49 protein-coding genes and 2 tRNA genes are annotated in these 53,604 nt (G+C 56.2%); 33 read left to right on the top strand and 18 right to left on the bottom strand.

Annotated elements, in window-relative coordinates; all coding sequences use genetic code 11:
- From VNX88_08610 to VNX88_08585, 6 genes are all read left to right on the top strand, one after another.
- On the top strand, positions 1-348 hold a 348-nt coding region (locus VNX88_08610), incomplete at its 5' end, for a hypothetical protein (protein ID HWY68712.1).
- 29 nt (positions 349-377) lie between these two features.
- On the top strand, positions 378-902 hold the full coding sequence (locus VNX88_08605; GenBank protein HWY68711.1) for a DUF1801 domain-containing protein: 525 nt from the start codon (positions 378-380) through the stop codon (positions 900-902).
- A 260-nt stretch (positions 903-1,162) separates the two neighbouring features.
- On the top strand, positions 1,163-1,585 hold the full coding sequence (locus tag VNX88_08600) for a nuclear transport factor 2 family protein (GenBank protein HWY68710.1): 423 nt from the start codon (positions 1,163-1,165) through the stop codon (positions 1,583-1,585).
- A 624-nt stretch (positions 1,586-2,209) separates the two neighbouring features.
- Positions 2,210-2,626: a hypothetical protein gene (locus VNX88_08595; protein ID HWY68709.1), complete on the top strand. Its 417-nt coding sequence runs from the start codon at positions 2,210-2,212 to the stop codon at positions 2,624-2,626.
- 154 nt (positions 2,627-2,780) lie between these two features.
- On the top strand, positions 2,781-3,347 hold the full coding sequence (locus VNX88_08590; GenBank protein ID HWY68708.1) for a hypothetical protein: 567 nt from the start codon (positions 2,781-2,783) through the stop codon (positions 3,345-3,347).
- A 168-nt stretch (positions 3,348-3,515) separates the two neighbouring features.
- A complete protein-coding gene (locus VNX88_08585; protein ID HWY68707.1) occupies positions 3,516-4,910 on the top strand; it encodes an ATP-binding protein in 1,395 nt (464 codons plus the stop codon).
- A 563-nt stretch (positions 4,911-5,473) separates the two neighbouring features.
- Here VNX88_08585 and VNX88_08580 read toward each other — a convergent pair.
- The 3 genes from VNX88_08580 to VNX88_08570 all read right to left on the bottom strand — a co-directional run bounded on the left by VNX88_08580 (position 5,474) and on the right by VNX88_08570 (position 9,440).
- A complete protein-coding gene (locus VNX88_08580) occupies positions 5,474-7,894 on the bottom strand; it encodes an ABC transporter permease (GenBank protein ID HWY68706.1) in 2,421 nt (806 codons plus the stop codon).
- A gap of 118 nt (positions 7,895-8,012) precedes the next feature.
- Positions 8,013-8,525, bottom strand: a complete 513-nt coding sequence (locus tag VNX88_08575) for a hypothetical protein (GenBank protein ID HWY68705.1) — start codon at positions 8,523-8,525, stop codon at positions 8,013-8,015.
- A 606-nt stretch (positions 8,526-9,131) separates the two neighbouring features.
- Positions 9,132-9,440 (bottom strand): hypothetical protein, encoded by a 309-nt coding sequence (locus tag VNX88_08570; GenBank protein HWY68704.1) that lies wholly within the window; start codon positions 9,438-9,440, stop codon positions 9,132-9,134.
- A gap of 216 nt (positions 9,441-9,656) precedes the next feature.
- Here VNX88_08570 and VNX88_08565 point away from each other — a divergent pair, with 216 nt between their 5' ends.
- Both VNX88_08565 and VNX88_08560 read left to right on the top strand, forming a co-directional pair.
- Entirely contained in the window at positions 9,657-10,568 is a 912-nt protein-coding gene (locus VNX88_08565; GenBank protein HWY68703.1) for a hypothetical protein, read from the top strand.
- A gap of 30 nt (positions 10,569-10,598) precedes the next feature.
- A complete protein-coding gene (locus tag VNX88_08560; GenBank protein ID HWY68702.1) occupies positions 10,599-11,108 on the top strand; it encodes a hypothetical protein in 510 nt (169 codons plus the stop codon).
- Positions 11,109-11,337: 229 nt separating this feature from the next.
- On the opposite strand, the gene VNX88_08555 is transcribed toward VNX88_08560, so the two are convergent.
- From VNX88_08555 to VNX88_08525, 7 genes are all read right to left on the bottom strand, one after another.
- Positions 11,338-12,372, bottom strand: coding sequence for an alpha/beta fold hydrolase (locus tag VNX88_08555; protein HWY68701.1), 1,035 nt, complete (start codon positions 12,370-12,372; stop codon positions 11,338-11,340).
- Positions 12,373-12,594: 222 nt separating this feature from the next.
- Positions 12,595-12,822: a hypothetical protein gene (locus VNX88_08550; GenBank protein HWY68700.1), complete on the bottom strand. Its 228-nt coding sequence runs from the start codon at positions 12,820-12,822 to the stop codon at positions 12,595-12,597.
- Positions 12,819-13,445 (bottom strand): hypothetical protein, encoded by a 627-nt coding sequence (locus VNX88_08545; protein HWY68699.1) that lies wholly within the window; start codon positions 13,443-13,445, stop codon positions 12,819-12,821. The genes VNX88_08550 and VNX88_08545 overlap by 4 nt, the downstream gene beginning before the upstream one ends.
- Positions 13,446-13,458: 13 nt before the next feature.
- Positions 13,459-13,773 carry a cytochrome c gene (locus VNX88_08540; GenBank protein ID HWY68698.1) on the bottom strand — a complete coding sequence of 105 codons (315 nt, stop codon included), beginning with the start codon at positions 13,771-13,773 and terminating at the stop codon, positions 13,459-13,461.
- A 145-nt stretch (positions 13,774-13,918) separates the two neighbouring features.
- Positions 13,919-16,675, bottom strand: a complete 2,757-nt coding sequence (locus tag VNX88_08535) for an MtrB/PioB family outer membrane beta-barrel protein (GenBank protein ID HWY68697.1) — start codon at positions 16,673-16,675, stop codon at positions 13,919-13,921.
- Positions 16,676-16,691: 16 nt separating this feature from the next.
- Positions 16,692-17,699 (bottom strand): DmsE family decaheme c-type cytochrome, encoded by a 1,008-nt coding sequence (locus tag VNX88_08530; protein HWY68696.1) that lies wholly within the window; start codon positions 17,697-17,699, stop codon positions 16,692-16,694.
- 164 nt (positions 17,700-17,863) lie between these two features.
- The gene (locus VNX88_08525) at positions 17,864-18,574 is read right to left on the bottom strand and encodes a Crp/Fnr family transcriptional regulator (protein HWY68695.1); all 711 of its coding nucleotides are present in this window, start codon (positions 18,572-18,574) and stop codon (positions 17,864-17,866) included.
- Positions 18,575-18,721: 147 nt separating this feature from the next.
- Between VNX88_08525 and VNX88_08520 the strand changes: the two genes are divergently transcribed.
- The gene (locus VNX88_08520; GenBank protein ID HWY68694.1) at positions 18,722-19,612 is read left to right on the top strand and encodes a universal stress protein; all 891 of its coding nucleotides are present in this window, start codon (positions 18,722-18,724) and stop codon (positions 19,610-19,612) included.
- A gap of 94 nt (positions 19,613-19,706) precedes the next feature.
- Positions 19,707-22,439, top strand: a complete 2,733-nt coding sequence (locus tag VNX88_08515; protein ID HWY68693.1) for a bifunctional acetate--CoA ligase family protein/GNAT family N-acetyltransferase — start codon at positions 19,707-19,709, stop codon at positions 22,437-22,439.
- A gap of 68 nt (positions 22,440-22,507) precedes the next feature.
- On the opposite strand, the gene VNX88_08510 is transcribed toward VNX88_08515, so the two are convergent.
- Positions 22,508-22,990, bottom strand: coding sequence for a hypothetical protein (locus VNX88_08510; GenBank protein ID HWY68692.1), 483 nt, complete (start codon positions 22,988-22,990; stop codon positions 22,508-22,510).
- Between the two features lie 69 nt (positions 22,991-23,059).
- Complete coding sequence (locus VNX88_08505) at positions 23,060-23,989, bottom strand: universal stress protein (GenBank protein ID HWY68691.1); 930 nt, start codon at positions 23,987-23,989, stop codon at positions 23,060-23,062.
- 133 nt (positions 23,990-24,122) lie between these two features.
- Between VNX88_08505 and VNX88_08500 the strand changes: the two genes are divergently transcribed.
- The 4 genes from VNX88_08500 (at position 24,123) to VNX88_08485 (ending at position 30,089) form a co-directional block, all read left to right on the top strand.
- The gene (locus VNX88_08500; protein HWY68690.1) at positions 24,123-24,386 is read left to right on the top strand and encodes a hypothetical protein; all 264 of its coding nucleotides are present in this window, start codon (positions 24,123-24,125) and stop codon (positions 24,384-24,386) included.
- Positions 24,387-24,734: 348 nt separating this feature from the next.
- Positions 24,735-25,454: a Crp/Fnr family transcriptional regulator gene (locus tag VNX88_08495; protein ID HWY68689.1), complete on the top strand. Its 720-nt coding sequence runs from the start codon at positions 24,735-24,737 to the stop codon at positions 25,452-25,454.
- A gap of 85 nt (positions 25,455-25,539) precedes the next feature.
- The gene (locus tag VNX88_08490) at positions 25,540-26,043 is read left to right on the top strand and encodes a cyclic nucleotide-binding domain-containing protein (protein HWY68688.1); all 504 of its coding nucleotides are present in this window, start codon (positions 25,540-25,542) and stop codon (positions 26,041-26,043) included.
- Between the two features lie 1,505 nt (positions 26,044-27,548).
- Complete coding sequence (locus VNX88_08485; GenBank protein ID HWY68687.1) at positions 27,549-30,089, top strand: ABC transporter permease; 2,541 nt, start codon at positions 27,549-27,551, stop codon at positions 30,087-30,089.
- Between the two features lie 3 nt (positions 30,090-30,092).
- Here VNX88_08485 and VNX88_08480 read toward each other — a convergent pair.
- From VNX88_08480 to VNX88_08470, 3 genes are all read right to left on the bottom strand, one after another.
- Positions 30,093-30,191 (bottom strand) — tRNA-Sec (locus VNX88_08480).
- Between the two features lie 100 nt (positions 30,192-30,291).
- Positions 30,292-30,366, bottom strand: a tRNA-Cys gene (locus tag VNX88_08475).
- A 45-nt stretch (positions 30,367-30,411) separates the two neighbouring features.
- Entirely contained in the window at positions 30,412-31,092 is a 681-nt protein-coding gene (locus VNX88_08470) for a peroxiredoxin (protein ID HWY68686.1), read from the bottom strand.
- Positions 31,093-31,393: 301 nt separating this feature from the next.
- On the opposite strand from VNX88_08470, the gene VNX88_08465 reads away from it, so the two are divergent.
- The 4 genes from VNX88_08465 to VNX88_08450 all read left to right on the top strand — a co-directional run bounded on the left by VNX88_08465 (position 31,394) and on the right by VNX88_08450 (position 34,654).
- The gene (locus VNX88_08465; protein ID HWY68685.1) at positions 31,394-32,296 is read left to right on the top strand and encodes a PhzF family phenazine biosynthesis protein; all 903 of its coding nucleotides are present in this window, start codon (positions 31,394-31,396) and stop codon (positions 32,294-32,296) included.
- 352 nt (positions 32,297-32,648) lie between these two features.
- Positions 32,649-33,089, top strand: a complete 441-nt coding sequence (locus VNX88_08460; protein HWY68684.1) for a response regulator — start codon at positions 32,649-32,651, stop codon at positions 33,087-33,089.
- Positions 33,090-33,191: 102 nt separating this feature from the next.
- Entirely contained in the window at positions 33,192-33,866 is a 675-nt protein-coding gene (locus VNX88_08455; protein HWY68683.1) for an ABC transporter ATP-binding protein, read from the top strand.
- The gene (locus VNX88_08450) at positions 33,863-34,654 is read left to right on the top strand and encodes a tryptophan 2,3-dioxygenase family protein (GenBank protein ID HWY68682.1); all 792 of its coding nucleotides are present in this window, start codon (positions 33,863-33,865) and stop codon (positions 34,652-34,654) included. Before VNX88_08455 ends, VNX88_08450 begins: the two co-directional genes overlap by 4 nt.
- A 158-nt stretch (positions 34,655-34,812) precedes the next feature.
- On the opposite strand, the gene VNX88_08445 is transcribed toward VNX88_08450, so the two are convergent.
- Complete coding sequence (locus tag VNX88_08445; GenBank protein HWY68681.1) at positions 34,813-36,225, bottom strand: amidohydrolase family protein; 1,413 nt, start codon at positions 36,223-36,225, stop codon at positions 34,813-34,815.
- 526 nt (positions 36,226-36,751) lie between these two features.
- Here VNX88_08445 and VNX88_08440 point away from each other — a divergent pair.
- The 3 genes from VNX88_08440 (at position 36,752) to VNX88_08430 (ending at position 39,311) form a co-directional block, all read left to right on the top strand.
- A complete protein-coding gene (locus tag VNX88_08440) occupies positions 36,752-37,585 on the top strand; it encodes a Stp1/IreP family PP2C-type Ser/Thr phosphatase (GenBank protein ID HWY68680.1) in 834 nt (277 codons plus the stop codon).
- A complete protein-coding gene (locus VNX88_08435) occupies positions 37,567-38,340 on the top strand; it encodes an FHA domain-containing protein (GenBank protein HWY68679.1) in 774 nt (257 codons plus the stop codon). The genes VNX88_08440 and VNX88_08435 overlap by 19 nt, the downstream gene beginning before the upstream one ends.
- A gap of 128 nt (positions 38,341-38,468) precedes the next feature.
- On the top strand, positions 38,469-39,311 hold the full coding sequence (locus VNX88_08430) for a DUF1003 domain-containing protein (protein HWY68678.1): 843 nt from the start codon (positions 38,469-38,471) through the stop codon (positions 39,309-39,311).
- Between the two features lie 71 nt (positions 39,312-39,382).
- On the opposite strand, the gene VNX88_08425 is transcribed toward VNX88_08430, so the two are convergent.
- Complete coding sequence (locus VNX88_08425; protein HWY68677.1) at positions 39,383-40,792, bottom strand: DUF4382 domain-containing protein; 1,410 nt, start codon at positions 40,790-40,792, stop codon at positions 39,383-39,385.
- Between the two features lie 288 nt (positions 40,793-41,080).
- Between VNX88_08425 and VNX88_08420 the strand changes: the two genes are divergently transcribed.
- The 12 genes from VNX88_08420 to VNX88_08365 all read left to right on the top strand — a co-directional run bounded on the left by VNX88_08420 (position 41,081) and on the right by VNX88_08365 (position 51,758).
- A complete protein-coding gene (locus VNX88_08420; protein HWY68676.1) occupies positions 41,081-41,464 on the top strand; it encodes an MmcQ/YjbR family DNA-binding protein in 384 nt (127 codons plus the stop codon).
- A 306-nt stretch (positions 41,465-41,770) separates the two neighbouring features.
- Positions 41,771-42,445 carry an O-methyltransferase gene (locus tag VNX88_08415; protein HWY68675.1) on the top strand — a complete coding sequence of 225 codons (675 nt, stop codon included), beginning with the start codon at positions 41,771-41,773 and terminating at the stop codon, positions 42,443-42,445.
- Positions 42,446-42,523: 78 nt separating this feature from the next.
- Positions 42,524-42,943 carry a vitamin K epoxide reductase family protein gene (locus VNX88_08410; GenBank protein ID HWY68674.1) on the top strand — a complete coding sequence of 140 codons (420 nt, stop codon included), beginning with the start codon at positions 42,524-42,526 and terminating at the stop codon, positions 42,941-42,943.
- Positions 42,944-42,986: 43 nt separating this feature from the next.
- Positions 42,987-43,199 (top strand): rhodanese-like domain-containing protein, encoded by a 213-nt coding sequence (locus VNX88_08405; GenBank protein HWY68673.1) that lies wholly within the window; start codon positions 42,987-42,989, stop codon positions 43,197-43,199.
- 573 nt (positions 43,200-43,772) lie between these two features.
- Complete coding sequence (locus tag VNX88_08400) at positions 43,773-44,474, top strand: hypothetical protein (protein ID HWY68672.1); 702 nt, start codon at positions 43,773-43,775, stop codon at positions 44,472-44,474.
- A gap of 496 nt (positions 44,475-44,970) precedes the next feature.
- Positions 44,971-45,420, top strand: coding sequence for a rhodanese-like domain-containing protein (locus VNX88_08395; protein ID HWY68671.1), 450 nt, complete (start codon positions 44,971-44,973; stop codon positions 45,418-45,420).
- An 82-nt stretch (positions 45,421-45,502) separates the two neighbouring features.
- Complete coding sequence (locus VNX88_08390; protein HWY68670.1) at positions 45,503-45,679, top strand: hypothetical protein; 177 nt, start codon at positions 45,503-45,505, stop codon at positions 45,677-45,679.
- Positions 45,673-46,272 carry a DNA alkylation repair protein gene (locus VNX88_08385; GenBank protein HWY68669.1) on the top strand — a complete coding sequence of 200 codons (600 nt, stop codon included), beginning with the start codon at positions 45,673-45,675 and terminating at the stop codon, positions 46,270-46,272. Before VNX88_08390 ends, VNX88_08385 begins: the two co-directional genes overlap by 7 nt.
- A gap of 625 nt (positions 46,273-46,897) precedes the next feature.
- Positions 46,898-47,575, top strand: a complete 678-nt coding sequence (locus VNX88_08380; protein HWY68668.1) for an SDR family NAD(P)-dependent oxidoreductase — start codon at positions 46,898-46,900, stop codon at positions 47,573-47,575.
- A gap of 258 nt (positions 47,576-47,833) precedes the next feature.
- The gene (locus VNX88_08375) at positions 47,834-48,880 is read left to right on the top strand and encodes a DUF3500 domain-containing protein (GenBank protein HWY68667.1); all 1,047 of its coding nucleotides are present in this window, start codon (positions 47,834-47,836) and stop codon (positions 48,878-48,880) included.
- A 312-nt stretch (positions 48,881-49,192) separates the two neighbouring features.
- On the top strand, positions 49,193-50,983 hold the full coding sequence (locus VNX88_08370; GenBank protein HWY68666.1) for an amidase: 1,791 nt from the start codon (positions 49,193-49,195) through the stop codon (positions 50,981-50,983).
- A 196-nt stretch (positions 50,984-51,179) separates the two neighbouring features.
- Positions 51,180-51,758 (top strand): DinB family protein, encoded by a 579-nt coding sequence (locus VNX88_08365; protein ID HWY68665.1) that lies wholly within the window; start codon positions 51,180-51,182, stop codon positions 51,756-51,758.
- A 520-nt stretch (positions 51,759-52,278) separates the two neighbouring features.
- Here the strand turns inward: VNX88_08365 and VNX88_08360 are convergent.
- The gene (locus tag VNX88_08360) at positions 52,279-53,277 is read right to left on the bottom strand and encodes a fibronectin type III domain-containing protein (GenBank protein HWY68664.1); all 999 of its coding nucleotides are present in this window, start codon (positions 53,275-53,277) and stop codon (positions 52,279-52,281) included.
- Between the last annotated feature and the right edge of the window lie 327 nt (positions 53,278-53,604).

The raw sequence follows: 53,604 nt of genomic DNA, 5'->3' as shown, positions 1-53,604 counted from the left end.
CCCTGGAATATAATCCAAATGCCAGACAATGTCAAGACACTCAAAAAGAGCGATTTTGACGTGCCGGAATGCCCCCATCCAGAACGTACGTTCCAGGGCGCTCAGAGTCAGGCGAGTGAACGAACGGTCATGGCCATCGCCCGGGCATGTGTCACCGAAGATGCTGGACCACGATCGTCATGTGCGAATGCAGGCGAAGCGCCGAGTAAAATCGGGCGGGGGAAGGTATCGATGTTCCTCGATCGAGTGGACCGAGAACGCGCCCATTGCGCCGTGGAAATCGCTGCGCGATTTCCACGAGCGCGTACTCCCAGCCCTGCCGCTGGCTGGTTTTCAAACGTTCGGTGATACACTTCGTTCGGGAAAACGACGAATCCATGAAACCACCATCGAACGTCAAGACCCCAGCACAATACATCGCCTCACTCCCCGCCGGTCGTGCGAAGACGATTGCGACGGTGCGCGCACTCGTGAACAAGCACATCCCGCGCGGCTACGATGAGTGCCTCGTCTGGGGCACGATCGGCTGGACGATCCCCCTGTCTCGATATCCCGACACTTACAACAAGCAGCCGATCTGCTACGTCGCGCTCTCGTCGCAGAAGAACTACTGCTCGCTCTACCTGATGGGCGCGTTTTGGAGTTCGAGTCAGCTCGAGCAGCTGAGGGCGGCGTTCAAGGCGGCGGAGAAGAAGCTCGACATGGGGAAGTGTTGCGTTCATTTCGAGTCGCCGGACGATTTGCCGCTCGAAGCGATTGGCAAGCTGATCTCGGCGATTTCGAGCGAGAAGTGGATCGAGATGTACGAACAATCGCGCTTGAAGACCAAGGCGGGGAAGCAAGGCGCCCCATCGGCGAGCAAGCTGACCGCCAAGCGCCTCGCCCCAAAGCGTCGGCGGTAGACTTTCCCTTGTGTCTGCCTTCGCTTATTGCTTATCGCTTATTGCCTATCGCTGCTTTTCCAGCTGAATACTGATTGCTGCTGGGAACATATTCTCGATAGGGTTCCGCAAATAGGAATACGTCCCGTGTGTCCCCGCCGGTTCACCCCATTTGGTCTCGCCCGGCTGTCCCTTGGCATTTCCAGACATTTAACCGTTACGGGCGTCAAAGGAATCGGTGACAGAGTTGGCGTGATCTATCCCACAGCGGGGGTGCTTCCATGAAAACTGCTTTCTGGTTGTTGCTATCGTGCTCATTGGCGCATGGAGCGGCTTGCCCGACGGGTGAACGCAAGGACGAAACCACGCTGATTCAGATCGAGGAGAGATGGGCGCGAATCCCAGAACAACACGATGTGGCTGCGTTGGAGTGCATTCTTGCGCCCGACTTCGAAGAAGCCGGAGCTACCGGTGAACTGATCGATCGCTCGCAGATGCTGGCAAGCGCCGCCGGCTACACTGACCGGCACTCCGAATTGTCGGAAATGCACGCGCATGTATATGGCGATTTCGCTTATGTCCGCGGTAGGGCTGTCACAAGCGGCGGCACGCAGCCCACGGTGAAGTCGCGGTTCACCGATATCTTCGTCTATCGCGACGGACGCTGGCAGTGTGTAGCCGGCCATGAATCGCGCTTTCCGTAAGGGCGGGTGCGCCACCGTCCAGCGTCCTAAATTCCGATCGTGCCGTCGAGATGAGCCTGTTCGTTGTGCGCTTTTGTCCGTTTGCGGGAAATGCTCAGCACTCATCGAGAGTTGGTCACCAAGCTTTCCGAACTAATTGCTAATTGCTTATCGCTTATCGCTTATCGCTTATTGCTGCTTTCCTGTCACGTCCATTCGCCAATCTGACGGAGAACCGCCGGCGGTAGCCGGTGGGTGCCTCGACTCAGTTCCGCAAATAGGAATATGTTCCGTCTGGAAGCTGTGAAAAAATTGATTCTCTCATTTTCCCGATTGACCAAAAATGCCTACCGATGTGTTGGGAATAGCTTGTAGGGAAGAAACGGGACAGCCTGAGAGCCTGTCGGAGATAGATTTTCTCGAACGAAGAATCAACAACTTACAAACAATCGGATGTCTGTAAGTTATTGATTCCTGGTTCGGGAATCGTTCTCTCCGACAGGCTCTCAGGCTGTCCCTCTTTCCCGAAACCCACAATGGGGCGCATATGTGTGGATATTCACTTAAAGTACCTGGCGGGGCTGCGTGGTAAGCTGCAGCACTGATGTTCCCATTGTAAGATTCGATCGTTCTCGGGAGTATGGAATGGATCGCAGAGCTTTGCTCTTCGCTGCGGTGCTAGCGATCACTGGATCCGCATGTTCGAGAGGCAATCCTTACTCCGGACGCATAAACAAACGATTCATCTACTCACCCGACCTAACGCATGCAGCGGTTGTTGCGGATCACACCCTCAGGCAACAACGATGGCTGGGGGCTCCTAAGCCAGTGGGAAAGAAGACCACTCTAAGCATGGTCCGTGGTGAAAAGCCATACATCCAACGACCGGCAACGGGTCCGAACCCGGAGATAATCTTCCTCGCTGCTTCGTGTCCCAGTTCTGATTTTTCAGTAAAGTGGGTCGATAACGCTCATCTCCAGATTACAGTTCAGGGATGCACGACTGCCAACATCAATGAAAAAAAGGCGCAGATCGCGGATGTATCGATCAACTTCATGTGACTGAGAGACCGAATCGGCATGAATCCGGGCGGGCGGCTCGCCTGCTCGGACCCCACCTGCGCGGTGTTCGCAGAGTTGCGAAAACGGGAATGCCCGAGGCGCGAGCTGTGCGGGCACTTTGTGAGCTATGATTAGGCGCTTTCCAGAATAGGCTATGAAATCTCATCGGTTAGCGATTGCGCTCTTCGTTCCGGTCCTCCTTGCTTGCATGGTTGGCTCGGTTGCTTGCCACTTTAGTCTTTACTACCCTACTCCCGAAACGGAAAGCGCGTTTCTTAAGAGCTACACACCGGAACACGTAATCGACCGTTTCCGCGAAAACTGGGGCTCTTCTCACTCACGGAGTTTTGGCAGTTCGGCAGGACGCGATTTTGTCCCTCATAACGCGGGATTTGAGTTCGATGTCGTCCTACGACGAGAAAGCTGGATGCCCCTGCTGAATGCGTTGCGGGACGATGCCCTGCAACAGCTTGCCAGTAACGGTGCAGAAGTCCTCAATCAGAGCGGCGATTCGCAGGATGGATTTCGCTTCGATTACAAGCTCAATCAAAGCATCGGTTCGCTGAGAATTTCGCCTTTGGCAATCCACTCGCACATCCGAAGGAACATGCCCTTGCCGCTGGGCCTGGAGGACGTGACTGTGAAGATCGAGCAAACGGAGAAATGGTTCCCCAAAACAGACTGGCACGGGTGGGGCTCCCTTTCCCATTATAGAACGTAGGGCCATTGCTGGGGCACCCACAGCCCCGTAATGGACACTCCAATTGGCCAACCAGCCAAACACCAAACGGGAAAGGACACGCGACCCGCTGGCTTGCGCACCAGGACGCTGCTACGCTGTTGAACTTGTCACTGTGCCCTAAAGGGCATTCTCCTGAAAGGAGCATTCATGTTCGGTTACACGTTCCGGGCTCTCACTGGCAGATCGGCGCTCCGGCGCAGGCTCGCGAAGCACTTCCGAGGCACGCCGGTGCAGCAGATTGTGACGGCTGCAAGGACTTTTCCAACAGCCTCGCGAGTGGACATCCAGAGTACGCTGAATGACTTCTTTGCCGGAAAATCGGGGTATCAACTACTCGGAATCCATTCCATTATGGGACATGAGATCACAGGGCTGGCCCAGCTGCTCAGTCCGTCTCCGATACCGACTGAGATTGGTCCATTGCAACATGACGAAATCGATATCGGTGAGGCGGATCCCGTTCGGTGCCTTAAGAACGGCCTTTGGCTTGCCACCGAAGGCAACATGCCGTATGCGGTGCTGATGGGGCCATCGATACAACGCGGCTGTCCGGCGGGTGTGCTGGTTGAAATCGCCGTACCTGCTGGTGAAACAGCTTCTGAGTTTTCGCAGGTGTTCTTTCGACAGGTTGAGATCGGAGTGAGCGCCGGCCGGGCGTATCGTGGGCGCGTAATCTCGCTCGAACAGGAACAGCACTTTGCGGGTTTTGGAGGGACGGTGAAAGTCCATCGTCTGCACAAAGTCGCAAAAGACCAGGTAATCCTTCCGCAGAAGACGCTGGCTCTCCTCGAGCGAAACATTCACAAATTTGTCAGCATTCGCGACCGGATAAAGGAGCGCGACTTCTCCGCCAAGAAAGGGCTTCTGTTCTACGGACCGCCAGGCACAGGAAAGACGCACACCATTCACTATCTCGCTTCGGAGCTTCCGGGCCACACAACTTTGCTCGTCACTGCTGAGCAAGTGGCCTGGATCGGCGAATATTTTCGGTTAGCTCGGTTCCTGCAGCCCTCGATCATGATCATCGAAGATGTTGATCTCATTGCGCGTTCTCGCGACCACATTGGAACTCCATTTCAGGAGGCGCTCCTGAACAAACTGCTCAATGAGATGGATGGGTTGAGGGAAGACGCGGAAGTCATCTTTATTCTGACAACGAACCGGCCAGACAATCTCGAGTCTGCACTGACCGCCCGACCAGGAAGAATCGACCAGGCGATCGAATTTCCGCTACCTGATGAAGATGGTCGCGCCAAGCTCATCCGGCTCTACTCCCGTGGTCTGGAGATTGATGGCGACGTGATTTCGGCCACGGTGAGCAAGACCAAGGGAACAAGCGCTGCCTTTATCAAGGAATTGATGAGGCGCTCAGCTCAGTTTCATTTCGAAACGGCAGGCGATGGACGGCTTCGGTCATCGTCCGTCGATTCGGCCCTCGAGGAAATGGTCTTCACAGGTGGAGCTCTCACTCTGAAGCTTCTCGGAGGAACCGGAGCGGAGCTGGCCGGTACGCGCGGCTCATTCATCGTTTCTAACAATTAGGCTCCTCTGTTTGGGAAGGCCGGGGGCAGTGGATTTTCGAGTGCCGTCCGCCGGGGCGGATGCGGCACGTGTGAGAGTAGCCCAGGGTGACCGCAATTTGGGAACCCTGGGTTAGCTATGGAGAAAATCCCATTCCGCTCTGCCGAATGCCCGCGCCGCACCCTGAGCAAAGTCGAAGGGGAAGCGCTTAGAAAAAATGCATTTGTCTTTGTCGCTACGACCTTCGGTCTCCGCTTCGGCCTGCGGCAGCAAGGAATGAAAATCTGTATCCGTTTACCCAGGGTTCCGCGGTCCGGTCCGCCGCGGCGGACCGGACTCGCTCCACCCTGGGCTACTCTCATGCCGTGCCGCAACCTGCGCGGCACTCTAATGCCTCAGCCATCAGCAATCAGGTAAGGTAGGGGACAGGTTACAGGGGATAGGGAACAGGGCAGCAGCCAAACAGCCCAACAGCCGTAAACAAAACACAGGATCCCATTCGACTTCCCCTTCGAAAGTCTCAGGGTTTCGCGCATGGCGCTCAAGCTAGAACGGAGGGCAGGCTCTTCGACACGCTCGGGATGCTACTCCGCGCGCAACGCCTCCATCGGATCTACGCGGAGTGCGCGTCGAGCAGGCAGGTAGCTCGCGACGAGGCTGAGCGCGGCGGTGATTACCGCCACAGCGCCGAGTGTTGGGAGGTCGGTCGGACTCACCTGAAACAGCAACGACTGCATCAGGCGCGTGAGTCCAATCGCGGCTGCGATGCCGATCACCAGGCCGGCAGCCGTCAATGCAAGACCGCGGCCCACAACCAGCCAAAGAATGTTCCCGCTCGGTGCTCCCAGCGCGCGGCGGATGCCCAATTCGCCCGTACGCTGCACCACCCAATATGTAATCGTGCCGTAAATTCCAATCATCGTCAGCAGCACGGCAGCGATTGCGAATGCGCCGAGAACCAGCAACACCAGCCGGCGCTGTCCTTCTTCCTGCTCGGCGAGCTCGGTAATGGAGTGGATGGCGGAGATCGGCTGCGCAGGATCGACGGCGAGAACCGCACGACGCATCGCTTCGGCATGGCGAAGCGGATCGCCTTCGGTGCGAATGGCAAACATCATCGTCGGTGAGACAACCTGATAAGCCGACCAGTACATGCCCGGCGTCAGATCGGTATCGAGACCCTGTCGGATGTCGCCAACTACGCCGACGACCTCATATTGAGTTGTCCGGACACCCATCAGAATGCGTCGACCGATGGGATTGAACTGCGGGTAATCCGGCCAAAGCCTGCGCGCCAGGGCTTCGTTGATGATCGTCACCGGGGGCGCATCGGTCTTGTCGCGCTCATTGAATTCGCGCCCGCTGCGCTGCGGAATGCCGAGCGTGCGGAAGTAATCCGGCATGATGAACTGGATCATGCCCAGTTGGCGCTCGTTGAGCTTGCGCAGGGGAGCGTCGGCTGGCTGTACCGGCATCATCGGAAACCCCATCATCGGCAGCGTAAGCGAGATCGTCGAATGTTTCACTCCAGGAACTGTATCGATATGGCGAAGTACTTCGTCGTAAAACGCAACCAGCGATTCCGTCTTGGGGTAGTGCGCAGGCGAGAGCGAAACGCGAAACGTAAGAAGATGCGAAGAGTCGAAGCCCGGATCCACGTGGCTGAGCCGCACCAGACTGCGAATCAGCAATGCTGTCCCGCTGAGCAGCACGATCGACAGGGCAACTTGTCCCGCGACCAGCGCACTTCGCGTGTTGAACCAGCGGAACCTGTGCGAACTCGCGCCGGATTCGCCGTGCGATTTGAGCGACGCAACCAGATCCGGGCGCGAAACGGTGAACGATGGCAGGAGTCCGAAGACCAGTCCAGTCGCAATCGATAGCACGAGCGCGAAGGCAAGAACCAAGGGATCAAGACGAACCTCGCCAATCCGCGGCAATTCGGAGCGCGTCCGGCTGGCCAACGTAATCGTATGAAGCATCCACTGCGCTAAAGCCGTGCCGATGACCGCGGCCAGAAAAGATAAGGTCGTACTCTCGATCAGCACTTGTGCGATTACACGGCCGCGCGATGCCCCCAGCGCGGCACGGATGGCGAACTCGCGGGAGCGAGAGGTGGCGCGCGCGAGAAGCAATCCCGCAACATTCGCACATGCAATCAGCAGCACCAAGGTGACGGCGCCGAACAGCATCCAGAGTATGCCGCGCACGTTCGCGACCAGCGAGTCTTTCAGCGGCGCTACCCGAGCAGGTTTGTTCGGCTTGGTGTCCATCATGCCAGGATGCGCTGCGGCATACTGCGCGTTGATGACCTGAAGCTCCGCGCTGGCTTGCGCGAGCGTCACGCCGGGAGCGAGCCGTCCAAAAACAGCCAGCAAGGGACTGAACTGGTTTATATCCTTCGCCGGTTGCGGGAACCAGACGTCCGCCTCGGGAAACGGAAACTTGAAATCGGCGGGCATGATGCCGACCACGGTATGCGCGAAGCCGGCAACGTCGATCGTGCGGCCGACAATCTGAGGGTCGCCCCCGAATCGCCGCTGCCACAAGTTGGAGCTAATAATCACAACCGGCGGACCGCCTGGCGAATCTTCCTCGGGCGTGAAGCTGCGTCCGATCAGCGGCTCAACACCGAGTATTGACAGAAAATTCGCCGAGACGCGGTTTTGCTTGATTACCTCGGGAGTGAACGCACCGGTGAGCGCCACGTCGGCATTGTCCTTAAGATAGTCGCCGAAATCGGTGTAGGAGCGCGCCGATTTTTTGAGCTCTTCCAACCGCATCGTAGTGGCGCCGGGAGTGATTAGAACCAGGCGCGCGGGCTCACGGTAGGCGAGCGGACGCAGCAGTACCGAACGCACGATCGTGAAAATCGCAGTGTTCGCGCCGATGCCGAGTGCGAGTGTGACAATCGCGGTCAGCGCAAACGCGGGACTCTTGCGTAGACTTCGGATCGTATAAGCCAGGTCGCGGCGGAAAACATCGATAACAAGCGCAGGACGCACAGCACGGCAGCCTAGCACAGTTGGGCTGGGTGGCCCGCCCTTCTGTTTTTCTGCCTGCAATTCTCAAAATGTGGGTGGCGCACTCTGCGCGGCGCGTGGCCCAGCTTTTTTCGGAGTGCTAGTGACTTGCGATAGAGGCGCTGCTGTCGTACAGCAAGACCTGCTTGCGTCCGCCGCCGACCAGCACGCCGACGATGGTGCCCACGGCAGCGCCTGCTGTTGCTCCGACTGCTGCGCCTTCCCCACGGCTGATGCTAATGATGCAGGCATCACAGGGTTGCGTGCCTGCGGCGCCAACAATGGCTCCGCTCCCGGCGCCGATGGCCAAACCCCACAGGGCTCCTCTTTTGCGCGAGCGGCCCGTTCGCCAGTGGACCTGCCTGATGTCCCCGCGCGGGATGACAATCTTGCGCTCGTGATCGGCGAGTGTGAGCGAATCGCCTGAGACCTGCTCCAGTTTCCCGGTGTGGGAATGGTTGTCGTTGCGCACTACGACGATGCTTTTTCCTGTTGCCTGCTCAACCGCATCCCAGGACAGTGCAGGCTGTTGAGCTAGTACCGCAGGTGAAAGCGTGAACAGAATGACAGGCAGGTGCGCGATTTTGAACGCAGGAAATCCTTTCCTGAGCACGGTTTCCTCCAGCTTTCTGTGAATTGGCGGCCAGTCCCGCAGCCCCCTTTGCTTTCAGGCGACGGAATGCGGCCAACGATCTAGTGCAGCCTGACGTCTCCGGGTGACGGTTTCTGACTCACATAGGCGACCCAGGCAGCGAGAGTATCAAACGCATTCGGTTTTTCCTGCAATTTAAAGTTGCAGTGATCCAAAGCGATTAACGGTCTGGGCGGGCTCACCCTTTGGACTGGTGGCGCACTTATCCTCAGTCTGTGTTATTTCCCTTGTTTGGGGATTCCAAACTGTGGGTGCCGGGTCCCGCAGCCTCGATCTGTCTTCGCCCTTTGCGGTGCCATTACGGGAAGTAAAGCAGGGGGGCGCGGCGCTGAATGACCTTCGTAACCTCGCGCGGGGGCAGTTCCAACCGACATTTCTTGTGCCTCGACTCAAACTAAAGAGACTCGCGCTGGTAGCAACCTGCCCAGAGGGTGCGACGCATTCACGGTGGCGGCAATCTGCATTTCATCGCTTCCAGTTCCTCAGCAGAACCAAAATCAGAAAGTGCTGGATCAAAAGACGGGGTACCCGGCACACAACAATACAAAGCGTGGGCAACCCGTCCGGCTATTTCTTGTCTGCTCGCTTTTCGGCCTTTTCCTCTGCCTTGAAATCGCGCTCCTCCATCTTCTGGCGCTGTTTCAAATCGTGGCAGGCGGCGCTGTGAGGGTTCGCTTTGCAAGCGGCGTGTTCGTTCTTAAGCTGCTGCTTGAACGCGGCCTTCTCTGACTTATCTTCCTGCTTGTCCGCTTTCTTGGCCTGCTTGTGGGCAAATTTGGCTTGCTTCGGAGCCTTTCCGCTCGTCCCGCTGCCGAAGGCAGAAATCGCGAGACCGAGTGATAACAAACACACGGTCAACGTTCTGGTTGCTTTCATCAGATCCTTCCTGTTTAACATCGGGCTTGCTTTGGACCATGAAACACCATTTGGGGCAGCTAGTTTAAGTACCTTAGTACATCGTCCCCATAGTCTTGGGCCTTGCAGTCCGCCCCAGCGGCCACCATCTCTAGTACCCTCGACGCCCACGACTATCGTCCCTAATACTCTTCACGTTTGCTTTGCAGTAAATCAGTTACCCGGAGTGTGTCCCTCATGATTCGTAGAGTCGCAGCACTTTCTTTGCTCGCATTTTTAGCCACAGCAGTATTTGCGCAGAACGCGCCGTCCAATAAGAAGGACGCGGACGACATCGGCTGGACTTCAACGGCCAGCTTCGAAGGCAGCGCCAACTCCCAGGAGCGAGTGCTCGATCTGGGCTCGAACGTCGGCTACAACTTCAACGAACACTGGGGCGTCGACATGGGCGTGCCCTTGTCGTTCGTCTCGTCGTCAACGCCAACCACCACCACAGGCACAACTACAACCAAGGGCACGTCCAGTTCGTTAAACAGCCTGGGTAACGTCTACATGGACGCGAAGTTCAAGACCACCGGCGACGTCGCGAATTACAACTCCACGCTCACCGTGGCGGCCCCCACCGGCAGCACGACGAAAGGCGTAAGCACCGGCCGTCCAAACTACGGATGGAACAATCACGTCGAACACGGCTTTGATCGTCTAACTCCGTTCCTCGAACTCGGCCTGTCGAACGGCCTCACCGACACAAAGTTTTTCCATCGTCCATTCACGACCCTGGGATTCGTCAGCCAGTTCACCGGCGGCAGCAAGATCGACCTCGGCGGCAACTTCAGCATAGGCGGCAGCCTCTACGACGTGCTTCCCTCCGGACAGCAGAAGATGTACAGCAAACTGGTCGCGAAGAAGTCAACGACTACGGCCGGCGCCGGTAAGTATGGGCGAGCGTTCGAACTCGCGGCTGTAACCAGCGGCGACGCATCGCTCACACGCGACAACGGCGGCTCCGCCTGGGTGGAGTTCTCTCCCGGCAAAATCTTCGACTTCCAGATCGGATACACGCACAGCGTGCATTTCGCGCTCGACACCGTAGCCTTCAGCATGGAAGTCAATCTGGGCAAGCTGATGAAGCGAGCTGATAGGTTCTAGCTGTCAGCCGCATGGATCGGTGAAATTGTAATGACCACAGCAGCCTCGAAATCGAACGGGCAACTTGCCCGAGCAGCCACAACTCTAGCGATTGGTGTCGCTGGCCTGGTGATTGTCCGCTTGATCGTCCAAGGGCTTCCCATGTTTCAGGAGGCAGGATGGATCGTGAAGGACAAGCTGACGGTAGTGGCTGGCGCGTTAATGCTAGTCGATGCCATGTTGCTTTCCGTTTTGGCCGGATTCGCGATTAAACTTCGCGCCTACTTGTTAAGTCGTTTTGCTGAGATTCCCAGCTTAGGAACCATGTCGGCAAGCCTTGTCTTTTTGATCGCCGCAGGAATAGCTTTTTCGGAATTCAAACCTGTGACACGTGCTTGGCCTTCCATAAAGCCGGTCTATGTGTGGAGTTTTTTCGTGGTTGCCGCAGCCCTGCTGGTGCAGATCATGTTTCTGCTCTACCAAAACAGTGATCGCATGGCCGCGCTAGTTTTGCGCCAGCCCCTTCCCGCCACTCCGTTGGAGCCAGCTCGCGAACACTAGTCCTACAACCGTGGTTTAGAACATTAGTTGATGTTCCGAGGGCTACGGACGAAGATTGGATTCCTTGCAGCAACTCAGGCGGGTGGCCAATACTCTCTTACCCATGTTCTATTATGGGACTCGCACAATGTCGGCTGCCCCATCTCCCCACCCCAGCAACAAAGTCGAGTTGCTCGAGAGCCGGTCTCGCGCGATGTTCGCGAGGGTGGGGTTAGAAGCGGGCGCTGCCTCATCGCATCAGCTCCGCCAGGTACTGCTTCCATAGTGACGGATCGCCGCCGCTGCTGTGGCCGTGCGTGCCGGCGGCTTCGGGCAGCAACACGAAGCGTCCGCGTTTAACGCGTTTCATCAGAGCTTCCATCGTTGCCTGATCGCTGCTACTGATGAAGTCGTCCTCGGCGTTTACGGCGATCACGCGTGCCCGAATCCTCTCCAAATTCGGTTCCGGGTTATAGTTTCGCGAGGCATCCAGCGCGTACACGAGATCGGTAGCATCGCGTTTGCTGCTGGCCTCTCCCATCCATATCTTGTAGAGCGTATCCGCCACATTGCGGTCAGAAGCGTTCGGTTGCACCAGCGAAGCAGCATCCATCAACAGCTCGAACATGCCGATCGCCTGGTTTATCCCGTGTTCCGATTCGTAATTCCCACTTTGGTACTCAGAATCGCTGGTGATCAGGTAAATGGCCAGATCGCGCCACAGGCGATTCGCACCAGCGATCGCCGTTGGCATACAGACCAGTGGGAACAGGTTGTCCACCATCTCCGGATGCTCTTCGACCCACATCCACGCATGCATGCCGCCCATGGAAGTGCCGCTGACCAGCTTCAGTCGATCGACGCGCAGGCCCACAGTCACCAGCCGATACTGCGCTTCAACCATATCGCCGTAGTCGTAACGAGGAAAGCGCGTGCGCAGTCCGTCGCTGGGTTTCGACGAACGCCCGTGCCCGATGCTGTCCGGAATGATGATGTAGTATCGCGACGAATCCAGCGGCTCCCCCCGTTGAAAGAGTACCGAGTAGCGCTGCGAAAGAAAACTATTCAGTGCTCCGCCGGTTCCATGCAGCAGGAGGAGGGCGTTCGTCACATGTCCACTTGCGTCCCGTTGTGGAACTCCCAGTGTGACGTAGTGGATCTTCACCTCAGGCAGCGTCTCCCCACTATGAAACTGGAAGTTGCGGATCGTGAAGTCCGCTTCCGTCCGCTGCTGCGCAATCAGGAAGGGAGCAAGGAATACCATCAGCAACGGCAAGCAGACCATTTGTACTCTTAACTCGAGACGACTCATACTCACGTTTATGGGATGCGGGTGCTCCCGCGGGCGATAGTGCGGGGGATCCGGCAATCAGGTCATCAGTAAAGTGAACTCAGAACAAAAATCAAAAGTTCACGCAGATATACACAAAATTGAGGGATCAACGCAGATTTTTTGTGGCTTTCAAGCCTCAACATATCCGCGTGAATCCGCAAAATCTGCGTTTGATCAGGAGACGGCAGACGACTTCGGTGCTACCGAATCTGGTGCTTCGGGAATCGCGACAAGGGTCAACAAATAGACAAGGACGCCGCAGGCGATGAAGAGCCCACCCAGTCCCAGGAATACCAGGAATCCGATTGGACTGTTCCAGCGCAGCGTCCAACCCTCGATGACCAGCCCGATAACGATGAGGACACCGGCGATTCGTAGCCTTTGATCGAGAGCGAAGTTCATTGTGCCTGCGGTCCCTCCCAATACTTCACTTCGTTGAGCTTGGTCGTGTTGTGCACCTGATCGTGACACCCGGATGTCAGACACGACATCTTGTTCGACTTGATGTCCGCCATGATTTCAGGATCGGCGGTATGAGTTGTTCCCTGCTCGAAGCTGCGTGCGCCGAGATGGCAGTGCAGGCACTCGCGATTGTTGTATGCAACGTAGAGATGCAGCGGTGGCTTGGGATTGCCGAAGTACTGCACGTAGACGTGATGCAGTCCGCGCCACTTCGACTTGATCGTTCCGTACATTACGTAATCGGTGTGGCAGGTGTAGCAAGCCTCGTCATGCGGCACGCGATGATTCTGGTAGTGGGCGGCCGGCAACCAGCTAGGATCATCCACGTGCAAGCTGCGCCCGTAGGGTTCCATCACATGGCAAGAGAGACAGAAGCTGGTTTGCGTGGCGCGATCCATGTGGTGCTGGTAGCCAAGCGCGACGGCGAGCAAGGGAAAAACAAAAAGAGCGAGGAATGCGAGTATTTTGCCGCCACGGCTAATCGTCACAGCAGGAACAAGGACGACGATCCCGATCACGACGACCGTCATGATCAGTACCGCATAAGTGATCCAAATCGGCACTGAGACCTCCGCGCTACTTCATCTCTTTTATGTATTTCGCTAGAGCTTTGATCTGGTCGTCTGTGAGCTTGCCTTTGTAGGACGGCATCTTGTTCTTGCCGTCGGTTGTAATCTTTGCCAGCTCTTCCTCGGACATTTTCGCGACGTCTGGATCCTGAAAGTCTCTGGCTCCGAGTTTCTTGCCGACAGCAGTCGCTTTACCATCTGCTCCATGGCAGGCTTGGCATTTGGTTTTGTAGAGGTCAGCAGCAGTCGGGTTCGCTGCGGAAGCACTGAGAGTGAGTAAGCTAAGGGCTATTGCCAAAACAAAAAGCCGATTGATCGTCATCCTTATTCCCCTTCTTGGATTCGCCATACTATATTGAGACTAACATTGCTGCGAGATAGTTCCGGTCTCATAACTGTTAGTTGCCTACATATCTGGCACTCCTAACCTGCTCTGCGTTATCCAGTCTGGAGCTTTTCCCTTACCTTCAGAAGTGATATTCAAGCGTAGCCGTAATGATGTGGGCATGATACGACGGCTGATCGGCACCGAGAAACACATAGCGAGCAGCCGCCGTGTCGCCTACTACGAAGCCTGGATAAAAGGGGCTCGGAACCTTCCCCGCAGTCGTGGCACCCAGATTGACGCAGGGAGAGCTAACCACGATAGTCCCCGCGCCGACGCAACCCATATACGGGGTCATGGGTGTGGTTTGGTAATCGCGGTTGTCGAACTGCTGATACCTGTACTCGAGTTTCGGGAACAGCTTGTCGCTAAGTTTGAATTTCACGACTGCCACGGCCTCGTGAATTCGCGTCGTCACCTCTGGGTAATCCTCCGCCGCGCTGGCCCCAGTCAACACGAACTTGTTTGGTCCGGTCGTGATCGTCGGATCGCCTAGCGCCCGTGAAAATACATTGTTCTTGCCCGCGGCCAGTGAGTAGTACGGCGAGAACCAGATGCGCTTTCGGAAATAGAGGTCGAGGCCCGCGGCGTATGTGTCGTTGATATCGCGCGTGATGCTTTCCCAGTCATTGTTGGCCGAATCGCAGCCGGAGCAGGTGAGGATGGTCTGCGTGCCGCTTGTTGGAGTGCGGCTTCGCGAGATCATGCGTGTGTGGTAGTGGTCGCGTGTGTATTCGGCAAACATTGAGACGTTAGGATTAAGCGCGTAACTGCCATCGAAGCTGTAGGTCCACGCGAGATCTTTTAAGAGACCGTAGAGGTAGTAGGGGTTCGTTGTTCCCGAAACGAAGTTGAGTGCAGTGGGACTGTTGACGCCGCTGCGACGATTGTAGTCATTCTGCATTGTCGTGAAGCTGCCGGCAAGACTGAAATTCCCGACATCGTATTGCGCGAGCACGTCACCGCGATCCTGGATTCTCGCCGCTTCATCGAAGCGGCGAGCGCAGCGCTGCGTTTGAGTGAACACAGTGCTAGTTGAAGTGCAGGAGATTTCCACGCCCGTATTAGGATCGCTGGCTGTGTCGTCCTGATATTCATCAGGCTTGCGGTCGGCATGGCGTCCCGAAATACGGATGAGAAGCGAGCGTACCGGGGTGTAGTCAACGGTTCCGAAAAACGACTTCTCAAAGGAGTGCCCCGCATCGCGATGCGAGCGGTCGAGCCATTCCCCGATCCAGCCGGCCCTTACAGCGCTGCGTTGCGTAAAGAAATAATCGCCGCTGAATTCGAGCGTCTTCCGGTTATATCCGGGATTGCTGCGCCCGTTTGTATCCGTTGGCGTGGGTGCGGCTTGTGCCGTAGCGGCGGCGTTCGCTCCGATCGTATCTCCTTGGATTGGTGTCAGCGTGAGCACTCCAGTGTCGTTGTTGTAGTCGTAGTGACGATACTTTGCTTCCAGCTGCAGGCGTTTGGTCAGCTTGGCAATTGCCGTCCAGTTCATCGCGAGTGTCTGCTTCTGACCGTTCAAGCTGGAGGCAGGAAGCGCGGGCAGGCCGGTGATCGCAGTATTCGCTGTGTACGGCAGGAATGCGTCATTCTGACGCAACCAGCCTGGCATGACCAGCCCCATGACGTGAATGTACTTGCCTACGTCGAACGCAGTCGCAAAGTGCAGGTAGTGTGCCTGGTTGTCCGGATAAAGCGCCATCTGCCCGTGCGCCGGTACTGCTCCAATCGAACAGTTCTGCGCGGGCGCTGTTACGACACAGCCGCCTCCAGGCGGAATGATCTGGACCGCAAGGTCGGCAGTCGCGAATGGCGAATCAAAGAGCATCGATTTTACGTTGCTCTGAAGAAATGAGCCTACGTAACCAAGCTGCGCTCCCCAGGTTTTGCTTGTGTACTCCGCCATTCCGCGCACCGTGTTGCTGAAATAATCGATCGGCTCGGGCAGTTCCGCCGCCACTCCCGGACTTTGCCGATTTGGAACACTCCCCGGTGAACTGCTCCCGCCTGCAGAAGGGCTGCTATTGAGGATTGTTCCAATGGGTCGTGACCCGCTTTGGTGCTCGCGCCAGAACGAGGTGAAAAAGTTCAACTTTGGAGTGAGGTTGTATGTAAATGCTGCTGTCCCGGCGCGTCGCAAGCTTTGTGGCACGAAAAACTGCTCGCTCGGTATGACCTGAGTTGCCACGAAGCTCGGCAGGCTATTGTTGATCTGGGCAGCAGTCCCGGTCGAGGAAGCAATTTGCAAACTCTGTCGGACGATCAGCGGGATGGTGTAAACGCCGGGACCGGTTTGCGTGTACAGAATTCGAGTGGTGTTGGAATAAATGTGCGGGATCTCGTCGTAGCGGAACTGCAGCTTGAACAAGTTCCATTCGCCAAAGGTCGCCAGGTGGCTCTGGTTGCGATACAGGGTGCTTTGCGTTTGGTAGTTAACGTAGTAATGCGTGCCCAGGACATCCTCAAAATTGACGCGGGCGCGGCGAACGATGAAGTTGTTACGGATATCGCTGTACTCATTCAGCTTCGACGTCCGCAGGTTCGGATTGAACGGCAAATCGGGCCGGCCGTACACATTGCCCCAGTAGTTGCGAACTCCAAACTCCACCATGTTGTGCCCGGAAACCGGGGACTCAACTTCCGCAGCCGGTTCGCTGGCTGCATTTGGTTTCGCGGGGTTGGTGGTTTGCCCCGTATTGCTCCCCGCCTGTGCCGCAGTGCCCTGGACTCCAGCACCGGCGTTTTGCACGGCGCTCCCTGCCGTCTGCTGGGCTGAGATCTGCAGCGTGAACATCATCACAATTCCAACTATCAGAACGGGTCTTTGCGTCATGCTGTCCCTCTCTCCCTCAGCGCAGGAAGAAGTTGCCCGACGGATGATTTGAGCCGTGGAGGCGCGAATGGCAATTCGAGCATCCGCGATTGAAGTCGCGAACTGAGTTGAGTAGCGTCGGCGTGGTTGGGTGGCGGCTCGTAACATGGCACGAATCGCACACGCGCGGCATGCGTACCTTCAACAGCTGAGGATTGTTGGTCCCGTGCGGCTCGTGGCAATTTGCGCAGTTTTCCATAACCGGCGGATGCTCCCAAAGGAATGGGCCGCGGCGCTCAGCATGACAGCTATAGCAGTTCTCGTTGGTGGTGGCCTGCAGGAGCTGGTGTGGGTTGGGCGAGCCGTGCGGATTATGGCAGCTTGTGCAGGTTACTTTCCCTTCCCGATATGGCATGTGTGACGAGCGCTGCAGTTGCCCGCGGCGCATCAGGTGACAGGTGAGGCAGAGCTCCGGCTGTTGCTTTCTGGTCTCGACGTCGCTGAGTGGAGCATTAAAGCGCGCATCCGACGAAAGCTTTTTGGACTGCGGTTCATGCCCAACGTGGCAATCGACACATGCGATGTTTCGCGATTCATGCGGACTTCCGTCCCAAAACATGCGATTGCCTTTTGCGTGGCAGGAAAGGCAGGCATTGTTCTTTTCTTCAACCGTGTTCTTGGAGTCTTTAGTGAAGCGGATTGCTATCGTGTCCTTACCGCCTCCGGCCTCCACATGCGCCTTGCCTGGTCCATGGCAAGCTTCGCAGCCAAGCTTCTCCAGGTCTGTTCGCGGATGGGCGAAAGCACGGCCCATCACTGTTTTTTGGAAGTGCTGTCCCTGATCGGAATGGCACGCGATGCACATATCCGAGCCAACGTAGTCAGCACTCGGTGGGGACTGCGAATCAGGCTTCGCTGGCTCCTGAACCCGGGCACTTCCCCAGACAACAAGCGGAAGAGTACTAAGAAAAACAACAACTGCGAGCGAGGGGAGCGCTCTGGAAGAAATCAGAATTAGGGCGCAACGGGTCGGCGAGTAGCGCATTCCGTGCTCCTTTTTTGGTTCTTGAAGTCAAGAGCTCGGGGCCCCACAGCGGTACAAATTACTCGACTACCATAGCCGAACAGCACATGTTGGCGTGTGACAGCGGTCACATATTAGCGCTTTTCTTTGCACGTACTTCCAAATTTTTTGACTTCGGCCTACGCTCACGCCGCAGACGCCAGAACCCTTAGCTTGTTAATGTCGAGGACGCGACCGACCCCTCCTCGTACGCTTATGACTGCATCGCCGTCTAACCGGTTCAAGAGCCGAGTGACCGTCTCTCGTGAGGTCCCGATGAGCTGTGCAAGTTCCGCGTGCGTGTAGATCATCGGAATTTCCTGAACACCTTCGCCTTCATTTAGGCTGCACCAGCGAAGCAGCAGCCGACTGAGTTTCTGAAGCGCTGAAGACGGTATTCGGAGGAAGCCGAGATCACGGAAAGCGCGAAGGCACTCAGCACCCAGATGCTCGGAAGTTCGGAGGCCGACAATGGAGTGCCGGGCCATCATCTGCAGGAATGTGTCCCGTGGTACATAAGCGAGCACGGATTCTTCCTGAACCTGGGCTGTCGCGGCATAAGCACAGTTGGCAAGCACTTCGCTCGCTCCCAGCAGATCACCAGAGCCGCAGATTTGCAGAATCGCCGTCTTCCCCTGGTTGGACATCTTTGACAGCTTGACCCTGCCCCGACAAAGAACGAATAAACCTGCGCACCGCTCGCCCTGACGGTACAGGATTTCTCCGCTGTCGCGATAAATCTCGCGCTTCGACATTCCCAAATCAGATAAGACGTAGTCGGGCAAGTTGCAGAAGCCACGACGTGCGGGACATTCCACACACGACCTTCTCTCCTCCAGCACTTCCGCGGAGTCCATATCTACCTCCTGCTGTCATGTATGAAGGTAGTTCCACTTAGAAAAGCGGGACATGACAATGCACACTGCCAAATGTGACAGAGGTCACAGACGCAGCCCCGGTTGGGGAGCAAGATCGCCCAAAAGGGAGAAGAGAGGAGAAGTCAGATGCACGTTCTTGAGAGTTCCACCAAAATCGCATTCAAAAACATTCTGTTTCTTACCGACTTCAGCCAAGCATCCCAAACCGCAATGGAGTATGCCGCGGTTCTAGCCAAGCACCACGACGCAACGTTCTACGCCGCGCATGTGCAGACTCCGGCAGCGCCACCGCATTTGGAAGGACCTGCATTAATGGAGTACTTCGATGCAAGCCGCGAAGGCATGCGCGAACAACTGACCAAGTTGGTTGCTCCACTCCATGTCAAATCCGAGGTTCTGCTGAGCGAGGGCTTAATCGAATACGCAATCGAGCGATGGACCGTGATGCACGGCATCGACTTGATCGTAGTTGGCACGCACGGCTGGCGCGGCCTGCAGCGCATGCTGCTGGGCTCGACCGCCGAACTGATTCTGCGCAGCGCCATTTGCCCTGTACTCACGGTCGGACCGCATGTTTCCATGGCGGAGCGGCAGCCGGACTATGTTGATCGCATCCTCTTTGCCACTGACCTCACACCGCAAAGCGAGTACGCGATCACCTACGCTCTGTCATTGGCACACGAGCGCTGCGCGCACCTTACATTCCTGCACGTGATCGACAAACACTCCCACATTCCCGACCAGCGCAGGGTATCGGAGTATTGCAAAGGCGAGCTGCGTCGTCTGGCGCCCTCCGATGCAAGGCTGTGGTGTGATCCTCAATTTGTTGTTGTCGAAGGCGATCCGGCTCAGGAGATTTTGAACTTTGCCGAGACTGACAATTCGGATCTCATCGTGCTGGGCCTGCCTCAGGACAAAGTCTTCAGCACCTACTTCCGAACCGGCGTGACATATAGCGTGGTGAGTGGTGCGCCGTGTCCAGTGCTTACCGTGCGCGACATGCTCAAGAGTTCGTAACCGCTATTAACCGTTTTCCGCGATGCACCACCTAGGCCGTGATCTCGGTCACGGCCCCCTCTTTTCTCAGAAGCTACCCTCTAGTCAACGAAAAATGCCTACACTACTCGACATGGTGGGTCCCGGTGCTTCCTCCACTCCGCAGTTGGTGCTCGCATCGCGGCCTTCGCTGAACGCGATCTTCCATCCCAAAACCGTTGCTGTGATCGGCGCGTCAGAGAAGCCGGGCAGCGTTGGTCGCACTCTGCTGCGCAACTTGCTCGACCAGCCATTTGGAGCAACCATCTTCCCGGTAAATCCGAAACGTAACAATGTGCTCGGGATTCGCGGTTATCGCGATATTGCTGCCATTGGGGAGAGAGTCGACCTCGCAGTGATTGCCACACCTGCGGACACTGTTCCCGACGTTCTGGAGCAGTGCGTCGTCGCCGGCGTGCGCGGCGCGATCGTGATCTCCGCCGGATTCGCCGAGCACGGCGAGCATGGTCGCGAGCTGGAAATGCGGATGAAGCAGATCCTCGCGAGCGGAAAGCTCCGAGTGATCGGGCCGAATTGCCTGGGGGTGATGAATCCACGGACTGGATTGAACGCGACCTTCGCGCAGTCGGGCGCGCTGCCCGGCAACCTTGCGTTTCTGAGTCAAAGTGGTGCGCTTTGCACTGCTATTCTCGACTGGAGCCGGCGTGAGAATGTTGGATTCAGCGGCTTTGTTTCCGTTGGTTCGATGATCGACGTTGACTGGGGCGACCTGATCTATCACTTCGGCGATGATCCGCACACCTCGAGCATTCTGGTCTACATGGAGTCGATCGGAAACGCGCGCAGCTTTCTCTCCGCGGCCCGCGAAGTGGCGCTCGAGAAGCCCATCATCATTATTAAGCCGGGCCGCACCGAAGCAGCTCGTAAGGCAGCGGCCTCCCACACCGGTGCCATTACCGGTACAGATGAGGTCTTCGAAGCTGCCTTTCGTCGCGCGGGGGTCTTGCGCGTTTCTACCATTGCGGAACTGTTTGGGATGGCCGAGGTGTTGAGCAAACAATCGCGGCCTAAAGGTCCGAGGCTCGCGATTGTCACGAATGCCGGCGGAGCCGGGGTCCTCGCCGCCGATGCCCTGCTCTCGAATTGCGCACAACTCGCTGAAATCACTCCGGAGACGATGAGTATGCTCGATAAATTCCTGCCGCCATCATGGAGCCACGGCAACCCGGTGGATACGCTGGGGGACTGCAGTCCGGAGGATTATGCAAGGGCAGTAGAGGTTGTTTCCAACGACCCCGGCTGTGATGCTGTGCTGTCGATCCTCGCGCCACAGGGAATGACCGACCCAGATCAGTCGTCGCGTCTGCTGTGCAAAGTGGCAGAAGGCGTGACCAAACCACTGCTCGCGAGCTGGATGGGAGGCAACATCATGCAGACAGCCTGCGATTTGATGAACGCTGCAAAGATTCCCACCTTCGACTATCCCGACGCGGCGGCTCGCGCTTTTGCTTACATGTGGCGCTACACCTCAAACCTGCAAGCGTTATACGAAACCCCCGCTTTCGCAGGAACTTTGCCGGTTGATGGTCCACGACGCGTGAGCCAGATCATCTCAGCAGCCCGGCAGCAGAGTCGAACAATTCTCACCGAGCACGAGTCGAAGCAAATCCTGCAAGCTTACGAGATTCCTGCAACCTCTACGAGAGTGGCGACGACCGTTCAGGAAGCCACCGCCGTCGCGGAAGAACTCGGGTATCCCGTTGTCCTCAAGTTGCATTCGCACACCGTTACCCACAAATCCGACAAGGGCGGCGTGCACTTGAATTTGGAAAGTGCCGACGCGGTGAAAAAGGCATTTGAGCAGATCAGAGCTGCATTCGAACCCAGTGGCGCATTTGATGGCGTGACGATTCAACCGATGGTGTCCACATCTGGATACGAACTGATCCTCGGAAGTTCCATTGATCCGCAGTTTGGCCCTGTGCTCGTTTTTGGCCTGGGCGGACAGTTAGTGGAAGTGCTGCACGACCGCGCTCACGCCTTGCCTCCGCTCACCACCACCTTGGCGCGCAGAGTGATGGAAAATACTCAAATCTTCCAGGCGCTCAAAGGCGTGCGCGGACGCAAGTCCGTGGATCTTGCCCAACTCGAGGAACTGCTGGTCCGCTTCAGCGAACTCGTAATTGAGAATCCGCGGATCGCGGACATCGAAATCAATCCTCTGCTCGCAGGCCCACACCAACTGGTTGCCTTGGACGCGCGCGTGATCCTCCATCCAAACCCGGTTACAGACGCTGATTTGCCACGCCCGGCTATACGTCCGTATCCCACACACTACATTTCCACCTTCAGGAATAAAGACGGATTGCAGTTCACTGTGCGACCCATTCGTCCTGACGATGAGCCGATGATGGTGGCATTTCACCGTCATCTTTCAGAGCGTAGCGTGTATTACCGTTTCTTCTCACCTCTGGAGCTCAGTTTCCGTACTTCGCACGAGCGACTGATAACGAAAGTTTTCATCGACTACGACCGCGAAATCGCTCTGGCCGCGGAGCACACTGGCAAAGACGGCAAGACTGTGATTGCTGGAATTGCCCGGATGATCCGTGAGCATACCGGCAACAGCGCCGAAGTCGCATTCGTCGTCGCCGACAGTTTCCAACGTAAGGGACTGGGAACGTATTTGATGCAGCAAACGATTGAGATCGCCCGGCAGGAAGGGCTGTCGAGTATCCACGGGGTTCTCCTCTTCGAGAACTCCGAGATGCGTAAGGTGTTCGAGAAGGTCGGATTCAGGTTCGACGAGCCAGAAGCTGGCGTGTCCTCGGCACGACTGAAACTTTAGTGAGCAAACGAGTACCGGCGATCCAAAGCGGACCGCCGGTAGGTGCCGGTGAATTGAGAGAAGCACTGCTAACCGGCCATACGGTTGCAAAGGGCCTCTATTTCTGGAGATTGCTCGTGCTCGCTCCGATCGTTCCCGCTTATGGCCTCAAGCTTTTCCAGCAGCCAGCCCCGCAACGCGTTTTGCTCGTGCTCGCTGCGATCGATCCCGGTTATGGCCTCAAGCTTTTCCAGCAGCCAGTCTCGCAACGCGTTTTCCAACTCTTCCTGAGTTCCCCAGCGTGACAAACTGTCTACCGTAAAGCCCTCTCTCGTAAGCGGAATGTGATGACAAGGAACGGGTGCGCTTCGTCGCGCTCTGGGAACGAATCCAATCAGCGGACAATCGGTGCACGCCTCGGGCCTGCCGGATCCAGCGGAATGCATGCAGGTGGGCGAATCCAGAAAGATGAATTGTGGGCGCCACATATCTGGATTGCGGTATCCGCCATTATCCAAAAAGCGCAGCTCTGTCTCTAATACCTTCGCCAGATCTTGCTGATGGTTCAACATACCGGGCCTACCTTTCTTTCGTCAGTGAGCTATTTGCTTCGTTAGCTTCGTGATGCGGATCGACCTTTCTCAGCCCCTGTATTCCTTTTCACCGGTCACGGTGAGCACGGGACATTCAGCGCGGCACATCACGTGATAGGCGACTCCAGACTTGAAGTACGTCAGCACTCCTGCATTCGACTTGCGCGTGCCCATCACGATGAGGTCCGCGCCACGCTCCTCTGCCAGTTCCACAATGGCCTCGCTGCTGCCGCCGTACTCCAGGGCAAATTCCGGCTCGCACCAGTCACGAGCATCGTCCGGAACCAGCTTTTCGAGTTCTTTCTTGAAAGAGCTCAACACCAGGTCACGATCGGAGTGTGTGCGAACTTCAAAAGGCACGACATGCGTGAGCGTGATCTTTGCGCCGTACTCCTGAGCGAGCGACAGTGCATACGGGGCGGCGTGAGCGGCGTCGGCGCTGAAGTCCGTCGCGTAAAGGATGTGCTTGAGCGTTGCTTCGAAAGTGGGCCGGCGAAACACCCTCGGTCCAATCGTCAGCACAGGACACTGCGCGTTGTGTGCGACTGATTCCGCAACGGAACCCATCACGAGCCGATTCCATCGCTCCGCGCCGTGCGTGCCAATTACGATCAAATCGATATCGCGTTCCTCTGCGATGTACCGCAGCTGCTCTGCGATCCCACCCTCAACCAGCGCTGGGATGCATTTCACGCCGCTCTCTTCTGCGGCAACTACCAGTTCATCGAGGCGATGTTTGAGTTCCCGGCGCACGCTGTCCAGGTATGGAAGCGGATCCAGCGCGCTATACATCACGGCGGTGGACGGTGTTGCGTAGAGTGCTGGACTAATCACATGAGCCGCAATCACCGTTGAGTCATATCTTCGGGCGAATGACAGCGCATAATCCATTGCCCTGGTTGAAAGCGGAGAAAAGTCTGTAGCGAGAAGAATGTTTTTGATGGCAATGCGAGTCGGTTTGCTCAGAGTAAGTGACATGGGGAGTACTCCTCTCAACGGCAGACTCTCATCATGGTGACCATTTGGATGTGACGGCCTCCACAGTGTTCGGTGACGAGGATCACCGCCGCATAACACAATCTGTTGCGCAATAGAGACTGCGAGGAGTCAGATGGTTTCGAAATGCGCCAATCCGCGATGTTCTGCGCGCATGAAATACATGCACCAGGGCGCACTCTTCACCGTGCGAAAGCATTCGACCGACGAATATTGGGCGGGAGACGCAGGAGCATTTGGCGCTCCGCCGGGCACACAGATCGAGTGCTTCTGGCTGTGCGCTCGCTGCGCGCGGGAAATGAAAGTCGGTAGTGACGGAGAAGTCGAACATCTGAATGTGCCTCCGTTGACCGGAGCTCTCTATGAAAGCAGGGTCTGAGAGAAGATCGGGAGCAGGGGACGACAGCCTCGGCGATCTTGTGACCTGCATCACAGCGCAGACAACAGCGCCGGTTGCAAGCTAACTGCACGCGGACAGTGAGCGAGCGCGCGGTCCGCACAAACGCGGGATTCCCTGGCAATTCTGGGACTCTCGCGTTTTCCATGCCTTTCGTTACGCTTAGGCTCGATTATCCATATGTGAAAAGCACTAGAGCCTCGGAAGATCGCAGGTGTTAGCATTGCTGCACAGATTCCACGAGATCAAGTTGCAAGGATTGTGACGCAGGTCACATACCGGTGTTTGGCACGAGCCTAGACTTGATTTGTGTTCCAGCAGGAGCTGACTATGCGCTCTCCCTACGGGCTCGAAATCATGGACAACTGCACGACTTGTCCCGTGCGCGAAGAACGCCTGTTCTGCAATCTTCCCGCCGAGAGCATTGCTGCTTTGCAACGCATAAAGTCGACCTCCACCTATCCGAAGGGTGCCATGCTCTTTGTGGAAGGCCAGGACTCGCGGGGAGCTTTCATCCTCTGCAAGGGGAAGGCCAAGCTGTATACCTCGTCGGCGGAAGGTCGGACCATCATTCTCCGGATCGCTCAAGCTGGTGAGGTGCTCGGTCTTACCTCCACGATTGCGAATCGGCCCTACGAAGCGACGGTAGAACTTCTCGAGCCCGCTCAGGTGAACTTCTTTCCCAAAGCGGACTTTCTTAAGTTTCTCGCGGAACACGGCGAAGCAAGCATGCATGTGGCGCAGCAACTCAGCCTGAATTGTTCCGGGGCATACGAAGAGATTCGCTGCCTCGGATTGTCGGCCTCGTCAGGCGAAAAGCTGGCTCGCATGTTGCTGAATTGGGCAGCACCAGCATTGAAGCGCGGGGACAAGGACGTGAGAATTACGTTGTCGCTTACTCACGAAGAGATCGCCCAGATGATTGGATCTTCGCGAGAAACTGTCACCCGGCTGTTTTCCGACTTCCGCCGCAAGCAACTGATCTCGACGAAGGGGTCTACAGTCGTTCTGCGCGACGTGCCGGCTTTGCGCGCGATGTTGGAACAATAGAATCCCTCCGGCTTGCGTTCAATATCACCAGGCTAAGTGATCAACATCACAGTTTTCCTCGCCTGAAGTCCCTACTATTCCCGTCATGACGAGCGGTAGCGCTCACAGATTCGACCCTCAGTACTTCGCAGACATACTTCTGAGAATCGTTCCTGACCTTCCGCAGCCGGTAGTTGAGTCGCTTTGGTCTGCTCATGGAGCCCGCTGCTACTCCCCGGCTGATTTTCTTCAATGTGAGGGAGAGGTGAGCCAGGGCATATTCCTGATCGTTTCTGGCCTGGTACGCCTTTCTCTTGCAAGCGACGGTCCGAAAGCACAAAGCATTCACTCCCGCGAGCTGAGTTCTCCAACCATGCTCGGAGTAAACGATGTGATGTTGGGCTCGTCAGTTTCGCTCACTGCCCAAGCGCTAACCGAAGTTCACTCCGCCTTCGTCCCCAAGACGGCTTTTCTGGATGCCGTGCGGCGATTCCCATCGGCAGGGATCGCGTTCTCCCAGTTCATAGCGGAGGAACTCACACTCACCTACTCGCGAATAAGCGAACTCCGTGGCGCAAACCCGGAGGAAACCCGATGGCGCAGAGTTTGACGTCACCATGGCGAACTGAACCGTGCAGTGTTTCAGAGATCAGTGTGGCTTCTGCTAGGGATTTGGAACAGACGAAGCGGTGCAAGGTGGCGGAGAGTACTCCTTTACGGCCGGGGCTCAAACGTGTGCTCTTGGCGACCGATTTCTCGGAGCCCTCTCTCACGGCCCTTCCATTGTTGAGCGCACTGGTTCGGAGTTGTGGAGTTGAGCTTTACATAGCTCATCTAATTACGCCGGAGGCATACAAATCCATTCCCTGCGACTCAATTATTCGGGGTATCAACGACTTGGTTGAGAACGCAAACGTTGCAATGGCTAGATTGGTGCGGTCTGAGATGCTCACAGGAATTCCCATAGCAGGAACCCAGATCGCGCAGGGCACTGCCGAACATCTTCAGAAACTTGTTGCTGACCACAAGATAGACCTAATCGCCCTCGGGATGCACGGGGCCAACAGTTCACGGTATAGCGGCTTGGGGTCGTTCGCTGCAAGCGTGCTGCACAGTCCTCCCTGCCCGCTACTTCTCTCGTGACCCGCAGCGCTCTCATTCCAATATCTGCCGGATCAGGAGGGCTATACCACAATGTGGAACGTAATCGATCCGGAAAGACTAAGCGAGCATCGACCGTTCAGTCGGCCTTGATGCCGTTTGAACCAGGGTCGCCGGAGTGGCGAGCCTGCGGTACTCCCTGACAAGGTTCAGAAATCGACGGTCCGATTACGAGGCGTGGCTGAAGAGCGCCGATTGAGATAACCAGGAGCTCAAGCTGCTGCTGCTGAAGGGCTTACTGGGAAGGGGGCTTGGCTCGCACTGGGCCGATCTTGGGGGCGTTGCTAAGGGTTGCGCTGGACTCGATTTCGCCACTGCCTTGACACAGCTGGCAGGTTCTACCGTTGCCGTCGGTGCGGCGGCCTTTGCAGGCTGGGCACCTTTGTTTCATTGACATGACTCTATGATACCTGAGTCGGTAACGCCATCTTCCGCCTCTCTTCGCCCCCGCCGTTTTTTGTCCTTGCCTTCTGGCCCTCGCATTGCGATGATTAGCGACCTCTTAAGCTCCAATTTGGGAACGAAGCACCGGCGCTATGTAACCTTTGTGGGATTGGCGCGGAAAGGATACGGGTGCATTGTGGCTCGTGTGGGCACAAGACTGAGTCGAGCAGGATTGTCTGTCATTCGCTATGCATTGCCGGGCAAGATTACTTCCCACCTGATGGGAGCGGAAGGTCGCACGGTTTGCGGAGTGAAGGCCCGAGGGTCACGATGGAAGAAGGGCGACACCTTCAATCCTGAGCACGATTGCAAACGCTGCGCGAGGCGGGTGCGCGAAGGAGTTGCAAGGGTGCTAAGTTATTGTCCGAAATGCGCGTTGGATCTAAACGCCAGAGTCGCGCTTCTGCCCAACCGCAAGTGTGGCAATTGCGGTCTGGAATGGAAATAGCAGCTTACGTCGGCCGCGGCAAATATATCGACCTGAGGCGTGGCGCGAGCTAATCTAGCGGCATGCACTGGATTCAAACCACCATCCAGGATGTTCGTTACGCATTGCGTTCCTTGCGCAAGACTCCGGCATTTACCCTCGTGGCTGTCCTTTCTCTCGCTCTGGGCATTGGAGCGAATACTGCGATCTTCAGCTTGATCGATTCCGTTCTGCTGAGTTCCATACCGGTAAGAGATCCGCAGCAACTGGTATTCGTGCGGACAAACCGCGTGAAGGTTGGCAATTTTGAAGTGTCAACCACGATCCTGAATCGGGACGTCGAGGAGATGCTGCGGCAGGCTACGCAGATCGAGGGCGTTGCCTCTTCGCAAAAAGAGAGCCGGCTCAACGTTGCTGTGGACGGGCGCGCCGAGTTGGCGTCGGGGGACTTCGTTTCCGGCAACTACTTCCAGTTGTTGGGCGTTTCGGCCCAAATAGGGAGAACGATTCTTCCCACCGACGATTCGCGAAACGCAGGCGCGGATGGCGGATGGGCAGCGATGATCAGCGACGGCTATTGGGAACGAAGATTCGGGCGCGATCCCGGCGTGATTGGCCGGCGAGTTACGGCCAATACCATTCCATTCGTGATTGTCGGTGTGCTTCCGCCTGGATTCGACGGCCTCTCGATCGACGAGCGTGCCGATTTGATGATGCCGACGATCATCCATACTCAGGTCGCGGCTGGGTCGGCGGCCGCAGGCTTTCCGCATCCGGAGAATTCGCCTGGCCAAATTCTGGCGCGGATCAAGACAGGTAGTTTAAAGAGTAAGGCTGCCGCTGAACTGACGGTGATCTTTCGCAATACTGAATTGTCCGCGACAAAGCTCGGGGCAGCTCAGCAGGAATCGCTGGGTAAGCGCTTCATTGAATTCGAGCCGGGGGCGCGAGGTTCCAGCTTCCTGAGGCAGCGCTTTTCTGAGCCGTTGCGCATTCTCATGGGAGTTGTGGCGCTGGTGATGCTAATTGCGTGCGCGAACATCGCAGCCTTGCTGATGGCAAAGGCGAGCGTGCGCCAAAAGGAAGTCGCAATTCGGCTGAGTCTGGGGTCAAGTCGCAGACGGATCGTTCGTCAACGGCTGACTGAAAGCCTGATTCTCTCAATCTTCGGATGCGTGGTCGGAATAGTGTTTGCTGTCTTTGCCCGCGGGGTTACGCTGCAGCTTGGGGCGGGCTCAGCCGCGCGAACGTCCGGACTTACAATGCCGTGGGATTTCCGCATGCTCGCATTCCTCGCTGTGGTTTGTGTTCTGAATGCGCTTCTCTTCGGCGTGGTTCCGGCGCTGCGAGCGACGGGGGTGGATCCGAATGAGGTGCTAAAGAGCTCTCAATCCACTCAGCACTCGGCCCGGTTACCGTTCGGGCGATTTCTTGTGGCCGCGCAGCTTGCACTTTCGCTGGCCCTGGTTGTGGGCTCAGGTTTGTTTCTCGCAACGCTGCGCAACCTCTACGAGATCGATCTTGGATTCAGTCGTGAGAATCTGTTGATGGCCACTGTCGATCCGCATTTGGCCGGGTTCGACAGCAAGCAAGCTAAAGCGGCTTACCTCCGAATGCTTCAGGAGCTCAAGACGCTTCCTTCCGTGAGCTCGGTGAGCTTGATGAACAATAGGCTGCTGAGCGGGCGCGCGCATCTTTCGAATGCGAAGGTTCAGGGTTATGTGCCTCAGGCCGGAGAGGATCTGACGAACTCCTGGACGCTTGAGTACGACGTAGGACCACTCTACTTCGAAACCATGCGAATGCCACTGGTTGCGGGCCGCGACTTCACAGAGCGAGATGACGAGAGCGCTCCGCTTGCAGTGATCGTGAACGAGGCCATGGCGAAGCACTTCTTCGCGGAAAAAGATCCAATCGGACAAAAGGTCCTGTTATCTTCGATATTCAAGGATCGTTCTGGGACTGAGAAAAACGCAGCAGAAATTGTGGGACTAGTACGCAACGCTCACTACTTCGATGTGAACGACGAACACCAGGAGGCTATCTTTGCTCCGGCGCTTCAGATTCCAGGCACCGACTTCAGCTCAGAACAAACTCTACTGATCCGGACGGCCGAGAATCCTGCGCGCGCGGCAAGCGAGCTGCGAGCGATAGTGCGCAGAATCGATCCCAGTCTGCCTCTGTTTGATGTAGGCACGATGACCGGCCAGCTCGATCGCAGTCTCTCACGTCCTCGTCTTATGGCGATCTTCTCCAGCTTCTTTGGATTGCTGGCGTTAGCACTGTCCGCGATCGGCCTCTACGGCGTACTCGCGTATGCAGTGACGAAGCGCACCGGAGAGATCGGGATTCGCATGGCGCTGGGAGCTGATCGGAGCAATATTCTGCGTCTGATACTTGGAGAAACAGCGCGACTCGTGAGCCTCGGGGTAGGAGCGGGAATCATTCTGGCCTGGAGTGCTTCTCGCCTGATCAAGGGCATGATCTACGGGGTATCCACTCACGATGCTCGTGTGTTTGTTCTCAGTGCATTTTTGCTGTTAGTTGTTGCGCTGTTAGCCGCGTTTTTACCAGCTCATCGGGCGGTGCAGGTGGATCCCATGGTAGCGCTGCGCTGCGAATGAAAATGGCGGAAGCGTGTGCGAGTCGAACACACCCCTGCCAGGTCGAGCCTGACAAGCGCCGGTTTTGAAGACCGGGAGGATCACCGGATCCCATTCGCTTCCGTGCTTCAAACATAACAGGTGCTTTTGGCAACTGCCGCAGGGCTCTTTCACATAGAAAAAAAGAGACGCAGCACGCTGCGTCTCTACTGAGCCTAAATTCTGGAGCACCGGGCCGGAGTTGAACCGGCGATGCGAGCTTTGCAGGCTCGTGCCTTAGCCACTTGGCGACCGGTGCTTGAAAACCAGCAGTAAGCAATAAGCGATAGGCAATTGGCTACAGCTAGTCTGCTGCTGCTGCCGCCAGCTTCTTCTTGGTGAAATACCAGTCGGTGACATCGACTCCGTTGCCGTTGGATTGCACGCGCTTCTCTGCGTCAGCTTGAGTGATCGGCGCGGGAACGATCACGGCCTCCCCCGGCTTCCAATTCGCCGGTAAGGCACAGGCATTCTGGTCCGCCGTCTGCAGTGCCTCAAACACCCGTAGGAGTTCATCCACGTTGCGGCCCAGGTTCAGTGGATAGTAAAGGAGAGCGCGGATCGTGTTCTTCGGATCGATGAAGAAGACTGCGCGTACCGTGGCGGTATCGCTGACAGCTTCGTGCACCATGCCGAACGCTTGTGCAACTTTCTGATCCAAGTCCGCGATCACTGGGAACTGAATTTTTACTTTGAAGTTGTCTTCGATATTGCGCACCCACGCGATGTGCGCGTAGATACTGTCCACGGCAACGCCGACCGGTTGCACATTGAGCCGTTCGAAGTCGGCGTGACGGCGTCCGAATTCAACGAACTCGGTGGTGCACACTGGCGTGAAATCGGCGGGATGGGAAAACAGCATTACCCATTTCCCCTTCGAGGTGTAGTCAGTTAGGCGAATCATACCGTGAGTAGACTTGCCGCTAATGTCGGGAGCGGGCTCGTTGATTCTTGGGATTCGGGAAACAGTCGTCTCTGTACTCATAAAATCTCCTCAATTCACTTGAAAATGAAAAACCCACCTGGCGCTGCCGGGTGGGTTCAGAAAACTTGCGCGAGTTTCCCGGTCAGCAATTAAGCCACATGGGCTGACAACAACAAGTGCCGGGCCGGACTAGGAAGCTCATTCTCATACTTCGATTCCGCAGATTGTAGCGCGATTCACCAATATTGGGCAATTTCTCTCCGTTGAGGGCCAGAGTACACGGTTTTCAGATGTGTGGCACAGCCGAAAGCGGCTATACCGCAAAGCTGAAGCCCTACCCGCGCATCGACCTGCGTTTACCATGACTGTCATGATCAGCGCCACTCGTCGTCGCCTGCCGTACGTCTTGATGGATGTCTTCACCGATCGTCCACTGGAAGGGAATCAGCTCGCGATCTTTACCGACGCTCGCGGACTCTCGACCGAGCAGATGCAGGCGCTTGCGCGCGAGATGAATCTTGCTGAGACGACCTTCATTCTGCCTCGCGAGGCTGAGGAAGAGCGCCGAGAGGGGACCCGAGTACGTATTTTCACTGTTCAGGAGGAGCTTCCGTTCGCCGGGCACCCAACCTTGGGTACCGCTTACTATTTGCATCGTTTCGGCGGAAGCAAGGAGATCTGGCTCGATCTGAAAGTTGGAAAAATTCCCGTGCGCTTTCGCGAGGAAGACCCCGGGAAATCTTTTGGCGAGATGCGGCAACGCGATGCTGAAGCAGGCCTGGTACACAACAAAGAAGAAGTCGCACGCGCTGCCGGTCTCGCGCTCGATGAAATAACACCGCATCTTCCGGTGCAGACATTCTCGACCGGTCTTCCCTTCATCATCGTGCCGGTTATTTCATTGCAAGCGATCCGCAAGGCTGGGCCGTGGAGTAACTTGGCCGAGTACCTTGAACGTAGCGATGGAAAGTTTTTCTACTTCGTCACGGCTGAGACAGTGGATCCGCAGTCAAAGCTGCACGCGCGCATGCCCTTTTATAACGGCGACGATCCGGCTACCGGCTCTGCTGCGGGATGTTGCGCTGCGTGGATGGCAGCGCACGGAGTCATTGAGCGCGGAGAGACAGCTATCATCGAGCAGGGAATCGAAGTGCACCGTCCGAGTCGCATTTATGTGCGCGCAGAAAAGTCCGGTGACAAGGTGGTCAATGTGCACGTCGGTGGATATTGTGTGGAAGTCGCCCGAGGAGAAATTTGGATCTAGGTAGCATCGTGGTGCAGCTCTCACTTTCCCGGCAATTTTTGAGTAATTTTTTCCGATTATTTTCTTGCCAAAAAAAATTCTCGATTAGCGCCTAAGGCACTTTACACGAGCGGTCACTCAGCCGTAGGATGCAAAAACGTTTCTTACGAAACGTTCGCCCTTTCGAAAAGAAAATCTAGAACAGGCAGGCCGTCCTGAACACGGGTTCGGTCGCCGCGAATGTGAGCTGAGCGTCGCGCATCTCAAGATTGATGCTGCGCCTTCATCGGGTCCATTTGCCGCGCCGTTCCGGTTCCGCGACTGACCTTCCGCTGCTCTCCGCATTGCGCGGAGTGGAAACGCACAGGTATTCATGCGACCGAAGAAAGTTATCCTCTGCATCGACGACAACGAACAGTCCCTCTCCATTCGAAAATTCATGCTCGAAACGCGCGGTTATCGCGTGTTGACCGCGAGCGGTGGCCGCGAAGCCATTGAGATGTTTCAGAATTCAGGAGCAATAGATCTCGTGCTGACCGATCTAGTTATGCCGGAGATGGATGGCGCGGAAGTCATCCGCGTTCTCAAAGAACTCGCACCGGAAACGCCGATGATCCTTTTCAGTGGCAAAGTGAAAATGTACGAAAAGGGAACATGCGCAGATGTTTTTCTGCCTAAAGGCTCGTACCCTCCAATGGATTTGCTGGAGAGAATTCGCATTATGCTGGTGAAGAAGCGAGGGCCGAAGAAGACTCTGACGCACGAGTTCGTCGGAGCTGGCACGAATTCTGGTAATCAAGCAGCCGCTAGTTGATCTCATCCACTCGGCATTCAAAAGTTACAGTCCAGGGGTTTCGCTAGAGACGCAGCATGCTGCGTCTTTGTCTCTCTCTCCTCGTGTAGACTGAAAGTTTGCATGCCGCACATCATTCAGGCAGAGAACGTCAGCAAGGTCTATCACGTAGGAAAGGTGGACGTGCCGGCGCTTCGCAGTGTCACCTTCAGCGTAGAGCGCGGTGAGTTCGTCAGCATTGTAGGCCCCTCTGGAAGCGGCAAGTCCACACTCTTCTATATTCTCGGCGGCCTCACGAGAGCCACGAGCGGTCGTGTACTGATCGACAACGTCGATTTCGCCCAACTCTCCGACGCGAAGCGCACAGCGCTCCGCAAGAGCCGTATCGGCTTCGTTTTTCAGAAGTTCAATCTGCTGCCAACGCTCGATGCCATGACGAACATCGCCATCGCGCATGAGATTGCCGGCAAGAACGGTGACATGAATCGCGAGTACTTCGACAAGATCGTCGAGCTGCTTGGCCTGAAGGGACGTCTCCATCATCGTCCGAGCGAACTCTCCGGCGGCGAGCAGCAGCGCGTGGCTTTGGCACGGGCGCTTATCAATCACCCAGCACTCATTCTGGCAGACGAGCCTACCGGCAACCTCGATACCAAGAATTCCAATGTAGTGCTGAACATGCTGCGGCAGTCGAACCAGGAACTCGGGCAAACTGTGCTGATGATTACTCACAATCCCGAGGCCGCGGCCGTCGGCGATCGCACGATCCACATGCGCGATGGAGAGATCGTCGATTGAGTGAGAAGCAGCAGAAGCGGAAGTCTCCCAAACACCAGCCACTGATTCCACAAAATCGCGAGATGACTGAGCCGATTCTGCCCGGTACAGCGGCTACAGATTACGAGCGATATCTGCGGACCGAAGAACTGCTCGCACTTCAAAAACCACCGGAGCAGCGATCGCATCCTGACGAACTGATGTTCCAGATCGTTCATCAGGCATCGGAATTGCTGCTGAAGGGAACTGCGAATGAATTGGAGCGGGCGCGTGCGGCCATTGCCGAAGGAGATCACACGCGCGGGGTGAAGTTGCTCGATCGATCGTTTCGCATGCTCGATCGCGCCATCGATCTTCTGCATGTCCTGGAGACGCTCACGCCGTACGAGTATCACATCATCCGTGCCGGGCTTGGACATGGCAGCGGATTAGATTCTCCTGGCTTTCTCTCTCTTCTGCACCTTGCTCCCAGATTGGGACAAGCATTCTTCGATCAGCTCGACGGCGCTGGGATTAGTGTTGAACAACTGTATAGGCGTTGTGACGAGTTCCTGGCACTACATGAGGTTGCCGAAAAGTTACTCGACTTCGACGAACGCGTTCAGCTTTTCCGCTTCCATCACATGAAGCTCGCTCATCGCATTATCGGTGGGGATGTTCTGGGCACCACCGGCCGCCCGGTGGACATTCTCCGGCAGCGCCAGGAACATGTTCTCTACAAGGAACTGTGGGAAGTCCGGAATGAGATCACCGCGCACGTGAATGCGAGAACCAGGATGGAAGATCAGGGCCACGGGCGGTCTGGGTAAGTGTCATTTTCACCACGGAGACACGGAGGCACGGAGAACAGCCGAGGATTGCGAATCGGAGCCTCTTCGGTTTACCGAATTCGTACACCGAGGCAGAGCTTGGATGTTCTTACCGTTAAATGGCTGTTCTCCGTGCCTCCGTGTCTCCGTGGTGAAACTCATTTCAAACCCACGAAACCATTTGCATCCTTCACCAGCTTTGCCGGATCGTAGCCCACGCCGTCTTTGAAGACGACTTCAACGTTCTCAATGTCCGAGATCTTTGTGGAAGGATCGCCTTTCACTACGACGATGTCGGCCTGCTTGCCTGGCGCGAGCGTGCCGATGCGATCAAGTTCGCCGAGGTACTGCGCGCCGTTGTAGGTTGCAATGCGGATCGCTTCAAGCGGAGTGAATCCAGCTTCGACTAGCAGCTCTACTTCGCGTTGATCGCCATAGCCAGCGACGACTGCACCGTTGCCGGTCGGATCTAAGCCCGCCAGCAGTAGGCCGCCAGCTTTAGCGAAGGCGTACTCGAACTCCAATTCCTTCTTGAAGAGCGTAGGCCAAGAGGATTGCGCCGCGTTCTTTGCCATTGTGTCTCGCGTGGTCAGGTACTGTTCCCGTGCTTCAGGCAGCATGGCATCCAAGTTCGCCTGGCGCAGCGGGGGACGATTGGGCACGAATCCTTCAAAGACCGGGAGAGTTGAGGTCATTGCGACGTGGCGTGACACCAGTTCCTTGATCATCGACTGCACCTGCTCGCCTCCGATGTCGAGCTTCAGCAGCGTATCGCGAATGTCTTTTTGCGGTGGGCACTTATCGGGTTGTTTACCGGGTGCAAACTCCGAATCCACCACGATTCCATGTTCAAGATCGTCGATGCCGATGGCCGCAGCCTCGCGAAAGCCGATTGAACACAAATGCCCCGTTACCTTCAGCTTTCGCTTATGCGCCTCCTCAACCGCAGCGCGAAGCTCGTCGTGGGTGATATTCATGTAGGCCTTAAAGTTGGTTACGCCCTCGTCGATCCAGTAATTCACGGTTCGGCGGGCATCCTCCGCGTCCTTCAGTTCGTGCATTTGGGGAGTGTATGCACCCGCTCCTTCCAGATAGGGCCCGGTGACATGCATCTTCGGTCCGGGAGTCTTTCCTGAGTCGATGTCCTTCTTCAGTTGCAGGTCCGTGTAGGTCTCGACTGAGCCGGTAGTGCGGATCGTCGTTACTCCTCCCGCTAAGTACAGGCGGGGAAAGCTCCAGGCATGTTCGGGATACATAGCTACCTTCCGGCCCGGAGCGGGGTAATAAATGTGATCGTGCATACCAACTAGACCAGGGATCACGCTGAATCCAACTAAATCGAGCACCTGCGCCCCTTGTGGAACAGTTCCACTTGAGTTCGCAATGCTCTGGATCTTTCCTCCGGAAATGACCACCATCTGGTCGTCTTTTGAGGCTGAGCCCGTTCCGTCGATCATCCGCACATGGTTCAACACGATCAATGGCTGGTCGTATTTAACATAGGCCTTGGCGTCGGTTGTTGTTTGAGCAAGAGCCGCGGAGCAGATTAGAAGTAGACCAATGATTCGCATTCGTGTCTCGTCCTTCCCGGAGCGCAATAGAATAAACCCTGACTCAGACAACTGCTGAAGACAGTTCTGACTTAAGCGCGCGGGAAACACTTTGGTTCACCTGATCGGGACACTAAACGGGCCTTCGGCGATGGAGTTCACAGCGATTCCTAATGGTGTCTCGGTGGTTAACTCGCTTGCCTACTTCGATTTCCCTTGCTTCCCCGCCGATTTCCTCAGTAAAATCCGCGAGCTACAACACTCAGAGCCACTACAATTTCCAGCCTTCTCGCAAAAAAATCTACATTCCCCCGAAGCGGTGGGTTGGCGTGCAAGTTACCATCCGGACCACTCCGGAAGCGGAATTTATTTACCTTGGGAGTCGTATCGGATACGCTCGCTGTTCCTGAAAGAGTCATAGCGGTTGCTTGCATTGTTGGTAACCATATGAATCATATCGAGACACAACCAAGGTGCAGCAGGCGTCAACGGTCTCAGCAACATAAATGCGGATCACTGCGGAAAAAGGAGATCTCCCAACGCTCGCATGAGCCTGACCGCTGAAGTAGCCGGCAAGACCGACATCGGGTGCGTCCGCAAGAATAATGAGGACAACCTCGGCTGGGACCAGAGGGTATCTCTCTATATCGTGTGCGACGGCATGGGCGGCGCCTTAGCTGGCGAAGTAGCCAGCAAGATGGGCGTCGACCTGTTGCTCGAATATTTTCGCCAAGGCAAAGAGACCGGTGTCTACCCGGAATTCGGCGAGGTCCCCGGCGACATGTCTGCGGCCGGGCGGCAACTATTGAGCGCGATCCGGCGGGCAAATGCCGCGATTTACGAGGCTGGACAGGCCAAACAATCGCAGCAGGGCATGGGATCCACCATCGTCGCGGCCCTGCTTCAGGAAAACTTCCTCACCATCGCTCATGCCGGCGACAGTCGCATGTACCGGCTGAGGGACGGTGTCCTCGAGCAGCTCACGCAAGACCACTCCCTCGTAATGGAGCAAGTGCGGCGTGGTTTGATCACTATCGAGGAGGCGGAAAAGTCCGAGATGCAGAACATCATCATTCGGGCTCTGGGCTCCGAGGAAGCTGTCGAACCCGACATTCAGGAACTCATCGCCCTGCGGGGCGATGTGTACTTACTCGCGACCGATGGTCTCACAAAGCTGGTGAAGGACGACTTGATCAAACAGATTATGGAGAACTCGCCTTCTCTTGACGTGGCATGCGAAGATTTGATCAGCGCGGCCAAAGAAAAAGGCGGGGACGACAATATTACTTGTCTGCTGCTGCGGGTGGTTGAACTGCCGTGGTACCAGAAGTTCCTCAACTTCCTGCTCGGCGGAGGACAATCATGGCAAAACTCTTCCTGAAATTCGAGCAGGCGGTGCTGAAGGAGATCCCTCTCTCTCAGGGAGTTACGACCATCGGTCGACTTCCGGATAACGTCATCCAAGTCGATAACCTCGCCGTCTCCGGTCATCATGCGAAGATCTATTGGGATAAGGACAAGTTCGTAATCGAGGATAATAATTCCCTAAATGGAACTTACGTGAACAACGCCAGAGTGAATCGCCGCGCTCTCAAGGATGGTGACAACGTACTAATAGGGAAGCATATCCTGGCATTCAGGGAAGACTGGCGCGAAGATCGCCCCGGCCAACTTGCCACTCCTGGATACTCCAGTTCCCCTATGCTAAAACCCGATCCGTCAGTGATGCTCGATATGAAGGATCGACCCTCTGGTTCAAGCGCTGCTCCGGGACAAGCCCCAGGCGCTGAAGCGGGGCGAAGTCCTACACGCCAGTACTCGACGCTGCCCGGAGCCGACAGAACTGGAACCCTTACGATTCTCAGTGGAAAGACCGACGATACACAGTATGTGCTGACCAGCAAGATGAGCGTTATCGGCAAATCCGAAATGGCATCCATCAAGCTCAAGAAGTGGTTCGCTCCGAAGATGGCTGCCCTGATCTCAAAACGAGAAAACGGATACTTCATTGCCGCATCGGAGAAGAACATAAAAGTGAAGATAAACGGGGAAGAGATCTCCGGTCAGCGAGCTCTTGCAGATGGCGACGTAATTGAGGTCGCAGACGTTAAGATGACATTCGGATTTCAGACTTAAGGCGTCTCCCGTTGGGATCAACGATGAGGTTTACGAGTCAATCAGCCCCGGTTTGAACCGGGGCTTCTCTTTAGTCAGTCAAGGAAAATTCATAGTCGTTGCCTATCTTGGTTTGTGCGAGGTGATGGATGCCGTGCGATCGAGAGCTGTTAAGAAATGTTCCGCTATTTGCTCTTTTGGATGACGATGAGGCTGCCGTTCTGGCTAGCCAAGTAGAGATGAAACAGTTCGCCGCGCGGCAGCGGATTTATAAGATCGGCGATGAAGGAGGACGGGGATACATTCTCGTTGCGGGAAAGGTCCGCGTTGCGACTGTCGATCAGGACGACCAGGAGGTCGTGATCGACGAGCCTGCGCAAGGCGAGTTCTTTGGTTTTGCTTCCATGCTCGACGGCCTGCACCACATGAGCCATGCAACTGCCCTGGAATCGACAGTGTGCATCGAGGTAGACCGCAAGGATATTGCCGTCCTGCTGGAACGAAAACCTCACTCGGGTATGGATATGCTTACTGTTCTCGGCCGCCAATTTCACAGCTCGCAGGAACTCGTTCGGCTGCGTGCAGCACGCAATCCCAACGAATTGATCGAGGAAAAGACGACCATAGGCGAGTCCGTTGCTGACAGTGTTGCCCGGTTTGGCGGCTCGTGGAAATTCATCATTACTTTCGGTGTCGTGCTCGTTGTTTACACGGCGATGAACGTCGTGTTGGGACACCAGGCGTGGGACCCTTATCCTTTTATTCTTCTCAATTTGTTCCTTTCAATGTTGGCCGCAATCCAGGCGCCGGTCATCATGATGAGTCAGAACCGGCAAGATGCGAAGGATAGAGTTCGCAGCGAACTGGACTTCGAGGTGAATCGGCGCTCCGAGTTCCAGATTCAGGGTTTAGCCCGCAAGCTGAATCTGGTGTCGGACAAAATTGACGATGTTCAGGATCTGCTGAGGGGAAAGATTTCCGTTACTGAGTAACTCGCAACTCGACAAAAAGCCCCAGCGGATCGTTCGAACCCGCTGGGGCTTCTGACTTTCGTGATCTAAATCTATTGGCAGCCCGTAAAGGCGAGAGTCGGGGCCTGTGCGGGCGTGCTGCCGGGCGAGACTGATATGGCAGGCGTCGTCATGACTGGATTCGTGCAATCGATCTTGCCACCAGACTGTGGAACGAATGCCTGCGCTTCCACCGTGTAGCTCGCTGCTCCGGATGCGCCAGTTACGTAGTTCGTGCCATTTGCGCTGAACGCACCGACTGTCGGATTCACTCCCGGAACGGAGAGGGTGTAAGTCGCACAATCCGTGTTCGCGGGACAAGTCGCTCCGGCCTGCGCGGTAAGCGTTGCCGTAGCCGACGACTGTTGCGCCAGCGGAATGGTAACGTTCAGCGATCCGACCTGCTGCAACGCCGAGATGGTCAGGTCGGCTACGGTTCCAGCTGCAGGCGCGGCTGTTGCAGTGGTCACAGTCCCCGTAATCGAACCCGGTCCCGTGTTCGTTCCCGTGGTCGGAAACATCTGTACGTTGCCGAGCGCAGCTCCGACCGTTACACCAGTGGCGATGGTGGTCGCATACGCAACATTCGCGCCGTTGATCGCGACTGCGACAACATCGTACGAGCCTGCCGGCACTGGGCAGAAGACGAATGCTCCGGTGTTGTCAGGCGTGACCTGCATTACTACACGATCGATGCCTGATGCGTCTTTCTGTTCCAATGCAACGATCGCCTTGCCTCCCACAATCGCCTGGCCAGTAGTTTTATCGACGAGTTTGCCGTTGATCGAAGTCGAAGTCGTGGACACCTCGCCGGCATGCAGTACTGGCTTCAGACGGTATTGCCCGTTCCCTTGTGTCACGATGGACGCACAGGTATTGAAGTCAATGTTCAAATCTTTAGTCTGTCCAGCAGCAACGGTGAAGTTTCCTCCGGCTATCTGACCGGCGGGAATCTTCAGTCCCGTTTTGGATTCACTCGAAAGCAGGAGCGTGTGGACGCTGTTGTCTGCGGAGAGCACGACGCAATTCGCTGTTCCGTTGCACTTGTCTCCGGAGGCAGCGGCGTTGTTGGGGGCAAGCATTACCCGAATCTGTTGATAGCTGCCGGGCTGCAGCTCCGTAGTGGAACCCAGCGACGCCAGAAAGCATTGGTTGTTTGCCTGACCAAGCAAATCGATTTGTTGTGGGCTGCTCTTCAAGTTGGGAGTTAGATCGATCCAGTTGGAGTCATTGTCGCCAGCGCTGGCACTGGCATGTATCTGAACATCCGTTACGGTGACATATACGTGACCGAACGGTCCGCCCGTACCGGAGCTACAGGTTGCGGGATCGCTGATGGTAATCATGGTTGTGGCCGCCGATGCGGTTTGCATGGAGGTACTACTGCCGCTGCAAGCCACCAGAAATGCGATGGAGAGAGCCAGCACCGCTGTGCTGCCCGCTGCCATCCAGTATCGAGACATATCTCCTCCGAAAAAGACTGAGGGCTGATAGTGCACGCGCTCTGCCAGTCTTCATGCAGCCAGGAGACCGAGTCTGTGTATTGGCCATAAAACTGTAAACAGATGGAGATGAATGCTCTGAGCCCCCGGTAACGCTTGAGATTTGTAACGGAAGTGAACGATTCCAAAGAATCTTCAGCCAGAGACAAGGCAGAAACTTCCCCTGCCGAGCGAAATTACATAGTGACAACTTGATAATTATTGGGTCTGTCAATCCGATCTGGCTGGCCATGGCTGGCTTTGTGTCTCTTGGATTCCATTATCCTCAACCATGACAGGCGAGTGCTCATGGACATCGATGCCGTCCGCAAATTTTGCCTTTCCATGCCGCACGCCACGGAGTCTGTCCAGTGGGGCAACGACCTGGTGATGAAGGTCGGTGGCAAGATGTTTGCCGTCATGGTGCTTGAGCCTGCGCAGGTCTGGCTTTCGTTCAAGTGCACGCCGGAAGACTTCGCCGAACTGACGGAGCGGCCCGGGATCATTCCGGCTCCGTATGCCGCGCGATATCACTGGGTGGCGCTTGAGAGAAAGGACGCGCTCACGACTTCCGAACTGAAGCACCAGATCCAACGCTCCTACCAACTCGTCCTGGATAAGCTTCCCAAAAAGGCACGCGCAGCCTTGCACTGAGTCCGAAACTGGCGCTGAGCGCCAACTGACTTACTGCACGCGGCCAAACACATTTGTTCACTCCCCGGAATGGTCGCCCAGTGCAATTCGCATCTTGAATTTCTCCTCCTCGGCGAGAATGCGATTTGCCCCTCCGTCGGACAATGCGCTGCTGCTAATTTGGGAATAAAGACGAGGTAAAGGCCTAACAGCTTCGCTAGGTTGCGTTTCCAGGAGCATCCACGCAGTGTCATTGGGCCAGCGACGTCTGAATTCCAGAAATCTGCCGGGCGAAGACGCACCGTTTTGTGTTGAAATCAATGAACTATGAATCAGGAGCAATGGACAGCCGTCGACCATTACATAAGTGAAACCGTTGTACCTTCCGACGCAGCACTCGACGCTGCGATCGAAGCCAGCTCCAAGGCTGAATTGCCGGCGATCGCCGTTACCCCGAATCAGGGGAAACTGCTCCAAATATTCGCCAGACTCGTGCACGCGCGCAGGGTTTTGGAGATCGGCACGCTAGGCGGCTACAGCACCATCTGGCTGGCGCGGGCCCTCCCTGAGGGCGGTCGAGTGATCAGCCTGGAACTGAATCCAAAACACGCTGAAGTTGCGCGGGCCAACATCGAGCGAGCCGGCCTGTCGAAAAGAGTTGAAATACGCTTGGGACGCGCGCAGGACACATTGCCAAAGCTCGCAGCCGAAGCCAAGGATCTGTTCGACCTGATTTTCATCGATGCCGACAAGGCAAGCATCCCACAGTACTTCACCTGGTCTCTAAAGCTTTCGCGACCGGGCAGCGTGATCATCGTGGACAATGTTGTGCGCAAGGGGGCAGTTATCGACGCGGCCAGCTCGGACGAAGATGTGCAGGGGGTTCGTCGCCTAAACGACATGCTTGCGACGGAGAAGCGTGTGACCGCGACGACGATCCAAACTGTCGGGAGCAAAGGCTACGACGGGTTCACGCTCGCGCTTGTGAATGCCGTAGCATGAAATGTTGTTTCCCGAGCTTCTGCGAAATCTTGAACTACTCGCAAGGACATTCAGGGTAGATTCTGGTTACGGATCAGAATGACTTCTACAATCAACAACACTCTCGTAGCGTCCATCGTGATGCTCTGCCTTACCGGCGTGTTGGTTTCGGGGCTAGCTCTAGGCGAGCACTACAACACTAAGCCCTCGCCCTGCAGCATTAACGACAAGTGGGACTGCGGCATCGTAAACCACAGCCCCTACGCGACTTTGCGCGGCATTCCCGTCGCCTTGATCGGCAGTTTGGGCTTTGCGCTGATAGCCGCACTCGCAGGACGCTTGCCTCGGATCACTGCGGTCTTGGCCTTTTTGGCCCTACTGTTTTCTCTCCGCCTGACTTGGATTGAATGGAAAACCCTCGGCGTGTGGTGCATTTACTGCGTCAGTTCTCAAGCGATCATTGCACTCGTATTCTTACTGACACTATTGGCCGCAGCTCTCTCTAGAAGAAGAGCTTGATCATATTGAGTAGAATTTCTCATGCTGCCGGGAGAGCACACCGATGGATGCCAAAATTTCCGCTCAGGACCTAAAGGCAAAGCTGGATCGGAAGGAGCCGGTAAAAGTCGTTGAAACGCTCGCTCCAGAGCGATATCGGGAGGCCCACATCCCCGGCGCACTGAACATTCCGCCTGAGCAGATCAAAGAGCTCGCGCCCAAGCTCTTGCCGAATAAATCCGCCGAAGTTATTACCTACTGCTCAAACGATCATTGACACGCGAGTGAGTACGCCGCCCGTGAACTGGCGGCCATGGGATACACGAACGTCGCGCACTATCCGGAAGGCAAGCAAGGATGGATGCAGGCCGGGTATCCAGTCGAAAAGACTTCCTGATTTAATCGCGAACGATGAACATTCGATCTTTTCGCCTGAGAGCTCCCGATTTGTGCTAACCGGGAAGAACGATAGAGAGCGGAAGGCGGTCTTCTACAGTTTTTGGGAATCGAACTGCGACGTTTTGTAAGCCAGTGAAAGGGAAACGCTTGGATAACAATGCAAGCACTTGCACACTTGGCTTCGGTGGTGACTGCAAGTCGAGCCGTGGAAATCTCGGAGCTTCTCATTAGTCATTGTATGTCATTGAATTATGGCCTGTTACGTCGCGGTTACCCCCTTTTATTGAAGACTGTCTGATTCCACATGCCTTGGACCGCCACGTGCACATTAAGGAGCTGTTAAAAGTGGCATGGGTAAAAACTGGGTCGAACAAGGGCTATTCTTTTGAAACTGGGCATCGGGTACAGGGCTCTTTTTGCTGTTGGTCTTCTATTTCTCTCAACTTTGGCAATGGCCGACACCCTAGTGGTGGGCGGTCCAGTCACCGGCACTACTCTCACAATCAAAGACAGCGCCCTAACGGCACTTAACTCTGGTTGGTCGAATGGAGTTACCGCTTACATCGACCCATACCATGGAACGTTGAACGGGCAATCAGTAGTGCTGTTCTGCATCGATCCGAATCATCTGGATAACGCAAGCGGCAGCGGTTATCAGGTGAACATCACTGCAAATGGCACAGGAGGCAACACTCTCCAGGCGCTGAATCTGGCAGGCTCGGTGGTTCCCACGTCACATACGCTGTCTCAAGCGGCGATCAACGCGGGCTTCACGAGCGCCGCCCAGCTCTACGGCGGACTGGCGTGGCTGAGCCAGCAACTGCAGGGGACTTCCAATACGCTCCTCCAACAGGAGTATCAGGCTGCAATCTGGCAGTTGGGGGATTACACCAGTACGTTTTCGGTTGTGAATCCGCCAGCCAATTTCGATAGCGCCCTGGTTACAAGCTTTGAACTCAGCGCAAAGAACAACGCTCTTACCAGCGGGTTCTCAGTTCTCACCGATGCGAATGAAACGCTCAACGGCCAAAACGCAGGTCAGGAGTACATCATCCTTACTCCGGAGCCGGGCTCTGTAATGCTCTGCATCTCCGGTTTCCTTGGATTGTTCCTGCTGCGCCGCCGCAAGCTGGCCGACTGCAGCAGAGCCTGATCTAAGCAGTCAATGAAAGGCCGGGACCCAAGCTAGTCTCTACGCTTGGCTTTACCCGGCCTTCGCTTCTTTCATCCATTTTCTAAGAAAGATTGTGGTACTGGCTCATCCCCCAATGGTGTTAACGCAAAAGCCTTCTATGTCGGGATGTACTCCTCTCTCCGATGCTGCAGAGTAAATCTGTGGCAATTGATAACGCCAAACGAGACTTCGCCTGGACACCGGTACGGCTTCGCACGTCAAAAGAGGCGGCCGAACTGCTCGAAGCGCTTCGCGTCAGCTACCAATCGCTTTCGCGAGAGAAGCGTCAGAAAGTTAAGCACCAGATGTCCCGGATGTTTGAATATCAAGGGCGATCAGGTACTCCAACGATTCAACAGGGACATTCTGCGATAGAAAGCAGGACAAATTAATATCAGAATTGTGTGAATCGCGGAGAAAGCCTAGATTTTGAAGAGTAGGTTCCTGTAAACGGTTCCGGTATAACAACAGAGACATGGGACTCACTCTGACCATTGTTTGCGCTGCAGGGTTCTTGCTTCTGATCGTACTTTGGATCAGACGCGCTAAGAGTAAGGACGCGATCGAGAAATACCGGATCACGCCGGAGGTGCTCCGCGATTTGATGCGTTCAAATCGAGAGGTTCTCATCTTTGATGTTCGGCAGCCTCTCGACTTATTGGCCAACTCTGAAATCATTCCCGGCGCAAAGCGGATTCCGCCAAAGGAAGTGCTCGAGAACCCGGGGCTCATCCCAAAAGACAAAGACTCAGTTGTTTACTGCACCTGCCCAAGCGACAAGACCAGCCGGGAAGTATTGCATCGAGCCCTCTCTCTCAATTTTTCTCGAATCAAATTTCTAAGCGGTGGATTGGCGGGCTGGAAAGCGAAAGGCTATCCGGTCGAGCAATACACAGAGTCTTTCCATCTCGACACTGCAACCTAACTCCTCTCATTGACTTCGCGACACATGCCTGGTAGTACCGAGCGCACTTACTAAGCACAAGCAAGCGAGGAGAAGAGCAAGCATGCCGTCCAAGAAGAACGTTCAAGCCAGACCGGCGAAGGATGCAACACCACCACAGCTCGAAGAACAAATTGACGAGACGCTCTCCTGGCTCAAGAAGAAGGGTACTGCACGCGATCCGGGAACTTGGCGCGCTTCGGCATCACTGCTAATAAAGCCTTTGGCGTGTCGATGTTGAACATTCAGGCGCTTGGCAAACGTCTTGGGCGCAATCACGAGCTCGCCAGTCTTCTCTGGGACACCGGCTGGTACGAGGCGCGGCTGCTGACCTCATTCGTCGATGATCCCGCGCAGGTTACGCCCGCACAAATGGATCGTTGGTGCCGCGACTTCGACAACTGGGGCATCTGCGACACGATTTGCTTTCACCTCTTCGACCGCACACCGCACGCGTGGGCCAAGGTCGCACAGTGGAGCGATAAACGCGAAGAGTTCGTCAAACGTGCAGCGTTCGCGCTGCTCGCGAGTCTCGCGGGACACGACAAGAGCGCCAGCGACGAGCGCTTTGTCGAGAGCCTGGCGTTAATCGAACGCGCTGCCACCGACGAACGAAACTTCGTGAAGAAAGGAGTGAACTGGGCTCTGCGGCGCATTGGAAGACGCAACAGCGCTCTCAACGCGGCCGCGCTAGCCGTGGCTCGGCGGCTGGCAGAATCCCCAAATGGGGCGGCACGCTGGAACGGGAAAAACGCCGTCCGAGAGCTCACCAGTCCAGGTGTAATGCGGCAGCTCGCACGAATGAGAAAGGGATCGAAAGCAGCGTCGGCATGATTGTTTCAAGTCTGTTTAAGCACTGGCTGTTTTCCGAGCTGATTGCCGATGCCGACCGCCGAGTCCAGCATTCTTCAAAGCCAGTTGACATCGCGGGCTGCAAGGCAGAGAATTTTATTCCCCCCGATTTCGAGATTTAGTCATCAAAACGGACACGGCACAGGCGCCTCCCCCGACACCATATCCCGTTAGGTGAGAAATTTCATTGCGTAAAGTTTCTACAATAGCGAAATTCTGCGGCGCCCTCGCCAGAGTTCTGGCCTTCACATGGCTTTTTGCCGTTGCAATTTCCGCGGTGTTGCCGGCCGATGACGGCATTCAGCAAGAGCTTGCTCATGCGCCAAAGAAACACAGCCTGGTCCTAAATCGTTCGACGCGCACACCGGCACAGGTGCAGCATGCCGACGGTCTTCATCTCGCTGCCTTAATACCTACGAGTCATTATTTTTGCCTGTTCTCTGAGTCACTCCTTCGTTCTCGAGCCTCGAATCTGCCCGTTAAGGTTTGTTTACACCGAATCAGTAATCGTCCTCCGCCCGCACTAGAAAAATTCCACAGCTTAGTTTCAGCCGTCTAGTCACACAACCTACACACCAAATTACGCATAATCAATTGTGGAGGCTTCATGAACTCGCTTGTTTGGTTCATTACTGGTGCGTCGCGCGGCTTGGGATTAGAAATCACTCGCGCCGCGCTGAAGCGCGGAGACTCGGTCGTAGCTACCGCACGAAATCTTCAATCAATAGTCCATGCTCCCGGTGGGCAGGAACGCCTCTTGCCCGTTGCACTTGATGTCACGAACGGCTTACAGGCGGAAGCGGCCGTGAGTGTAGCGCTAAAGCGTTTTGGACGGATCGATGTGCTGGTCAACAACGCTGGACGAGGACTGCTCGGCGCAGTCGAGGAGGCGTCTTCCGAAGAAGTTCGATCGGTCTTTGCCGTAAATGTTGATGGTTTGCTCACGGCCACGCGCGCAGTTCTTCCCTCGATGCGCGAACGGCGCTCGGGCCGGATCCTCAATATCAGTTCCGGCGGTGGATTCAGTGGAGCACCAGGCTGGGGAGTGTACTGTGCCACAAAGTTCGCGGTTGAGGGGCTCAGCGAGTCGTTGCATGCCGAGTTGCTTCCACTCGGAATCCACGTCACCATCATCGAGCCCGGAGCATTCCGGACAGACTTTCTCGACGCCAGTTCCTTACACCGTACCGCGCAAGTTATCGACGACTACAGTGAGAGTGCGGGTGTTACTCGCCAGCGGGTTGAAGCGCTACCGCGGCCGAGCCCCCGATGCGGCTGCCATTAGGCACCGATTGCGTCGCGAGAGTCGAGAGGAAACTATCGCAAGTGGCGGCGGAAGTGGATAAGTGGCGAACGCTGGCCGAGTCTACGGACTTCGACAGCCTCATGAAAGGCAGCGCCGCATGACAAGACGGCCTCCAGCCTGAATGGACGAGATGGTGGACGAGTCAAACACAAACCACGCGTAGAATGTGCGTCATGTTCGTCGGCAAGACTTACGCGTGGCGCGCGACGCGATGGCATGCGCGTCCAGAGGAGACGCATGAATCGCCGATCGTTTCTTTACTCGTCCGCCGTACTCGGGGGAAGTAGTTTGCTTGGCTCGAGGCTTGGCCACGGCGAAGATGCCCATTCGCATGGCACACATGCAGCCTCGGTGATGAGCGAGTGTGCAAGGCGTTTTCTCGCAGCCCTTGATACCAATCAGCGCGGTAAGACGACATTTCAATTCGACGCTGATGAGCGCCTGAATTGGCATTTCATTCCGAAAGAACGCAAGGGACTCTCCTTGCGCGAGATGACACCCTATCAAAAGCATCTCGCCAGCGCCTTGCTTGCGGCTGGACTGAGCCAGACCGGATACATCAAAGCCGTGACCATCATGAGCCTGGAGGACGTCCTGAGGATTATCGAACGTGACAGCGGTGAATATCGCAACCCAGAGAAGTACTACTTTTCCGTTTTCGGCACTCCCGCCGAGAATGGCAGATGGGGCTATCGCATCGAAGGACATCATTTCAGCCAGAACTACACGATCGTGAACGGCAAGATCATCGACGCTCCAAGTTTCTTCGGCGCCAATCCCGCCGAAGTTCGGCAAGGCCCGCGTAAGGGTCTGCGCACATTGGCAGCCGAAGACGACCTTGGAATTGAACTGATCCATTCCCTGGGTGAACCACAGTTGAAGATCGCGATCGTAAATCCAACCGCTTACAGCGAGATCCTGAGCGGCGCCAGCAGGAAGGCAGCGCTTCAGGGACAGCCGTCCGGTCTTTCGGCTTCTGAGATGAAGGCGAACCAGTTCGACGCGCTCATGGCGCTCATGGAGGAGTATGCGCGGAACCTGCCCGATGAGTTGGCCGAGGATCGCATCACGCAGATCAACAAGGCCGGCCGGAATATCCACTTCGCGTGGAGTGGAGGCATCAATCGCGGCGACCCGCACTATTACCGCGTTCAGACACCCTCATTCCTGATTGAGTTGGACGACACTCAAGATGATGCCAACCACATCCACTCCGTGTGGCGGGACGTGACTGGCGACTTCGGCCAGGATCTGCTCCGGCAGCACTACCAAGCGAGTCATTGAGTGCCGCGCTGTATGCGGCACGGGTAATACTAACCGGACTGAAAGTCTCGGAACGCTGTTCTACACCCTCAGAGACTGTCATCCCCCGAGCCGCCGCGACACCGAACCTACACCATGAGTAGAAGTGCGGCTCGGGGGATCTGCTGTTTTCTTGTCATCTCGTGAGCCAAGGAACAGCAGATCCCCCGCGTCCGCCGCGGCGGAGGCGAGGGATGACAGTCTCAAAAGAGGATTCGCTCGATGCCATCAATTACTACGCTGCAAATGACACTAGAGCACGGCCGTCGCCTATAATCTGCGCCGGAGCCATGAATGTCTGAATCTCGCCGGCAGTTTCTCGTCAATGCAGCCCTCGCGTATTTTGGATCGTCCATTCTCCCTTCTGCTTTTGCTCAACAAGAGCCGCCGCCGGGAATGCCTCCCGCATTCGGCACTGCGCCGCCCGTAGGTCCCGAGGTCTCGCCCACGACCTTCGTGGAAGCCGAAAAGCTGATGCAGGTGCAGTTCACGGCTGCCGAACGCGACCAAGCGGCTGGAAACTGGCGAAGGGCCATGGCTCCGCTGTATGAGCGGCGAACAGGACCGCGCAAGATCGAGCTGGAGCCAACGCTGGCGCCTTATTCTCACTGGAATCCGATATTGCCGGGCGAAGCGCCCGCCGTTGCCCGCGATCAGTTCGTCCGCAGCAACACCGATCCAGGGCCAGTTCCATCGCGGGACGAAGACATAGCGTTTGCTCCACTTACTTATCTGGCGCGCTGGATCGAGCGTCGGCAACTGACTTCCGAACGGCTGACCCAACTCTATCTCTCCCGCCTGCGGAAGTTCGATCCCAAATTACGATGCGTCATCACTCTCGCTCCCGAATTGGCACTCAAGCAAGCCAAGCAGACGGATCAGGAGATTGCCTCGGGCAAGTATCGCGGTCCTCTGCACGGAATCCCCTGGGGCGCGAAAGACCTTCTCGACACCGCCGGAATCCCAACAACCTATGGCGCCGAACCTTTTCGGAACCGCGTCCCCAAAGAGGACGCAGTCGTAACGAAGCGATTGCACGATGCTGGGGCGGTGCTGGTTGCTAAATTGAGTCTTGGCGCGCTGGCGCTGAACGATATCTGGTTCGGCGGACAGACGATGAATCCGTGGCTGCTTGAAGAGGGATCGTCGGGATCGAGCGCCGGCCCGGGCGCTGCCGTTGCCGCCGGGTTGGTTGGATTCGCGATCGGAAGCGAGACCGGAGGAAGCATCGTCTCGCCCAGCACGCGTTGCGGAATTACCGGACTGCGTCCGACCTATGGCCGTGTTCCGCGCACCGGGGCGATGACTCTCTGCTGGTCGCTCGACAAGCTCGGTCCCATGACGCGGCGTGTCGAAGATGCGATTCTTGTCCTGCGTGCCATCTCGGGACCGGATCCCGGCGATCTCTCCAGTGTGCCCAGCAAACTTGATTTCGACGCCAATGCTCCAGCCACGGGCCTGCGCGTCGGGTATTTTCCTGCATGGATGAAGGAAAGCCCGGCCACCGACGTAGACCGCGCCGCCCTCGCAGCAGTCAGCAAAGCCGGAATGGTTCCGGTTGAAGTCGAGCTTCCCGATTGGCCCTACGATTCTCTCGACCTGATTCTCTTCGCCGAGGCCGCTGCCGCTTTCGAAGACCTGACGCTCAGCCGCAAGCTGGACGAACTCAAAGTGCAGGTACCGGACGCATGGCCAAATACTTTTCGCCAGTCACGATTCCTGTCAGCAGTGGACTTCGTGCAATGCGACCGTTTCCGCCGCAAGGTCGCGGCTGAGATGGCGCGCCTCTTCTCAAAGGTAGATTTGCTCCTGGTCCCATCGCTCCGCGACGAGACGCTCACCATCACCAACTTCACCGGCCATCCATCGCTCACGCTACGCGCTGGATTCTTCCAGGTATCGGAAGCGCGCAGCGACTGGGCTCCCGATCCAGCCCATCCTCTGCCAAAATTCTCACCACCACGCCGCGTGCCTCACGGCGTAACCCTGATCGGAAGACTGTTCGATGAAGGCACAATCACCCGCGCCGGAATCGCTATGGAACGCAGCCTGGCTGTCTCCGATGAAAGACCGCCGGGCTTTTGAATGCTCTGAGTCAAGAACCGTTGAACCACGGAGACACGGAGGGCACGGAGGAGCGAAAAGCTTGGGACGTAAGTGCGTTTCGCGCCTATCATTCGCAGCTTTGTTACGTCGAAACGCAGGCTCACAAATTTCTCATCGCGCGAAGTCAAGAGCCGCGATGTCGCTGTGCGCTGACCCTTTTACGGAGACACTCTCAATGAAACCAACACAAATCGCCCTGCTGCTTTCGATACTCACATTTACCGCGGCCGCCTTCGGACAAGGATCTGCGAGTACAGCTCCGCCCACAGTAGCCTCGACGGTGGACCGCCAGGTCAGCATGATCGAAAAGCAAGTTGTAGACGCTGCGGAAGCTATGCCGGAAGAGAAATTCAACTTCTCTCCTGAAAGCCTGAATATTCCCGGCGGCGACTACAAGGGCGTGCGGACGTTTGCCGTGCAGGTGAAGCACATCGCCGCTTCCAACTATTTTTTATGGTCGCCGATCACCGGCGACAAGCTGCCGGAAGGTTTGAAGGACGGAAACGGCCCTGAGGCTATAAAGACCAAAGCCGAGATCATGAAGTTCCTGAAAGATTCTTTTGCCCTGGGTCACAAGGCCGCAGCTTCGTTAACGGCTCAGAACATGCTGGAGATTCCCGAGCGCAGCAAGTCGCCTCGCCTGTACCTGGCTACCTTCGGTGTTGCCCATGCATTCGATCATTACGGACAGATGGTGGAATACCTGCGCATGAACGGAATCGTGCCTCCGGCCAGCCGAGGAAGCTCGAATTGATAGTCAATATTCTGGGAATTGCAGGCAGAAAAAAGAAGGGTGCGCTACCCCGTCCGAAATTCTTGTGTAATTTTCTTTCCAAGCAGCCGTCATCAGAGCGATCCTTAGTTGCTTATGGCGAGGTCGCCTTTTCTGTGGCTCGATAATCTCGCTCCCCACGCTGTCGGTCTTTCTGTGCTGGTGGTTCTAGCACCTTTGCAAAGCCGAAGTCCTTCTGGCAGTGCCACCGGCATGGGAAACACGCACCCCTCAAACGCACGAAGGGTGCGGCACCCACATTTTGGAATCCCCAAAAAAGGAATAAAACAAACCGGACCGAGAGAAAGGGTGTGCCACCCGTCCAGGCCATCACGAAGCGATCGGGCTCACGTGATGATTCGATGGACAAGTCGGACGAAAGGTGCTGCGCCCGCAGCTTGTAGCTCAGAAAAACGAAGGCCGAGTGCAAGGGTCGGCCACCCGCCCGCTACAGACAGCCTCTACCCACCCTCTGAAAATCCTTTTGGTCCCCAGCCGAGATTCAGCGGGGCTCGTAAGAGCCTTGTCCGTTGTAGCCCTGCTGGTATCCGCGCGTGTAGCCCTGACGATACATGTCCTTGTATTGATTCGGGCTGCCCCAGTTCCTGTCATAGCCGCCGGTCGCATTGCGATAGTTTGCCGTGGTCGTCAGACTGCTGTTGCGGCGGGACTGGAAATCGTTCCTGCCATCGCGGATTCCATCCTGAAATCCGTTTTGGTACGCCGGGTTCTGCTGGCCGCTGCCGTATTGGCCGTTCGGGCCAGCGCCATTCCCAGGATCGTAGTACCCGCCGTCGCGCCGCACTCCGGTCTCGTCCCGGTTAGGATTCCCGTTCTGATCCCGGCCGTACTGGTCGCGAGAATCGTACGGTCGGCCATTGCCGTTGCCATTCCGATTGCCATATGACTGGTCGTATCCGGACTGGTAGTCTGCGCGATCGTTGGCGTTGTCGTACTGTCCGCGGTAGTTGCGGGCTTGATTACCGTTGCGATCCCGGTGCCCATCTGCCATGCCCTGCCGGTACGCGGAACTGTTTCCTCCCTGATTCTGATACCAGCCGTATTGATCTTGGGTCTCTCGGCCTTGTGCCTGACCGTTGCCCCGGGTTGTGAAAGAAGAGACGTTGCTGGTCGTCATTCCAGTAGTGTTTTCGCCCGCGGTGGAACGAACCGCAAAGTAGTACCTAGTCTGAGGCTGTAGATTGGTAAGTTGGATCCGATGGGTTGTTCCTCCCCAGGGTACCTCAGCCATTCCGGGATTCGTGCCACTGGGTTGGATCTGATTGGCCGGCCAGCCCCGATCCGAGCTCCTTTGAATGCCATTCTGATCGGTGCCATACAACAGCATGGTGCCTGCAGCAGCGTTCGTAGTCCATGCAATCTGAGCCGAGTTGCTGCTGACGCTCTCGACCTTCGGCCCATCCGTGATCCTCAAGGTTGTCGGTTGCTGCGCAAGACTTGCCACACTCAAGGCAATGCACAAACCGATTATTAACGTCATTGTCCTCATATCTGTATCCTCTCTCCGGTAAATGAGATGGCATCCGTCGCCCCGGAGAGGTCACACACCACGAAGGATGCGGCACCCACGGTTTGGAAGATCATAAGAACGACAAGGAGAAAGGGTTCGCCACCCGCCCAGAGTTGGGTAGTGTCCTAATTTGACCGCGCTTCCCAGGTTTCCCATTCACTGTTCATTCACTGATCAGGGGGCTAACAGTGAATTAACAGCGAATTTATCAGTGAAAATAACAGTGAATGTTTTCCACCGCATAAAACCCGCATGAACACTGGGGCAAGCCCGAAGAGGCAGGGAACTTGCAGTGAA

It is taken from the genome of Terriglobales bacterium, from assembly GCA_035567895.1.
Classification (GTDB): domain Bacteria; phylum Acidobacteriota; class Terriglobia; order Terriglobales; family Acidobacteriaceae; genus Gp1-AA112.
This window is presented reverse-complemented; position numbering and strand designations above follow the sequence as displayed.

Coding starts and splice junctions, on each gene's coding strand:
- VNX88_08605 (HWY68711.1), top strand. CDS start 378: ATGAAACCACCATCGAACGTCAAGACCCCAGCACAATACATCGCCTCA.
- VNX88_08600 (HWY68710.1), top strand. CDS start 1,163: ATGAAAACTGCTTTCTGGTTGTTGCTATCGTGCTCATTGGCGCATGGA.
- VNX88_08595 (HWY68709.1), top strand. CDS start 2,210: ATGGATCGCAGAGCTTTGCTCTTCGCTGCGGTGCTAGCGATCACTGGA.
- VNX88_08590 (HWY68708.1), top strand. CDS start 2,781: ATGAAATCTCATCGGTTAGCGATTGCGCTCTTCGTTCCGGTCCTCCTT.
- VNX88_08585 (HWY68707.1), top strand. CDS start 3,516: ATGTTCGGTTACACGTTCCGGGCTCTCACTGGCAGATCGGCGCTCCGG.
- VNX88_08570 (HWY68704.1), bottom strand. CDS start 9,440: ATGAAAGCAACCAGAACGTTGACCGTGTGTTTGTTATCACTCGGTCTC.
- VNX88_08565 (HWY68703.1), top strand. CDS start 9,657: ATGATTCGTAGAGTCGCAGCACTTTCTTTGCTCGCATTTTTAGCCACA.
- VNX88_08560 (HWY68702.1), top strand. CDS start 10,599: ATGACCACAGCAGCCTCGAAATCGAACGGGCAACTTGCCCGAGCAGCC.
- VNX88_08555 (HWY68701.1), bottom strand. CDS start 12,372: ATGGTCTGCTTGCCGTTGCTGATGGTATTCCTTGCTCCCTTCCTGATT.
- VNX88_08550 (HWY68700.1), bottom strand. CDS start 12,822: ATGAACTTCGCTCTCGATCAAAGGCTACGAATCGCCGGTGTCCTCATC.
- VNX88_08540 (HWY68698.1), bottom strand. CDS start 13,773: ATGACGATCAATCGGCTTTTTGTTTTGGCAATAGCCCTTAGCTTACTC.
- VNX88_08535 (HWY68697.1), bottom strand. CDS start 16,675: ATGACGCAAAGACCCGTTCTGATAGTTGGAATTGTGATGATGTTCACG.
- VNX88_08530 (HWY68696.1), bottom strand. CDS start 17,699: ATGCGCTACTCGCCGACCCGTTGCGCCCTAATTCTGATTTCTTCCAGA.
- VNX88_08525 (HWY68695.1), bottom strand. CDS start 18,574: ATGGACTCCGCGGAAGTGCTGGAGGAGAGAAGGTCGTGTGTGGAATGT.
- VNX88_08520 (HWY68694.1), top strand. CDS start 18,722: ATGCACGTTCTTGAGAGTTCCACCAAAATCGCATTCAAAAACATTCTG.
- VNX88_08515 (HWY68693.1), top strand. CDS start 19,707: ATGCCTACACTACTCGACATGGTGGGTCCCGGTGCTTCCTCCACTCCG.
- VNX88_08510 (HWY68692.1), bottom strand. CDS start 22,990: ATGTTGAACCATCAGCAAGATCTGGCGAAGGTATTAGAGACAGAGCTG.
- VNX88_08505 (HWY68691.1), bottom strand. CDS start 23,989: ATGTCACTTACTCTGAGCAAACCGACTCGCATTGCCATCAAAAACATT.
- VNX88_08500 (HWY68690.1), top strand. CDS start 24,123: ATGGTTTCGAAATGCGCCAATCCGCGATGTTCTGCGCGCATGAAATAC.
- VNX88_08495 (HWY68689.1), top strand. CDS start 24,735: ATGCGCTCTCCCTACGGGCTCGAAATCATGGACAACTGCACGACTTGT.
- VNX88_08490 (HWY68688.1), top strand. CDS start 25,540: ATGACGAGCGGTAGCGCTCACAGATTCGACCCTCAGTACTTCGCAGAC.
- VNX88_08485 (HWY68687.1), top strand. CDS start 27,549: ATGCACTGGATTCAAACCACCATCCAGGATGTTCGTTACGCATTGCGT.
- VNX88_08470 (HWY68686.1), bottom strand. CDS start 31,092: ATGAGTACAGAGACGACTGTTTCCCGAATCCCAAGAATCAACGAGCCC.
- VNX88_08465 (HWY68685.1), top strand. CDS start 31,394: ATGACTGTCATGATCAGCGCCACTCGTCGTCGCCTGCCGTACGTCTTG.
- VNX88_08460 (HWY68684.1), top strand. CDS start 32,649: ATGCGACCGAAGAAAGTTATCCTCTGCATCGACGACAACGAACAGTCC.
- VNX88_08455 (HWY68683.1), top strand. CDS start 33,192: ATGCCGCACATCATTCAGGCAGAGAACGTCAGCAAGGTCTATCACGTA.
- VNX88_08445 (HWY68681.1), bottom strand. CDS start 36,225: ATGCGAATCATTGGTCTACTTCTAATCTGCTCCGCGGCTCTTGCTCAA.
- VNX88_08440 (HWY68680.1), top strand. CDS start 36,752: ATGAGCCTGACCGCTGAAGTAGCCGGCAAGACCGACATCGGGTGCGTC.
- VNX88_08435 (HWY68679.1), top strand. CDS start 37,567: ATGGCAAAACTCTTCCTGAAATTCGAGCAGGCGGTGCTGAAGGAGATC.
- VNX88_08430 (HWY68678.1), top strand. CDS start 38,469: ATGCCGTGCGATCGAGAGCTGTTAAGAAATGTTCCGCTATTTGCTCTT.
- VNX88_08425 (HWY68677.1), bottom strand. CDS start 40,792: ATGTCTCGATACTGGATGGCAGCGGGCAGCACAGCGGTGCTGGCTCTC.
- VNX88_08415 (HWY68675.1), top strand. CDS start 41,771: ATGAATCAGGAGCAATGGACAGCCGTCGACCATTACATAAGTGAAACC.
- VNX88_08410 (HWY68674.1), top strand. CDS start 42,524: ATGACTTCTACAATCAACAACACTCTCGTAGCGTCCATCGTGATGCTC.
- VNX88_08405 (HWY68673.1), top strand. CDS start 42,987: ATGGATGCCAAAATTTCCGCTCAGGACCTAAAGGCAAAGCTGGATCGG.
- VNX88_08400 (HWY68672.1), top strand. CDS start 43,773: ATGGCCGACACCCTAGTGGTGGGCGGTCCAGTCACCGGCACTACTCTC.
- VNX88_08395 (HWY68671.1), top strand. CDS start 44,971: ATGGGACTCACTCTGACCATTGTTTGCGCTGCAGGGTTCTTGCTTCTG.
- VNX88_08390 (HWY68670.1), top strand. CDS start 45,503: ATGCCGTCCAAGAAGAACGTTCAAGCCAGACCGGCGAAGGATGCAACA.
- VNX88_08385 (HWY68669.1), top strand. CDS start 45,673: ATGTTGAACATTCAGGCGCTTGGCAAACGTCTTGGGCGCAATCACGAG.
- VNX88_08380 (HWY68668.1), top strand. CDS start 46,898: ATGAACTCGCTTGTTTGGTTCATTACTGGTGCGTCGCGCGGCTTGGGA.
- VNX88_08375 (HWY68667.1), top strand. CDS start 47,834: ATGAATCGCCGATCGTTTCTTTACTCGTCCGCCGTACTCGGGGGAAGT.
- VNX88_08370 (HWY68666.1), top strand. CDS start 49,193: ATGTCTGAATCTCGCCGGCAGTTTCTCGTCAATGCAGCCCTCGCGTAT.
- VNX88_08365 (HWY68665.1), top strand. CDS start 51,180: ATGAAACCAACACAAATCGCCCTGCTGCTTTCGATACTCACATTTACC.
- VNX88_08360 (HWY68664.1), bottom strand. CDS start 53,277: ATGACGTTAATAATCGGTTTGTGCATTGCCTTGAGTGTGGCAAGTCTT.